Origin of the sequence: Parabacteroides johnsonii DSM 18315, from assembly GCF_025151045.1 — a bacterium.
GTDB classification, from domain to species: domain Bacteria; phylum Bacteroidota; class Bacteroidia; order Bacteroidales; family Tannerellaceae; genus Parabacteroides; species Parabacteroides johnsonii.
The window spans coordinates 749730-807400 of the sequence record NZ_CP102285.1 but is presented as its reverse complement, the minus strand read 5'-3'; the positions used below and the strand labels follow the sequence as shown (position 1 = coordinate 807400).

48 protein-coding genes and 1 pseudogene (2 of these 49 cut by a window edge) are annotated in these 57671 nt (G+C 45.5%); 20 read left to right on the top strand and 29 right to left on the bottom strand.

Translation table 11 applies throughout. The annotated features are described in order from the left end of the window. From NQ564_RS03515 to NQ564_RS03495, 5 genes are all read right to left on the bottom strand, one after another. Positions 1 to 696: the 5' portion of an FN3 domain-containing metallophosphoesterase family protein gene (locus NQ564_RS03515; protein WP_008147452.1), read on the bottom strand. 480 nt of this gene lie to the left of the window's left edge; only the first 696 of its 1176 coding nucleotides appear in the window; the start codon lies at positions 694 to 696; its stop codon lies beyond the left edge, outside the window. A 23-nt stretch (positions 697 to 719) separates the two neighbouring features. Further along, entirely contained in the window at positions 720 to 2414 is a 1695-nt protein-coding gene (locus NQ564_RS03510; RefSeq protein WP_008158486.1) for a RagB/SusD family nutrient uptake outer membrane protein, read from the bottom strand. Between the two features lie 12 nt (positions 2415 to 2426). After that, the gene (locus tag NQ564_RS03505) at positions 2427 to 5756 is read right to left on the bottom strand and encodes a TonB-dependent receptor (RefSeq protein ID WP_129649773.1); all 3330 of its coding nucleotides are present in this window, start codon (positions 5754 to 5756) and stop codon (positions 2427 to 2429) included. Between the two features lie 180 nt (positions 5757 to 5936). After that, positions 5937 to 6917 carry a FecR family protein gene (locus tag NQ564_RS03500; RefSeq protein WP_008147442.1) on the bottom strand — a complete coding sequence of 327 codons (981 nt, stop codon included), beginning with the start codon at positions 6915 to 6917 and terminating at the stop codon, positions 5937 to 5939. A gap of 77 nt (positions 6918 to 6994) precedes the next feature. After that, positions 6995 to 7594 (bottom strand): RNA polymerase sigma-70 factor, encoded by a 600-nt coding sequence (locus NQ564_RS03495; RefSeq protein WP_021862118.1) that lies wholly within the window; start codon positions 7592 to 7594, stop codon positions 6995 to 6997. 149 nt (positions 7595 to 7743) lie between these two features. On the opposite strand from NQ564_RS03495, the gene NQ564_RS03490 reads away from it, so the two are divergent. Continuing rightward, a complete protein-coding gene (locus tag NQ564_RS03490; protein ID WP_008147439.1) occupies positions 7744 to 7989 on the top strand; it encodes a hypothetical protein in 246 nt (81 codons plus the stop codon). A gap of 3 nt (positions 7990 to 7992) precedes the next feature. Here NQ564_RS03490 and NQ564_RS03485 read toward each other — a convergent pair whose 3' ends face one another. Together NQ564_RS03485 and NQ564_RS03480 are read right to left on the bottom strand one after the other, a co-directional pair. Next, a complete protein-coding gene (locus NQ564_RS03485) occupies positions 7993 to 9243 on the bottom strand; it encodes a hypothetical protein (RefSeq protein ID WP_021862119.1) in 1251 nt (416 codons plus the stop codon). A 107-nt stretch (positions 9244 to 9350) separates the two neighbouring features. Then, positions 9351 to 9596 carry an RNA recognition motif domain-containing protein gene (locus NQ564_RS03480; protein WP_005635197.1) on the bottom strand — a complete coding sequence of 82 codons (246 nt, stop codon included), beginning with the start codon at positions 9594 to 9596 and terminating at the stop codon, positions 9351 to 9353. A gap of 402 nt (positions 9597 to 9998) precedes the next feature. On the opposite strand from NQ564_RS03480, the gene NQ564_RS03475 reads away from it, so the two are divergent. The 7 genes from NQ564_RS03475 (at position 9999) to NQ564_RS03445 (ending at position 15658) form a co-directional block, all read left to right on the top strand. Continuing rightward, a complete protein-coding gene (locus NQ564_RS03475) occupies positions 9999 to 11291 on the top strand; it encodes an inositol-3-phosphate synthase (protein ID WP_021862120.1) in 1293 nt (430 codons plus the stop codon). Between the two features lie 226 nt (positions 11292 to 11517). Beyond that, complete coding sequence (locus NQ564_RS03470; protein WP_008147431.1) at positions 11518 to 11991, top strand: phosphatidylglycerophosphatase A family protein; 474 nt, start codon at positions 11518 to 11520, stop codon at positions 11989 to 11991. Continuing rightward, positions 11976 to 12482, top strand: coding sequence for a GtrA family protein (locus tag NQ564_RS03465; RefSeq protein ID WP_008147429.1), 507 nt, complete (start codon positions 11976 to 11978; stop codon positions 12480 to 12482). Before NQ564_RS03470 ends, NQ564_RS03465 begins: the two co-directional genes overlap by 16 nt. A 17-nt stretch (positions 12483 to 12499) precedes the next feature. Then, complete coding sequence (locus NQ564_RS03460) at positions 12500 to 13183, top strand: CDP-alcohol phosphatidyltransferase family protein (RefSeq protein ID WP_008147427.1); 684 nt, start codon at positions 12500 to 12502, stop codon at positions 13181 to 13183. Beyond that, on the top strand, positions 13180 to 14115 hold the full coding sequence (locus NQ564_RS03455; RefSeq protein WP_008147426.1) for a phosphatase PAP2 family protein: 936 nt from the start codon (positions 13180 to 13182) through the stop codon (positions 14113 to 14115). Before NQ564_RS03460 ends, NQ564_RS03455 begins: the two co-directional genes overlap by 4 nt. A 114-nt stretch (positions 14116 to 14229) precedes the next feature. Continuing rightward, positions 14230 to 15036 carry a metallophosphoesterase family protein gene (locus NQ564_RS03450; RefSeq protein ID WP_039848056.1) on the top strand — a complete coding sequence of 269 codons (807 nt, stop codon included), beginning with the start codon at positions 14230 to 14232 and terminating at the stop codon, positions 15034 to 15036. After that, positions 15017 to 15658, top strand: coding sequence for a hypothetical protein (locus NQ564_RS03445; protein WP_165352353.1), 642 nt, complete (start codon positions 15017 to 15019; stop codon positions 15656 to 15658). The genes NQ564_RS03450 and NQ564_RS03445 overlap by 20 nt, the downstream gene beginning before the upstream one ends. Positions 15659 to 15739: 81 nt before the next feature. Here the strand turns inward: NQ564_RS03445 and NQ564_RS03440 are convergent, their stop codons facing one another. The 9 genes from NQ564_RS03440 to NQ564_RS03400 all read right to left on the bottom strand — a co-directional run bounded on the left by NQ564_RS03440 (position 15740) and on the right by NQ564_RS03400 (position 26080). Beyond that, complete coding sequence (locus NQ564_RS03440; RefSeq protein ID WP_008147417.1) at positions 15740 to 16369, bottom strand: porin family protein; 630 nt, start codon at positions 16367 to 16369, stop codon at positions 15740 to 15742. A gap of 30 nt (positions 16370 to 16399) precedes the next feature. Then, entirely contained in the window at positions 16400 to 17053 is a 654-nt protein-coding gene (locus NQ564_RS03435; protein ID WP_008158500.1) for a DUF4136 domain-containing protein, read from the bottom strand. Positions 17054 to 17394: 341 nt separating this feature from the next. Beyond that, on the bottom strand, positions 17395 to 18078 hold the full coding sequence (locus tag NQ564_RS03430; protein WP_008147412.1) for an OmpA family protein: 684 nt from the start codon (positions 18076 to 18078) through the stop codon (positions 17395 to 17397). 45 nt (positions 18079 to 18123) lie between these two features. Next, entirely contained in the window at positions 18124 to 18450 is a 327-nt protein-coding gene (locus NQ564_RS03425; RefSeq protein WP_005635220.1) for a hypothetical protein, read from the bottom strand. A 177-nt stretch (positions 18451 to 18627) separates the two neighbouring features. Continuing rightward, positions 18628 to 20331: a RecQ family ATP-dependent DNA helicase gene (locus NQ564_RS03420; protein WP_008147410.1), complete on the bottom strand. Its 1704-nt coding sequence runs from the start codon at positions 20329 to 20331 to the stop codon at positions 18628 to 18630. A 108-nt stretch (positions 20332 to 20439) separates the two neighbouring features. Then, positions 20440 to 23028 (bottom strand): ATP-dependent chaperone ClpB, encoded by a 2589-nt coding sequence (gene clpB / locus NQ564_RS03415; RefSeq protein WP_008147406.1) that lies wholly within the window; start codon positions 23026 to 23028, stop codon positions 20440 to 20442. Positions 23029 to 23282: 254 nt separating this feature from the next. After that, positions 23283 to 24149, bottom strand: coding sequence for a hypothetical protein (locus NQ564_RS03410; protein WP_008147404.1), 867 nt, complete (start codon positions 24147 to 24149; stop codon positions 23283 to 23285). A 69-nt stretch (positions 24150 to 24218) separates the two neighbouring features. Then, entirely contained in the window at positions 24219 to 24986 is a 768-nt protein-coding gene (locus NQ564_RS03405; RefSeq protein ID WP_008147403.1) for an ADP-ribosylglycohydrolase family protein, read from the bottom strand. Positions 24987 to 25030: 44 nt separating this feature from the next. After that, positions 25031 to 26080: a linear amide C-N hydrolase gene (locus NQ564_RS03400; protein ID WP_008147400.1), complete on the bottom strand. Its 1050-nt coding sequence runs from the start codon at positions 26078 to 26080 to the stop codon at positions 25031 to 25033. Between the two features lie 486 nt (positions 26081 to 26566). Between NQ564_RS03400 and NQ564_RS03395 the strand changes: the two genes are divergently transcribed. Beyond that, positions 26567 to 27328, top strand: coding sequence for an exodeoxyribonuclease III (locus NQ564_RS03395; protein WP_008147398.1), 762 nt, complete (start codon positions 26567 to 26569; stop codon positions 27326 to 27328). Here the strand turns inward: NQ564_RS03395 and NQ564_RS03390 are convergent. The 7 genes from NQ564_RS03390 to NQ564_RS03360 form a co-directional block, all read right to left on the bottom strand. Continuing rightward, positions 27298 to 28260, bottom strand: coding sequence for a tRNA-dihydrouridine synthase family protein (locus NQ564_RS03390; RefSeq protein ID WP_008147397.1), 963 nt, complete (start codon positions 28258 to 28260; stop codon positions 27298 to 27300). The genes NQ564_RS03395 and NQ564_RS03390 overlap by 31 nt on opposite strands. After that, a complete protein-coding gene (gene lipB / locus NQ564_RS03385) occupies positions 28257 to 28925 on the bottom strand; it encodes a lipoyl(octanoyl) transferase LipB (RefSeq protein WP_008147395.1) in 669 nt (222 codons plus the stop codon). The genes NQ564_RS03390 and lipB overlap by 4 nt, the downstream gene beginning before the upstream one ends. Then, positions 28922 to 29740, bottom strand: a complete 819-nt coding sequence (gene mtgA / locus NQ564_RS03380; protein WP_008147393.1) for a monofunctional biosynthetic peptidoglycan transglycosylase — start codon at positions 29738 to 29740, stop codon at positions 28922 to 28924. Before mtgA ends, lipB begins: the two co-directional genes overlap by 4 nt. A gap of 35 nt (positions 29741 to 29775) precedes the next feature. Next, positions 29776 to 31317 (bottom strand): D-xylose transporter XylE, encoded by a 1542-nt coding sequence (xylE, locus tag NQ564_RS03375; protein WP_129649771.1) that lies wholly within the window; start codon positions 31315 to 31317, stop codon positions 29776 to 29778. 211 nt (positions 31318 to 31528) lie between these two features. Then, positions 31529 to 32857: a xylose isomerase gene (gene xylA / locus NQ564_RS03370; protein ID WP_008147386.1), complete on the bottom strand. Its 1329-nt coding sequence runs from the start codon at positions 32855 to 32857 to the stop codon at positions 31529 to 31531. Between the two features lie 39 nt (positions 32858 to 32896). Next, positions 32897 to 34384: a xylulokinase gene (locus NQ564_RS03365; RefSeq protein ID WP_008158515.1), complete on the bottom strand. Its 1488-nt coding sequence runs from the start codon at positions 34382 to 34384 to the stop codon at positions 32897 to 32899. A 3-nt stretch (positions 34385 to 34387) separates the two neighbouring features. Next, complete coding sequence (locus NQ564_RS03360; RefSeq protein ID WP_036608734.1) at positions 34388 to 35128, bottom strand: NUDIX hydrolase; 741 nt, start codon at positions 35126 to 35128, stop codon at positions 34388 to 34390. Between the two features lie 227 nt (positions 35129 to 35355). Here NQ564_RS03360 and NQ564_RS03355 point away from each other — a divergent pair, with 227 nt between their 5' ends. Both NQ564_RS03355 and NQ564_RS03350 read left to right on the top strand, forming a co-directional pair. Next, entirely contained in the window at positions 35356 to 37176 is a 1821-nt protein-coding gene (locus tag NQ564_RS03355) for a TrkH family potassium uptake protein (protein WP_087375386.1), read from the top strand. A 15-nt stretch (positions 37177 to 37191) separates the two neighbouring features. Continuing rightward, positions 37192 to 37878: a potassium channel family protein gene (locus NQ564_RS03350; RefSeq protein ID WP_008147377.1), complete on the top strand. Its 687-nt coding sequence runs from the start codon at positions 37192 to 37194 to the stop codon at positions 37876 to 37878. Positions 37879 to 37885: 7 nt separating this feature from the next. On the opposite strand, the gene NQ564_RS03345 is transcribed toward NQ564_RS03350, so the two are convergent. Then, a complete protein-coding gene (locus tag NQ564_RS03345) occupies positions 37886 to 39163 on the bottom strand; it encodes a hemolysin family protein (protein ID WP_227963214.1) in 1278 nt (425 codons plus the stop codon). A 203-nt stretch (positions 39164 to 39366) separates the two neighbouring features. After that, positions 39367 to 39672: a hypothetical protein gene (locus NQ564_RS03340; protein ID WP_008153548.1), complete on the bottom strand. Its 306-nt coding sequence runs from the start codon at positions 39670 to 39672 to the stop codon at positions 39367 to 39369. A 289-nt stretch (positions 39673 to 39961) separates the two neighbouring features. Here NQ564_RS03340 and NQ564_RS03335 point away from each other — a divergent pair. Further along, positions 39962 to 40390, top strand: a pseudogene (locus NQ564_RS03335) (HIT family protein). 208 nt (positions 40391 to 40598) lie between these two features. On the opposite strand, the gene NQ564_RS03330 reads toward NQ564_RS03335, so the two are convergent. The 3 genes from NQ564_RS03330 to NQ564_RS03320 form a co-directional block, all read right to left on the bottom strand. After that, positions 40599 to 41540, bottom strand: a complete 942-nt coding sequence (locus tag NQ564_RS03330) for a sugar phosphate isomerase/epimerase family protein (protein WP_008147370.1) — start codon at positions 41538 to 41540, stop codon at positions 40599 to 40601. 76 nt (positions 41541 to 41616) lie between these two features. Then, positions 41617 to 42297 carry an ABC transporter ATP-binding protein gene (locus NQ564_RS03325; protein WP_008147368.1) on the bottom strand — a complete coding sequence of 227 codons (681 nt, stop codon included), beginning with the start codon at positions 42295 to 42297 and terminating at the stop codon, positions 41617 to 41619. A 26-nt stretch (positions 42298 to 42323) separates the two neighbouring features. Next, positions 42324 to 44699: an ABC transporter permease gene (locus tag NQ564_RS03320; RefSeq protein ID WP_039848054.1), complete on the bottom strand. Its 2376-nt coding sequence runs from the start codon at positions 44697 to 44699 to the stop codon at positions 42324 to 42326. A 630-nt stretch (positions 44700 to 45329) separates the two neighbouring features. Here NQ564_RS03320 and pbpC point away from each other — a divergent pair. From pbpC to NQ564_RS03280, 8 genes are all read left to right on the top strand, one after another. Beyond that, on the top strand, positions 45330 to 47669 hold the full coding sequence (gene pbpC, locus NQ564_RS03315; protein WP_008147363.1) for a penicillin-binding protein 1C: 2340 nt from the start codon (positions 45330 to 45332) through the stop codon (positions 47667 to 47669). Positions 47670 to 47742: 73 nt separating this feature from the next. Further along, complete coding sequence (locus tag NQ564_RS03310; RefSeq protein ID WP_129649767.1) at positions 47743 to 50535, top strand: alpha-L-rhamnosidase; 2793 nt, start codon at positions 47743 to 47745, stop codon at positions 50533 to 50535. A gap of 144 nt (positions 50536 to 50679) precedes the next feature. Continuing rightward, positions 50680 to 50913: a 4Fe-4S dicluster domain-containing protein gene (locus NQ564_RS03305; protein WP_005635283.1), complete on the top strand. Its 234-nt coding sequence runs from the start codon at positions 50680 to 50682 to the stop codon at positions 50911 to 50913. Between the two features lie 8 nt (positions 50914 to 50921). Next, a complete protein-coding gene (locus NQ564_RS03300; protein ID WP_008147359.1) occupies positions 50922 to 52007 on the top strand; it encodes a 3-methyl-2-oxobutanoate dehydrogenase subunit VorB in 1086 nt (361 codons plus the stop codon). A 226-nt stretch (positions 52008 to 52233) separates the two neighbouring features. Further along, a complete protein-coding gene (locus NQ564_RS03295) occupies positions 52234 to 52998 on the top strand; it encodes a thiamine pyrophosphate-dependent enzyme (protein ID WP_008147357.1) in 765 nt (254 codons plus the stop codon). 25 nt (positions 52999 to 53023) lie between these two features. Beyond that, the gene (locus NQ564_RS03290) at positions 53024 to 53572 is read left to right on the top strand and encodes a 2-oxoacid:acceptor oxidoreductase family protein (RefSeq protein WP_008147356.1); all 549 of its coding nucleotides are present in this window, start codon (positions 53024 to 53026) and stop codon (positions 53570 to 53572) included. A gap of 118 nt (positions 53573 to 53690) precedes the next feature. Beyond that, entirely contained in the window at positions 53691 to 55802 is a 2112-nt protein-coding gene (locus tag NQ564_RS03285; RefSeq protein WP_008147355.1) for a putative porin, read from the top strand. Positions 55803 to 55806: 4 nt separating this feature from the next. Beyond that, a complete protein-coding gene (locus tag NQ564_RS03280) occupies positions 55807 to 56634 on the top strand; it encodes a transporter substrate-binding domain-containing protein (RefSeq protein ID WP_008147354.1) in 828 nt (275 codons plus the stop codon). Between the two features lie 32 nt (positions 56635 to 56666). Here the strand turns inward: NQ564_RS03280 and NQ564_RS03275 are convergent, their stop codons facing one another. Then, positions 56667 to 57671 carry the 3' portion of a PAS domain-containing sensor histidine kinase gene (locus NQ564_RS03275; protein ID WP_008147353.1) on the bottom strand. Its footprint extends 540 nt past the window's final position, so only the last 1005 of its 1545 coding nucleotides appear in the window; its start codon lies beyond the right edge, outside the window; its stop codon occupies positions 56667 to 56669.

Sequence of the window (57671 nt, the reverse complement as noted above, 5' to 3'; positions counted from 1 at the left end):
TTTGGGTGAAAAATATTTTTGGAAGGAAGTGGCAAACTCACCACGGGTTTCATGATTACCACGAGCGTAATACATAGGCTTCTCCGATGCGAACAAGTCGATACTTTCTTTCATGAATCCATTAAAGATCGTTTGCTCGTCTTTAAACTCCGAAACCATATCCCCGTTGAAAATAATCAAGTCTTTATCCTTGTAGTTTGCATTATTCAACAGTTTCGTAATAATGTTCTCACGTCCGTGAATATCATTGATCATCGCAAAAGAAGTCTCTTTCTTATCCGGATCACACGTTGTAAACGTCAAGGCCTTCTTTTTGTAAACATCCGAAGCAGCCACACGTCCGTATATGACATTAATTCCTTCATGCGACAATACTTCTTGAGCATAAATACGATAACGATAGGTTGTTCCGGGAGTCAACGCTTTTACCTTCACAGCATGCAGCAAGGATGTATTTTTAACACCGTTGGTCGTATCGAAATATTTAGGCCGCTCTTCTCCATAATAATGAGTTCCATCATCCGGAGCCAATTCTACCCAGCCGATAGACGGCTTATCCGCTACCCAGACAATAGTTGCCTCATTCTCTTTTACATTCTGCAGATAAGGTCCGTAAAGGATCTTTATTTGCGCAGTTGCCACCTGAGTGGCAACTGTGAATAAAAGGATATATATCAAGTTTCTAATATATCTCATTGTAAATATGTTTAATTTTTCTGTTAATAACCATCATTCTGAACTAATTGAGGATTTGCATCCATTTCCGCCTGCAGTATAGGCAAATGGAACTGCTTCTTATCGAAATAACGAACTTCAACCAATCGGTCTTCACGAGGAGCATTCACATCGATCACGGCGCGACGGTCCGGATCCGGTTCATCATAGTCGACAGTACCACACAAACGATACAAGTCACCCGGCATAACAGTCTCTGCCACTTTCTTTCCGGTTTTAGCTCCACTCTTGTCGTATTCATCCCATCGAACGATATCTTCAAATCTGAAACCCTCACCGGCCAATTCTATCGTGCGTTCCCTTCTTACCAGTTCGCGAACTTTGGCTTGTGTATCATACTTAGAACGGTCAACAGCGATATGGCCTCCTCGCAAACGTAACCGGTCGATGATATTCATAGCTTCCTGCAAATCCTGATTCAGCTCGACCAAACATTCTGCTTTCGTCAACAATATTTCCGCATACCGGAAGATGATCGGACACAAGGCATCATCATTCATGGATGTAGAATATTGTCCCTGGTTAGGATACAAATATTTAGCCCATAGCATACCAGTATGGGACGCATTATCTGCCGCCGTATAATAATCCTTATTAGAAGAACCGCCCGGCAAAGTCTTGTCAAGAGTATTGAAAATTCGCGACACGCCATTGCGTCCTATCCAATCCAATCCGGAATAGATAACCGTATTTTTCAATCGCGGATCACGATTGTAGAACGGGTGAACCGGATCATAGCCGGAACCAGCCTCATCGATCAACTTGCCATCCGCCATTTCAAACATATCCACCATGTTTTGGGTCGGTACAAAAGAGGCCCAACCACCATCCGAATTGTTATAGAAACGGATGACATCACCATAAGCATAAGTCGTCTGGACATGTTCATAGGTACAAATAATTTCTTTCGAATTTTGTCCGGACATAGAAAACATATTCAGAAAATCAGGATCCAGTTCGTATTGGTTCAGAGCAATCACTTTATTTGCAGCATCCAACGCCTCCGAATAATTACCCCATAACAAATTAAAACGAGCGATCATCGAAAGAACCGTACCTTTGGCAATGCGTCCTTTTTCGGCCGGCTTCTCCGCTATATGTTCAGCACTCCACATCAAGTCGTTCATGGCATGTTCTTTCACTTTTGCTTCCGGTTCACGCGGAAGTTTGGCATCGTCAGCCGTTGCAGGCACAAAATCCATAATAACGGCATCTCCATACCAGGTTGCCAGGTAAGCATGACTATATCCCCTAATTGCCCGTACTTGTGCCAGAAAATCATTCTTCTCCGTTTCCGTCATAGCAGAAGCCGGAACCAAGTCAATATTTTCGATTACGAAATTACAACGGCGTATCGTTTCATACTGCCTCCAATAATTCGGGGCCGCAGTAGGAGAAACACTCCCCCTCCCCATGTTTCTCATGTTAGAAGCATTCGTATAATTGAAACCGATATCCGAATAGCTATCTTCATAAAAAATAAATTTCGATCCGACATAGTTATTAACCCACCAGTTGTAGGCAGCGGTTACAGCGGCATCGACATCCTCGGAAGTATTCCAAAATGTGTTTGTCGTCAACTGATCTTTCGGATTCAAATCAAAAAAATCATCACAAGAAGCAAATACACCTGTCCCTACCAGGCAGACTGCAAGACCTAATATATTTTTCAGTTTCATATATAAATCCGTTTAAAAAGTTACATTAATACCGAATGAATGGCTTCTGCTTATAGGATAAACATCCAAGTTGCCCGACGGCGATTCTGGATCCGCATTGAATGGCAGACTGTCGAACGTAAACAGATTTTCGCCTGTATAGTAAATCTTCGCATTAGCTATTCCTAACTTACTCGTCCAAGTTTTCGGTAACGTATAGCCGAAATTGACATTCTTGATACGCAGGTAATTCGTGTTCATACACCAGAAAGATGAATTTACGCGCTGCGGGGAACTGATCGAGTTTTCCTCAAGGAACAGACGTGGCCATTCCGCATTTGTATTTTCAGGAGTCCAAGCATCCAACCAATTCGTACTCGGGTGTGAAGTATCACCGATAAACGAACCGACAACATCTCTTGAGAAGTAACGGTTTGTTCCTGTCACACCTTGCATAAACACCGACAAGTCGAAATTTTTCCAACCTGCACTCAGTGTCAAACCAAAAGTCGTTTTAGGTTGTTGCGTACCTTTCACCACCCGATCTTTATCCGTCAACTTTCCATCGCCGTCCGCATCTTTGATCCGGAAATCACCACCTTTGAACGGCAGAGACCATGGGTTGCCATACTGTTTTTCGTAAGCGGCAGCTTCCTCGTCGCTTTGGAACAACCCATCTACTTCATACACATAAAATGATTGATAAGGTTCGCCAATACGATTAATTGTATAACCGTCGATGATCTCATTGACACCTGCCAAATCCAACAATTCGTTTTTATTGTAGGAGAAATTCGCATTAACTCCCATTCTCCAGTCCTTATTGAAGGAATGGTTCCAGGCAAAGCTTGCTTCCACACCGCTATTACGTAAAGAACCTTTGTTATCCTGATACGTCCCCGATATACCGAATGTATCGGAAACTGGAATATCCATAATAATGTCGGATGTTTTACGGTTATAATATTCAACACTCAGCATAAACTCGTTCAAAAAATTCGCATCAAAGCCGATTCCCCAGTTTGTCGAATTTTCCCAGGAAATAGTCGTAACCTTATGGCTTACGACCGTGATACCCTGATGAACAGTTCCACCGAACGGGAAGTTTTTACCAATATATAAAGTAGGCAAATAAGGATAATACTCGTCCTTCACCGCATCCTGGTTTCCAAGCAAGCCCCAAGATCCTCTAAATTTTAAAGACTGCAACCAGCCTCTCGTATTTTCCATAAAATCTTCTTCCGAAATACGCCATCCGGCAGAGAAAGACGGGAAGTATCCCCAACGATAGCCCTTTGCAAAACGGGAAGAAGCATCAGCACGGAAATTGGCTTCCAACAGATATTTGCCTTTGTAGTCATAATTGAGACGTCCGAAATAAGACAACAAAGCCAGTTCACGAGAATAACCACTGTTCGTTTGTGTCGAAGAATCACCACCGTTCAAATCAGTCACTTCACTGTTCGGGAAACTTTTACGGAACGCTTCCAATTTCCGGTAATCATATTTTTCCACCTTATAACCTGCCATTGCCTTGAAATGATGATTTTGGTTAAAAGTTTTATCATAATTCAACAAAGCATCCAATGTATAACGACTCCACCTCGAAATCGTTTCAGTCAACTGATCAGGTCCGTGATAGTTGACATCGTCATACCAACACTCCTTACGGTAATCTTTCGTTTCCTTTATATCCGTCACATAAGCTCCCTGCAACGTAAAGGTCAACCCATCTATAATATGATAGTCAAAGGCCAATACACCAGAGAAATTTTGCTGTAGATGATATTTCCGGCTATTAATGTCAACCCAAGCAGCCGGGTTTCCGTCCGATATAGAGCCGTAAGAACCATCTTCCTTCTTATATGGAATCCAAGGAGCTATACGATCTGATTGACGTATCAATTGAGTAGAACCACCTCCATAAGACGCGTTCGGTTCGGAATAGTCGTTATGGATAAAAGCCATATTAGTCCGCATGGTAAATTTATCCGACAATTTGATATCCAGATTCGTTCGCAGATTAAACTGCTGGCGATCCGAATTCTGCAATGTACCTTCCTGCCCTAAGAAACCAGCAGAAGCCATATATTTCACATCTTCCGATCCCCCACTGACATTGAGGTTATGCTTATGCATAAAACCAGTCCGGTAAATATAATCTGTCCAAACTGTATTCGGATGTCCATAAGGATCCGTTCCATCCTGAAATAAACGGAGATCCTCGTCCGTAAAACGGGGAGATGCCCCATCTTGAGTCAACAACTGGTTATACAGACGGGCATAATCATAAGAACTCAGACGGTCAATCAAAGTCGACACATTCGAAAAACTGACATTACCATTATAAGATACAGACGCTTTTCCGGCTTTCCCTCGCTTGGTCGTAACCAGGATTACACCATTAGCCGCCTTAGAACCGTAAATAGCAGCTGAAGCGGCATCTTTCAACACTGAAATCGATTCGATATCGTTAGGATCGATCGAATCGAAAGTCCCAGTTTCAATCCCATCCACCAGAATATAAGGATTAGCATTGTTCAAGGTACCGACTCCACGAACACGTATGGTCGAACCATCGCTACCGGGTTGCCCTGTTCCAGATGTTATCGTAACCCCCGGAGTCAACCCCTGGAGAGCAGAAGAGACATTCGTCACAGGCCGATTGATCAATTCGTCCTTGCCAATCGTGCTCACCGCTCCTGTCAGGTTTACTTTGGTTTGCGTTCCATAGCCGACAACGACTACCTCATCCAGATTCTGTGTATCTTCGTGAATTGTGATTTTATAATCGTTTTTCCCTTTCGCTACGGCAACCTCCTGATCTACATAACCGATATAGGAAATCATCAATGTCGCACCGTCTTCAATCCCCTCCAATGTAAAATCACCGTCGACATTTGTCACCGTACCGACACCGGCACTTCCTTTCACAATGACATTTGCCCCGATAACAGGAAGGCCGGTATTATCGACAACCGTACCTCTGATTGTCCTCTTAGTCTGTTGAACACTTGCAAAAGACACACTTTTTGCCTTTGCGTTATCTTGCAGGAAAATTCGGTTATCGACTATTCGATAAGAAATATCCGTATTCTTAAAGACTTTCTTTAAAACACTTTCGATGTGTTCATTTTTTACACGGACGGATACTTTTGAGATTTCTTTACTTAAGATAGATTCATCATAAGAAAATTCATAGCCAGTTTGCTGGCTGATACTTTGTATAACCATACCTACAGTTGTCCTGTTCAAAGACAATTCCAGATTCACATACAAAGTATTCGCTTCATTTACCGCCATTGCAGGCGATGTTGCGACTAAGAATGCAGATAATGTCGCAATAGATACTTTTTTATTCATACCATGTGATTCGTTTTTGTTAGTACTATAAAAAACAGTTAACTTTTTACCGGATACATCCGTACCCGCCAACAACACTTCCCATACCGGACAGCATTTTTTAATTAACCGCTGCAAAGGAATATCCCCGATATTACGGAACTGTTTACTTCAGATTACATTTCAATTTCCCATAGACGTTCATTTTTTTGTTTGTTTTTCAGATATATAAATTTCGGAACTCTCAATCCGATAAGTAATCGGTGCCAAATAGCAAAGCTGCTCCAAAACATCCGGCAAGCGCTCGTCTTCATTGATCACGCAACGAAACCTGCGTTGAGCCAGCCTCGACGACTCGATGTTTACATTTACATTATATTTGATTGATAATTGATTGGCGATTTCACGAAGTGTAGTATTTTCAAAAACCAGTTGGTTAAAGCGCCATGTAGCACAGACATTCACATCGACATGATCCGTAAAGCAGGTATTTTCATCCCAAGAATAGGCAACCCGTTCTCCCGGATTCATTTCTAAAATTTTCTTTCCGTTCAGAGTATGCAGGCTGACACTACCTCTTACTAAAACGGTTTCTACAGACTTATTTTCAGCGTTAACATTGATATTAAAGGAAGTTCCATGTACCTCTACCTTCACATAATCGGTAGCAACGATAAATAGTGATTTAGCATTCTTTGCGATGTCAAAGAATGCCTCTCCTTGCAAGGAGACCGTCCGGTTGACGGCACTGAATGACTGCGGTATTTTCAATACGGAATTCCCCCTCAACCAAACAACCGAGCCATCATCCAACGTTACTTTTTTCACGCTTTCGCTATCTCCTAAAGCGATAGTCACATAAGTTTCCGGCTTAAAATAATTCCATCCGACAGTTGAAAACGAGACAAACAGCAAGATAATAGCGGCATATTTCAACAAAGAACGGGCAATTCGGTAACGCCTTGCTCGGTTAATCCGGACATTCACCTTTTCCAAAGCCATATCTATTCGCTCGCCATCCGCATACTTAGCCGCATTCCACGAAAGACGCAAACGTAACACTTCTGAAAAAACAACCTCATTCTCAGCCGACAAATCACGCCACCTCATCACCTCCTCCATTTCTTCCGGGGAAAGGCTACCGATCAGATATTTTGCCAAAAGTGCGTAATCAAATTCCATTTTTCACCTTGTTATATAGGCAAAACGATCAAAGAGGAAAAACTACTGAGCAAAAATGATTTTTTTCGTTTATCTTATCAAGCGTGTATGCCATGCGAAAGGAAAACGGCACAAAGCATATAATAATCATTCCTGGACATATGTCCCTTTAAGAACCGGAGCGCCAAATACAAATGACTCTCCACCGTACGTTGCGGCATCCGGGTTTGCTCCGCAACTTCTTTAGTCGTCAGCCCTTTTATATAAGTAAGGATAAAAACTTCACGACGCTGTACTGGCAGATGTTCCAGCAATTCATACAAATGGCGATAGAAGTCTTTAACAGAAAGCTCCTCAATAACAGGATTGTCGCCTTTCAACAGATCCTGATAATCTTCCAAATACTTCTCGTAAGTATGAGAATGGTATTTTTCAATCGAGAGGTTTTTCTTGAAATAGTCCAGGCAACGAGTATAAGCAGATTGAAAAAGATAGGAATGGAAACCATCACTGACATATAGCTTTTCACGGTTTTCCCACACATACAGGAAAACATCCTGGACAATATCTTCTGCCGCCTTTTGCTCAACCATAGAAGCAACATAAGCCATCATCCGGGGATAGTAGTAGCGGAAAACACCATTAAAGGCTTCTCTATTCCCTTTCTTCAATTCATACAATAAAGAAATATCGAACATATTACCAGCGATTTAAGACCATTCAATTAACATCTCGCCTACAAAAATAATAATATTTTTACAAACTTTGATTATTTACCGACATTCTCCTCCAATAAAATGCAAAGCAATGGTATTTTTTATACTTTTGCAGATAATACTTTAAAAACATGAATAATTTCACAAAATACATCTGTGCGGGACTGGTTATTGTCTTACTCGTAATACAAACGATCATAATTATGGGATTATATGGAAACTTCAGCGATCCCCTCAACGAATTGTCTGACTGCACAAGAGACCAACTACCGCAACTAATCAATCTATTCACGATAATGATCGTCACGAATTGGGTTATCATCGCAGCACTACTTTTCACCCTGTTCCGCCTGGACAGAAAGCCGGGCAACTATTAACTCTTAAAATTTCTTTATCAGGAAAGACGGATTTACCCTCAGATAAATCCCGGCAGAGAAACTGGTTTTGGCAAACGATTTATAGCCGTCCTGCTCAGTGCCGCGAAAAACGACAGGCAGATGTTCATATATATCCAGATCGATACCAAGCGAGAAGCCTTTTGCCAATTCACGCGAATACTCCAAACCAAAATAAACACAGGAAGGATCATCGAAAGTAAGACCTTCATCGGATGTCGAGACAGCTCCATAAAACGGACTGCCGAACATGGAAATAAACTGATGGCATCTCCAATAGGACGTCTTCACACGGAAATCGTAAATATCGGCAGACGCACGTGCATACACACCATAGCCATTATCGAAAGGCCACAACTTACCGGCCTGCTGATAATAGCCGGCAGCATCCAGTTCCACATTTACACTCTTGAATATCTTATGCCCCGTGTTCCACACTCCCCCAATTCCGACAGCACCGTTCATCAATGTCTGGACAGAATTGGTCAGGATCGTATCGATCTCTCCTCCTCTGTGCTGAGCCAAAGCTTGCAAAGGAGCATAGAAATGAAAACGCGAATCCGGATCGTTAAACTTGAAACGAGTAGACAACCCGACCGTAAAAGCTTCTTGATGGACATCATCTCTAAAAATAAAACTTTCCCAGTTCACCCACGCATCCAAATCGAACCGGCGGGAATGATACAACAATTGTAATCCCATCTCCGGATCGGCAACCATATTCAACTCCGGATTGTACAATGGCTCTATCAGATTATGATTGGCCGCCCCATACAAATCGCCCAGCACGATATTCACATGATCAGACAAGGCCACCTGCGCCCGGAACCAGGGAAGTGCGTGAAAGCCTTTCTGGTACTGATCACCTTTCCAATGCGCAATATCCTGATAAGCCATATTGGGATAGCGATTCGCCCCCCAAAAACGTTGCAAATGAACACCTGCTTCGAGTTTCAACATTTCCAACGGGTAATAGACAGCCTTTGCCTGTAACCAAAGCCCCGGCAACGTATAACCTTTCATAAACGAACCGGTATATTCATCATCTTTAAAGAAACTCAGGTTATCTATTTCAACCGAAAGTTCCCCTTTCTTTCCCGGATCGATCCGGTAATCGGTCTTGAAAACGCGGTCCGGAATCTGAGCATGAAGTGTATGGACAAATGAAGTTCCCGCCAAACATAGCAGGAGGCACAAGCTGATACGCAAACAGGAAATATTTAAAAGACTTTTCATCTACTGCAAATTTAAGTGCAAACGTAACAATTAAAAAGGAATAAACGAAGAACGGGGATATAGAATCTTGTCCATATCCCCGTTCGTATACTTTGATGCTATTTTTATTAGCGTCTCGGTGTTGCTTCTTTTACAACCATCTGGCGTCCTTCGTATTCAGCGCCGTTCAATTCTTCGATAGCGTTTCTTGCTTCGTTTTCGTTAGGAAGTTCTGCGAAAGCAAAACCTTTAGAACGACGAGTGTCACGGTCAATAATCAATTTAACTGATTCAACTGTACCGTACTCTTCCAAAACCTGTTGTAAGTCTGATTCTCTAACCCGATAGTTCAGGTTACCAATGTAAATATTCATACAAAAAATGATATAAAATAATTAATAAAAAAATTTGAAACAATAAAACTTTTAGGAAAGATCAATGTCTGCTAAATCATATTCTCTATGAATATTAAATCGGAGATAAAGAACTACACAAACAGTTTTGCTTGTCGGCTACAAAGGAAAGCATTAAAAATGGATATTCCACCATAAAACCGAGAAATTAATTCATAACAATTCAAAAAAGACACATAAAAAAAGACTTTTCCTCAAGAACATCCTTATAATCATAGGAAGTTAAAAAAAGAGGCTTCGATACATTAATATGTAAAAAAGGCCTATTTTATAGTATTTCTGACCAATTAAGCCGACATATAGTTTTTTATGTCTCAACCAGAAAGCCTAATTTTGTCCCAATCATTTTGAACTTAATTTGACATGGAAAAAATCGAAGTTAAAGAAGCCAAAGGCAAACTTGGCATTCTGGTTGTTGGGGTAGGTGGTGCAGTTGCCACTACCATGATTACAGGTACGCTGGCTGCACGTAAAGGATTGGCAAAGCCTATCGGTTCAATCTCACAGTTAGCGACAATGCGTTTAGAAAACGGAGAAGAAAAAGCGATCAAAGATATTGTACCTCTGACCGACCTGAATGACATCGTTTTCGGCGGATGGGACATTTTCCCTGATAATGCATACGAAGCGGCTATGTACGCAGAAGTCTTGAAAGAAAAAGACTTGAACGGCGTAAAAGACGAATTGGAAGCAATCAAGCCGATGCCGGCCGCATTCGATCATAACTGGGCAAAGCGGTTGAACGGCACACACATCAAACAGGCTGCCACCCGTTGGGATATGGTTGAACTGCTTCGCCAAGATATCCGTGAATTCAAGGCTGCCAACAATTGCGAGCGCATCGCCGTCTTGTGGGCTGCAAGTACAGAAATCTATATTCCGCTATCTGGCGAGCATATGTCTCTTGCCGCTTTGGAAAAAGCAATGAAGGACAACAACACGGAAGCCGTTTCCCCAAGTATGTGCTACGCTTACGCTGCTATCGCAGAAGGCGCTCCGTTCATCATGGGTGCTCCCAACCTATGCGTGGACACTCCCGCCATGTGGGAATTCTCTAAAAAGATGAATGTGCCTATCTCCGGTAAGGACTTCAAGAGCGGACAGACTTTGATGAAGACAGTATTGGCCCCGATGTTCAAAACCCGTATGTTAGGAGTAAGCGGTTGGTTCTCCACCAACATCTTAGGAAACCGTGACGGCGAAGTATTGGATGACCCCGCAAACTTCAAGACAAAAGAAGTCAGCAAGCTCTCTGTCATCGACAACATCTTCGAACCCGAAAAATTCCCGGACCTGTACGGAGACGTATATCATAAGGTACGCATCAACTACTATCCACCCCGCAAAGACAATAAAGAAGCCTGGGACAATATCGACATCTTCGGCTGGATGGGTTACCCGATGGAAATCAAGGTAAACTTCCTTTGCCGCGACTCCATCCTGGCTGCTCCTATCGCACTCGACCTGGTGTTATTCAGCGATCTGGCCCTGCGTGCCGGTATGTGTGGTATCCAGACCTGGTTGTCTTTCTTCTGCAAGAGTCCGATGCACGACTTCGAACATCAGCCCGTACATGACCTCTTCCAGCAATGGAGAATGGTTAAGCAGACGTTGCGCGAGATGATCGGAGAAAAAGCCCCTAACTATCTGGACTAAAATTCAGGGTAATACAAATTTAGTTTCCCTATAATGTGACTAATGTTTCATTATAGGAAAACTTTTGTTTCATTATAGGGAAATTTTAGTTTCATGCCCATGAAACTTTTGTTATATGCCTATGAAACTAAAATTCCATGCTGATGGAATTCTCGATATAACTTTCTCCCGGATAAAGGAGAAAGTTATATTATTTTTATAACTTTGCACGCATTTTACTGACAGAATGAAAAGAGTTCCACTAATTCATATTATTATTGCAACAGGCTTTGGTTCCGGTTTTTCTCCGCTTGCTCCGGGAACGGCAGGAGCCTTGTTAGCTACGCTGATCTGGCTTGCATTGTCGTGCGCCGTATCCCCTACTCTGCTTCTTATTATAACCGCGTTATTGGTCGGTATATTTACGATTGCCGGCATCCGTTCGGCAAACGCAGTCGAACCTATTTGGGGAGAAGACCCTTCGCGGGTAGTAGTAGACGAAATGGTAGGTGTCTGGATTCCGCTTTTGGCAGCACCGGCCGGTAACTTGTGGTATGCACTGGCAGCATTCGCGCTATTCCGCCTGTTCGATATTTTCAAGCCGTTGGGTATACGCAAAATGGAAAATCTCAAGGGAGGAGTCGGAGTAATGATGGATGATATTTTGGCTGGAATATATAGCCTCATCCTGCTAATCGGTGCAAGATGGTTGATTGGATAAAGAAGAGTGCAAGAGCGTTTTCGGAGAAAGGCGGGATATTTATGTTCATACGAGCCCAATTTTCTTCGCAGATTGCCAGTGCGACAGACTTTCTGGTCACGATCTTATTGGTCAAACTATTTGGAATTTATTACGTGTATGCGACTTTCACCGGTTCTGTCTGCGGCGGGATCGTGAACTGCATCATCAATTACAAATGGACATTCAAATCCAAAGAATGCAAGAAACGGCATGTAATGGTAAAATACCTGCTGGTCTGGATCGGCAGTATCTTACTGAATACTTGGGGGATCTACTTCATGACGGAAACGATCAGCAAGAATCCCTGGGTCCAGGAAACCCTGAAACATTATATCGACGACTTGTTCGTCTTTTCCAAGATAGTAGTCTCGCTGCTTGTCGGATTTCTTTGGAACTATAATATGCAACGTGTCTTTGTCTACAAGAACTGTAGGATCAGGGGCCGTTTCCAGAGAGTGAACTCAAAATAAAAACAAAATAGTTAGATATGAAATTCAAAGTTTTTAGAGATTGGTTGCAACAGACGATCTATAAGATCATCAACCCAATCGTACATGGGATGATTAAAATTGGGATCACACCCAATTTTATTACGACGACAGGATTAATCCTGAATATTGTGGCTGCCTGCATATTCCTTTATGCCGGAATGAAGGGAGAACGAGGTGATTTCTACTACATCGGCTGGGGTGGCGGCATCATCCTGTTTGCCGGACTGTTCGACATGATGGACGGACAGGTGGCGCGTATCGGCAAAATGAGTTCCACATTCGGAGCCTTGTACGATTCGGTACTGGACCGCTACAGCGAACTAACTGTTTTCTTCGGGATCTGTTTCTATCTGATCAATCAGGGATATGTCATCAGTTCGATCGTCGCTTTCATTGCTTTGATTGGCTCACTGATGGTTAGCTATGTCCGTGCCCGTGCCGAAGGATTGGGACTTGAATGTAAAGTTGGTTTCATGCAACGTCCCGAACGCGTGGTGTTGACCGGGTTAGGTGCTCTTTGCTGCGGAATCTTCGCACCCATGATGGAAAACAACGAGACATTCGAACCGATCATGATATTCGTCATTCCCTTGCTGATCGTTGCGATATTTTCCAACATCACGGCATTCGCACGCCTGAACCACTGTCGTAAACTATTGAGCAGCAAAGATAACGAATGAAAGAGACTATTGTACTCCCGTCAAGAAAGGAGGCAGGGACCGTTATCAGCCTGACAGCGTTGTTTCTTTTGCTGACAGCCGTATGTATCGGATTGCGCCCGGAGCATGTATTCATGGTCGGCCTCTATCTGCTCCTCTTCTTCGCCAGCAAGACCACCCGTAAGTTGGCTGTAGCCTTGTTGCCGTTTGCTCTTTTTGGCATTTCATACGACTGGATGCGTGTTTTCCCAAACTACGAAGCCAACCCGATTGATGTGGAAAGTCTGTATAATCTGGAAAAAAGTCTGTTCGGTATAAACGATAATGGAAATATCCTGATTCCTTGCGAGTATTTCGCGATTCATAATTGCCAGATAGCGGACTTTCTTGCAGGCATATTTTATCTCTGCTGGGTTCCGGTTCCGATCGCTTTCGGGCTGTGGCTCTATCTCAAGGGGGATCGTAATTTGTATCTTCGCTTCTCGATGGTATTCCTGTTCGTCAACCTGATCGGTTTTGCCGGATATTATATCCACCCGGCAGCTCCTCCTTGGTATGCAATCAATTATGGTTTCGAACCGATACTCGACACACCGGGCAATGTTGCCGGTCTCGGTAGGTTCGACGCATTGACCGGCCTTTCGATCTTCGATTCCATCTATGGCCGCAACGCAAACGTATTCGCGGCAGTTCCATCATTACATGCCGCATATATGGTTGTGGCACTATGTTATGCGATTATCAATAAATGCAATAAATTTGTGATTATCCTGTTTGCCATCATCATGGCTGGAATTTGGGGAACAGCAGTTTACACTTCACATCACTATATTATAGATGTGACCTTGGGAATCTGTTGCGCCCTTTTAGGAATCCTGCTTTTCGAAAAAGGATTGATGAAGACAGGCTGGTTCAAAAATTTCTTCAACCGGTATTATAATTACATTAAATAATGTGCCAATGAGAGAGTTTCTTCGTATTGGCACATTATTCATTGCATCTTGACCTTTTTTGAAGTAGCATGACATCCTAACTTTGCCACAAATACAAATAAAAGTTAGGATGTCATGTATAAACAAACTCTACCATTATTCCTGTGCATACTCTTGTCTGCATGCGACCTGATCGATTACCATCCGTATGACGGCCGGCTCACCATTTCCGAACGCGATATCAACAGCAACAACATCCCGCTTATCGAGGCAGCAACAAAAGATAAAGACACGATCCGCTTCGTCCTGATGGGCGACACCCAACGTAGCTACGACGAGACGGAAGATTTCGTAAAACATATCAATACAAAAAAAGACAGTATCGATTTCATCATACATGGAGGAGACTATACCGAGTTCGGTATGAAGAAAGAATACGAGTGGGCCGTCGATATCCTGTCGAAGCTCGATATCCCGTATGTCGGATTGATCGGTAACCATGACGTAATCGGCAATGGCGACCAAGTTTTCAATAAATTGTTTGGGAGAGAAAACTTTTCCTTTATCGTCCGGGACGTCAAATTCGTTTGCCTTAACACCAATGCGATCGAATACGACTACTCCCACCCTGTTCCCGATTTCGGTTTCCTGAAAGAGGAACTGCAAGACAGTACCCGCCATTACAGCCGCACGGTCATCGCCATGCATGCACGTCCCGGAAGCGAACAGTTTGATAATAACGTAAAAGACGTATTCCAACTATATATCCGCGAATTCCCCTCTTTGCAATTCTGCCTGAATGCGCATAACCATCAATTACAAGTGGAAGACCTTTTCGACGATGGGATCATCTACTATGGCTGTAGCAATATAGCCAAACGCAACTACCTATTATTCACCCTAACCCCAGACGACTACACGTATGAAGTTATCGATTTTTAAATGGATGTTCCTATTTCTTTTCCTGACCGGCACCTTACAGGCACAGGAGAAAATCGAGGATGATGTGCGATACAAGAAACGCGTGGAGAAATATATATCCAGATGGGAAAAACTCATTCCCCGTTATACCAAACTACAGTTTGCCGGATCAATGGGCATGCTTTCACTCGGAACAGGTTGGAATTATTATCGTAACCACTGGGAAACAGATGTATATTTGGGGATAGTTCCCCGCAACTCGGACCGCCATGCTATGGCAACCCTTACACTCAAACAGAATTATTATCCCTGGAACATCCGTATCGCCGACAAGTTGTCTTTCGAACCTCTCGCCTGCGGTGTCTATATCAATACTCTTTTAGATCGCGATTTCTGGGGCAAGCAGCCGGACAAATATCCGCAAGGCTATTACTGGTTCTCTACTCGCATCCGTACCCATGTTTTCATTGGAGAGCGATTCACATTGAAGCTAGACACAAAAAAGAGCTGGCATAAATCCATCTCTTTCTTTTACGAACTCAGTACCTGTGACCTATATCTGATAAACAAGATCGGGAACGGTTACCTGAAACCCAAAGACTATCTGAGCCTCTCGTTCGGTCTCAAACTACAAATCTTGTAAAGCAAAAAACGGGAGGTGTCATTACGACAGCCTCCCGTTCCCCATAAACTACATAAAACACTTAAAAGAACAAACTTCGCATTAGAATGCAAGACCTAAACGGATACCCCAGTTATTCAATCCATCGATCGAATAACTCAGGACTTCTCCTTTATTAGTTGCATAATTATAGTAGGCAGCAATATGCAGACCGATCTGTTTCTGAGGTGTAAAATACATATTCATACCGATTTCAGGAGACACATAGAAACCCCAGTTACGGTCGTATACTTTCATTACATTCATATAAGTCGACATTTCACTATAGCTTGCACCCAACTGCACACCAGCATAAGGCTGGAACTGACTTTCGGGAGCTACGTTGTAACGAAAAGCTGCACCAAAAGGCAACTGAAAGATAGAGTGCTGCTGATCGGAAGTGATGGCCGATGTAGAACTTACCGGCAATGTCTGACGATCGATATACTTATTGTTGGTATGGTAAGAGATAAATGCACCTACCGAGAAATTAGGAATTACATAATAACCGGCTTCCGCATGTGCTCCCCAACCACTTGTCTTGTCTGAGAAATCCTGACTGAATGGAGAGTTGATCTGCCAGTCAATATTAAAATACATGTTCTTTACAACCTGGGCACCAGCCAGGGAAGGTATCGCTAAACAGGCAACAAGTAAAGCGATTAATTTTATTGATTTATATATCTTTTTCATAAGACTCAAATTTATCTAATTCGCGTTTAATTATTTTTTCAAGTACGGTGACTGTACAAAAGCCTGCTCGATAGCACGAGTAGAAAGTTCGATATTTACCTTGTCGGAACCGGACAGCAAGCCAGTCATGTAAGCAGTCCAAAGAACCGGAAGTTTAGCATCCGTAGATTTTGGCAACGGAGCCTTCAAGTTAACCAGTTCAACCAATAAAGAACCTACGCTATAGCTGTATACTACAGGATACGGATAATACCATCCATTCCATGCACCAGTCCAGTTACCCCAGTAGCCGTACCACCAGTTATATCCCGGATACCCCCACCACCAGTATGGATTGTCATGATAGTTTGTAAAGTAATTTACATTTTTCACAAAAGAAACCTGCAAACCCAGATCCGCAGATTCTTTATCCGATGCGCGTGTGTAACCACGGCCTTCCATGCCACTAACCAAGGTAGAGACGATATCGTCAGCTTCAGTCGCACTCCAGAATTCCGGTTTTTCACTGTTACCGATAACCATTACACTATCAGGGATGTAGAAAGTTGTAAACGATTCGAAATTAGCATCCTTGTTGTGATCTGTGAATACTACGAAATCATCGCTTAGTTTTGACATGTCTGGATCCTTCTGGCAAGACGCCAGTAAAAGAACCAATAAGAAAAAAGGAAGAATCTTTTTCATCTCATTCAACGTTTAAAACAGTTTATACTATTATTTGTGCACTTATATATAAGTTACTATTTAAACAACATGAACTAAAAAAGGTTTGCATTCTCCCTTTTCAAGAGTGTTAATTAACTTGTCTGAAGATTTTGGAACGGTTATAAACGACTGTTAATACAAAGGCAAAGGAGGTATCAAAACAAAATCCTACTTACTGATAAACATAATTTAGGCACGGATACACGGAAAACACAGAAAGAAAATTAATTTATCCGTGTAATTCCGTGAAATCCGTGCCTAAAAGATCGTAATAAAGAGGGATTAACATACCTCCTTATGATCCAGAGTTCTATAATTTCTTATCGCAATGTTCCTTGCTGTGCTTCCTGTACCATTTTTGAGTTGGGAAGGATAAGGATTTCCACTCGACGGTTCAACGCACGTCCCTCAGGAGTGCTGTTGTCAGCAACCGGTTCATGTACTCCCTTGCCTTCATAAGTCATGCGCTTACTGCTCACGCCTTGGTCTTCCATCAGATAATCGAATACGCTCTTTGCACGTTTTTCAGATAATGTTTGGTTGTAATCAACCTTTCCTGTATTATCCGTATGCCCTATGATTTTTATGTCTGTATCCGGATTTGCATTCAAACTGGCAGCCAAGTCACGCAAAGCACTCTTGGAAGCGGCACTGACAGTGCTCGAATTGGTTGCGAACAAGATACCCGAATCAAAGGTGACTTTCAGCGCCTCACCGTTGTTGATGGTCTCGACAGTCGTTTCTTCCGGCAGCGTAGCTTCCAGTTCCTTCTTCTGTTTATCCATCTTTTTACCGATTAGGGCACCTGCAGTACCGCCCACGGCAGCACCGATTATCGAACCCAATGCAGTATTACCAGCCAAAGCACCGACTCCGGCACCTACTGCCGCACCTCCGCCGACTCCGATAGCCGTACCTTTAGCGGTATTGTTCCATGTTCCACAACTCGTAAAAACGACTGCCATACAAAGCAGCAAAACTGATAACAACTTAAAATTTTTCATCTTCTTATTCTTTTATAAACTATATTGTAACTATACAACAGTCTATTAATCGAACATGTTGATGGAATCGCAATATTCAAGTTCTCCCTGTACAATAAAAGTGATGTCTTCAGGTGAGAACTTGCCAACACCGTCTTTTTGCGCATTCTTTACAACAAACCCGATCAATTCATCTTCATCAATATCAATTTCGGCATTGTCATCGGAATTTTCATCAAGGAACCCCTTCGACTCATAAAATTCATAAATCAGATCCACAATATAATTAATATCGTCATTACTGAATTTTCCTTTCAATTCCTGGGGAAGATAGTTCTGGATAAATGCTACAGAATCATCTTCATCATAAATTAAATCGTCTTTGTCACTCATATCTTTTTAATTTTTGGTTGATAGATGCTACAAACATAAACAAAAATATCCGTTATCCATACAGGTACTCCAAAAAATCAATCCGAATCTTAAACAGGTTCCTAATGCATAGCTTTACGAGGACTAACTCTATGCATTAGCCTCCGTAACACATAGGGTTAAGTTGAACTACCTTTACTACTTCTGCAAGCAATTATCACAGCATCCGCATCGTGTCCCTTTCATACCGAAATATCCGGAAATAAACTCCTGGCGACAACCTTGAGTCTCAAGGTATTCCACCACCTTTTCGATTCGCATTTTGAAAGCTGCCAAACGGTTTTCATAGGATGCGGTCGTAATGACAAGACGATCCAGAGGGACACGGATCATCTTAAAAGTGATCCGGGGTTCTTTGCGGGGAGGGACATAATAGAAACCGACATTCCGCAGATACCCTAAGACTTTCGCCACCTCACGAGCTTCCAGCCCGGTTTTTCGCGCCAGCATATCGACACTGACGAAAACTCCGGCAGAAAAAAGCCCTTCGTAATTCCGTAAGATTTCAACAGCGACTTTGGCGGCAGGAGAAGCGTCGTTCAGGAAACGATCCATCGTCCAACGAGGCTGATCATATCGCAAATAGGGTTGCGAATTAGGATAGGGTTCAAACGTCAGATAGTTCGACAAAGAGAGTATTTCAAGGGAAGAACGCAAACGGCCCTTATCGAAATGCCAGCTTCTCAAAAACTCCGGTTCATCCAGATAGACAGACACGCCTTCCCCATCCCCTTCTGCAATCTGAAAACGGTTACACAACGCTTCATATACCCGTTTGATATATTCAACCGTAGGGAAAGCATTGGAAGGACGTCTTTTTATATCCGTTATGTCCTGCGGTCCCAACAAAGCTACAGCATAAGCCCGTTTCCCGTCACGGCCGGCACGTCCCGCCTCCTGGTAATAAGCCTCCATCGAATCAGGAAACTCCGTATGGATAACCACCCGCACATCCCCTTTATCGATCCCCATTCCGAATGCGTTGGTAGCGACCAGCACACGCGTAAATCCTTTCACCCAATTCGTCTGCCGCTCTGTCTTCAGGACCGGGTCCAGGCCTGCATGGAAATATTCGGCTGAAATACCTGCCGCCCGCAACTTTCCGGCATATTCTTCCACCCCTTTGCGAGTACGGCTGTAAATCACTGCAGAGCCGGGTACGGCCGACAGGATATGGCAGATTTCTTTCAATTTATTATCGGTCTTACGGACTACGAACGAAAGGTTCTTCCGTTCGAAAGAGGTCTTGAATATCCGATATCCTTTGCGGAAATGGAGTTGTTCGCAGATATCGGCAACCACTGCTGCCGTTGCTGAGGCTGTTACGGCAATTACCTGGACCTGCGGTATAGCATCGCGGATATCCGCAATCAAGCGGTAATCCCTGCGAAAATCATTCCCCCATTGAGAGATACAGTGCGCTTCATCCACAACCAGCAAATTCACTTTGCGGGACAACGTCTTCAACTTCTCCTGAAACAGTTCGGAAGAAATACGTTCAGGAGAAATGTAAAGGAACTTATAATCTCCCAAGATGCAATTATCCAGTTGTTGCAAAATCTCCCAATGCGGCATTTCGGAACTGATAAACGCCGACAGAATCCCTCGCTTTTGCAGGTTCCTCACCTGGTCCTTCATTAAAGCGACAAGCGGACTGACCACAAGGCAAATACCCGGATTCGCCAATGCAGGCACCTGGAAGGTAATGGATTTACCTCCTCCCGTCGGCATAAGCGCCAATGTATCATGCCCGGACAGAATACTGTCTATGACTTCTGCCTGTCCCGGCCGGAACCCGTCATAGCCCCAGTAGTGCTTCAGAACTTGTAATGGATGGTGCATATTCAAATATTTTCACAAAGATAGAACATCCGGACCAACAAAAAAAGCCCTACTCCTTTTGGGAGCAGAGCCTTTCACATAAATATATATCAATCCAACCATCTTCGGTCAATTCTTGAAGACCAAACCGGCACCGTTGCTGTCGATTGTGATCGGGCGATCTTTGTTGATCTTTCCGCCCAACAACTCTTTGGACAGTTCGTTCAGGACATACTTCTGGATGACACGTTTTACAGGACGGGCACCAAACTGCGGGTCGAACCCTTTGTCTGAAATAAATGCCAGAGCTGCATCCGTAAATTCCAGCGCAATCCCATTCTGGGCCAGCATCTTCTTCACACTATTCAGCTGAACAGTCACGATCTTGCGGATCTCTTCTTCGTTGAGCGGAGTAAACATGATGATGTCATCGATACGGTTCAGGAACTCCGGGCGAATTGTCTTCTTCAGTAATTCCAACACCTGGATCTTCGTTTCATCCACTACCTGATCGTGCGTTTCGGGTGTCATCTTCTCGAAGTTTTCACGAATCAAGGACGATCCCATGTTACTGGTCATAATAATGATCGTATTCTTGAAGTTGACGACACGTCCCTTATTGTCGGTCAGCCGTCCATCATCCAACACCTGCAAAAGGATATTGAATACATCCGGATGAGCCTTTTCGATTTCATCAAACAGGACGACCGAATAAGGTTTACGGCGGATCGCTTCCGTCAACTGGCCACCTTCATCATAGCCGACATATCCCGGAGGCGCACCGATCAGACGAGTCGCACTAAACTTTTCCTGATATTCACTCATATCGATACGAGTCATCATATTCTCGTCGTCGAACAGATATTCCGCCAATGCTTTGGCCAGCTCTGTCTTACCGACACCTGTCGTACCGAGGAAAATAAATGAACCGATCGGTCGTTTCGGGTCTTGTAATCCGGCACGGCTACGGCGCACAGCATCAGCAATAGCACTGATGGCCTCCTCCTGCCCGATCACACGCGTGTGCAATTCAGATTCCAGATGGAGCAATTTTTCCTTTTCACTCTGCATCATCTTGCTGACAGGAATTCCCGTCCAACGAGATACCACATCGGCGATATCTTCACTGTCCACTTCCTCCTTGATCATGGCAGAAGCACCTTGCATCGTCTTCAGTTTCTCCTGGACTTCCCTGATCTCTTCCTCCTTTTGTTTGATCTTTCCGTAACGGATTTCGGCTACTTTACCGTAGTCGCCTTCACGTTCGGCCTTATCAGCTTCAAACTTCAGGTTTTCGATATCGATCTTATTCTGCTGAATCTTGTTGATCTGCTCTTTTTCGCTTTGCCACTGAGCCTTCTGTTTCGTTTCTTCGTCCTTCAGGTCGGCAATTTCCTTATTGAGCTGTTCCAGCTTTCCTTTATCATTTTCACGCTTGATCGCTTCACGCTCGATTTCCAGTTGCTTGATACGGCGGGAAACCTCGTCGAGAGATTCCGGCACAGAGTCGATCTGCAAACGCAAACGGGCTGCTGCCTCATCCATCAGGTCGATCGCCTTATCGGGCAAGAACCGGTCAGTGATGTATCGTGTAGACAACTGGACGGCTGCAATGATGGCATCATCTTTGATACGGACCTTATGGTGGTTTTCATATTTTTCCTTCAAACCACGCAGGATGGAAATGGCATCCAATTCGTTCGGTTCGTCCACCATAACAATCTGAAAACGACGTTCGAGCGCCTTATCCTTCTCAAAATACTTCTGATATTCATCCAGCGTCGTCGCACCGATCGAACGCAATTCACCACGAGCCAAAGCAGGTTTCAGGATATTGGCGGCATCCATCGCACCTTCGCCCTTACCGGCACCGACCAATGTATGGATCTCATCGATAAAAAGGATGATTTCCCCATCCGATTTAGTCACTTCACCCACTACAGCTTTCAAACGTTCTTCAAATTCGCCTTTATATTTGGCCCCGGCAACCAAAGCTCCCATATCCAAAGAGAAAATCTGTTTCGATTTCAAATTTTCCGGTACGTCACCCCGGACGATACGATGAGCAAGCCCCTCGGCAATCGCCGTCTTACCAACACCCGGTTCACCAATCAAAATCGGGTTATTTTTCGTACGACGGCTCAGGATCTGAAGTACACGGCGGATTTCGTCGTCACGACCGATCACCGGATCCAACTTGCCGCTACGGGCACGTTCGTTCAGGTTGATCGCATATTTTCCCAGTGCATCATATGTATCTTCAGCCGACTGGCTGGTTACCTTATTCCCTTTCCGCAATTCTTCAATCGCCTGGCGTAATTCATTTTCTGTCATACCGGCATCTTTCAGAATTTGAGAAGCAGTGCTCTTTTCCGTGAACAAGGCCAAAATAATCGGCTCCAGAGACACATACTGGTCCCCCATTTTGGATGAATAGCCGATTGCTTTCTGCAAAACGGCATTTGCTTCACTTGACAGGTAAGGTTCTCCGCCTGATACTTTCGGTAATGAACTGATCTGCGCATCCAATACACGATTCAGATTCTGGATATTGACACCCAGCTTCTGGAAGATGAAATTGGTCACACTTTCGCCCGTCATAATGACACCTTTCAGCAAATGTACGGCTTCGATCGCCTGCTGCCCATTCTGAGTAGCAAGTTGCACGGCCTGCTGGACGGCTTCCTGTGCTTTAATTGTAAAATTGTTTAAATTCATATAGTTATACTCCTTTCAATTCTATTTTTATTTCTCATTTCCACAGACATTCCTACAAAACAAGTACCAGAAACAAAATATGTCATTTTGTCATACATTTTAGAACTTCGCATTAAAAGAGCCTGTCGAACAGTCTCGTTTCACGCCGTTTTTTACATGTTTTCGGGAAAAGAACAAGGCGGCTGGGAAAAAGGTTTACTTTTACCTTGTCAAGACGGAGCTTTTTCTACTTATAGAATTTCAGGAATATAAATCTAAGAAATATCTTCGGCAATAGTGTATCCTAATTCCCGGTCATCATTCTTATCTTGGAAAAAATAGGCATTCCCTTCAGGAGATTCAATATAATAAAGGTTTGTATAAACAAAATCGGGATTGTCCCGTTTCAGGACTCTGGCCACATTATCAGGGACTTTTGTATCTAAACTGATTTCATACCTTGTCTCTTTCCAAAAATAATAATCAGTTTCAACCTCTCCTCTAAAAGAAACAAATTTAAGGGTGTCGTTATGAAGGACAAAATAATCATAATATCCTCCATTATTCTGATATCCTCTAATTTCAGAACCGTCATATTTCTTATAGATAAAGTCAAAATGAGCCTTCGGCAAATCAACAAACCAGGTAGGGTCATTCGGTGTCCATGTATATACAGCCAAGAACATCCCGTCATCATTCAGACAAACGTAATGTGTCATATCTTTAACATTTTTCCACTGATACAGAAAATGTAATGTATAAAGGCTTCTATCCATCCCCTCCCGCTCCGTTTTGTATATATTTTCAAATTGGGCAAAACGATACTTGGAATTTTCAAAAGCAGTTTGTGCTTCAAGCGAAAGCTGGTTGAAATCAGCAATCTTCGTGTGAGTCATTTTCCAAATATCATCCACATACCAGATCGAAGCTTCATTTTGGTCTTTATCTATAACATTTATTTGAGAAAAGTTCGAATATTCCTGATAATTCAGGATTTCCACAGAAGGATATCTTTTTGAGAGATCAACCTTAATCATCTCCGGGATTTCATCTTCAATCAGTTGCTCTTCCTTATCACACGCAGTAATGCATATGGATAACAGGCATGCCATGATATAGTAAAAAAAGGGAACTCGTTTCATATTCAAATGTATAAATAGGTTTTCATCAATAAAGAATATCGCAAATGTACGAAAAAAGAAATCCTACAATCATATTTTTTGATAAAATTCTTCAACAACTTCGACAAAAGCCTCTGGCAACCGTCTCAACACTTCGATTTTCCAATCTTCGGACATTCCATAAAAGGCTTCTGCTATTCCTCCCGTAATGCAGGCCAACGTGTCTGAATCGCCACCGAGAGAAATGGCCAAACGGATTGCAGTTTCAAAATCCGTACTTTCCAAAAAAGCGACAATCGCCTCCGGGACAGTTCCCTGACAACTTGGGTTAAAGCGATAGTCCGGCCGGATCTCGTCACAGGTAAAATTCAAATCATATAAAAAAGTCGTTTCAATATATTCTCGGATAGCTTGTTTGCTTTTTCCTGTACGAGCCAGATAGATGGCAGCAGCCACAGCTTGAGCCCCTTTGATCCCTTCCGGATGGTTATGGGAAACGGCAGCCGTTTCTTCAGCCACTTGCAATGTTTTTTCCAATGAACCAAAAGCCCACCCAACTGCGCTAACCCGCATAGCCGAACCATTCCCCCAACTGTTATAAGGCTGTGGATTCGTTTCACAAAGCCATTGCCCGAAACGTGCTCCATAGCCTCCCATCGGACACGGAAACTCCCTGCCATAACGATGCATAACTTGCACGAGATTCCCTCCATACAATAGCCAGTCAGTCACGGCGACCGTCATAATCGTGTCGTCCGTATAATTGCTTTTCTTGGTAAAGAACGGAAAAACCGTTGTCTTTATATTATCAAACTCATATACGGAACCGATAATATCTCCGGCTATTGCTCCTATCATATTACTCTCATTTTTATTCGGACATAAAAATACAAAACAACCTCCTATATCCCAAACAGAAAGTGAAGTGACTTTCCGGCCTGAAACCTTCCGGCGGCATTGCCCGCATAAATCTCTCCACCCGTGAGCGTCAACTTCTTCACCGGAGCTCCGGTTTTAAAATCCAAGTCTTTGAAATTGATCCAAAAAATATCGGGGCTAAGCGTTGATTCGAAATAATACACTTTATTTTTTTGATCCGCTACCGTACGCCAGCGAGTCGAAGCAATATTGGGCTGTTCGGGGATAGAGATTCCCAAAGGAACCGAAACATTGCGCATCACACTAAAAACTCCGGCAACAGCCTGCCTGAAATTATCGGTTTGCGGTAATGCCTGGATATAAAACGATGCACGGACAAAGCGATCGGAAGCACGGTTTGTCCCGGGTAGCATAACCAGACCGCCAATCTCTTTCCAGTAATCATTCAAAGTCAACTGTTTGTCATAGGTAGGGGAATTTGTCATTATCTGGCATTCTCGTCCCTCATGAATAATCAGATTGCCGTTGATATATTCAAAGATGGCACTATTCCCGGTCGCATCCGAAATCGAGAGGTGCAAAGTCGATTTTGCTCCGTTAGGTAAATCAGGGTCATCGATACGGAAAGTTTCCAGGCTCAATTCATTCACAGCTTCGTCCACCGTCGCAAAATTATCCAAGACATATTGTGTCCAGATGCTCAATCCCATCACCGGACGGCTATCATTCGGACGATGATAAGAGGATTCGGTCAGGAAAAGCAAGTTCGCCACCAGGCCTTTTTCATTCATACCGTCACAAACTCCGATATCATATCCGGCAGTCACAACACTCCCATATTTGGAAGTCCACGTCACCGTATTGTCCGTAATCCCTCCCCATTTCCCCATTCCCCGAGGGAAAAGGTAAATATTCGATTGCGGATCCTCTTTCCAATCCATCGTCCGCCCTGTCACGATCATATCATCCGGTCCCAGATAGACCGCACGCGTACAGGCTTTGTTTTGCTCTGCAAAAAACATCATGCCTAAAGCTACCACTGAAAAGACGGCTAACTTATTTCTTTTTGCCATAACTATAATTTTAAATATGTCCAAACTATATTTATAACAGGGATATGAGAATGATAGTTCCAGTTGTTCAGAACAACTTGTAACAGAATAAAATCAACAATACCCCCTTTTTGCACCATTTTTCTATTTCATCGAAAATTCCGATCCATACTGTTCTTACGTTTTGGCAAGATTAGGCATCTAAAAATGATAAATGTGAAAAAATTTTTTTTTGATCATCTTTTACGGATTGACATTTTGACCATCTAATCGGGGTATTTGCTATCAAATAGAATGTTAAAAAATATTACCCTTGCGGGTAATTTTCAAAAGATGCCCTATTAATTCAATTTAGATGGGAAAGAGGTGTCATTTTGATAACTGTGCCGAAAGTTCCCTCCCCGGGAAAAAGGAGAAATGTTATTTTGGTGAGGTTACCTCACTGAAAATATGTCAATAGAAGAAAATACATTACATTTGTCTTATCATTAAAATAAGTATTAGGAGATGAAAATTATAACATACAATGTAAACGGCCTGCGTGCCGCCGTAGGAAAAGGATTGCCCGAATGGCTGGCACAAGAACAACCCGACGTACTTTGCCTACAGGAAACCAAGTTGCAACCGGACCAATATCCGGCTGAAGCATTTGAAGCGCTCGGCTACAAAGCATGGCTTTTCAGTGCACAGAAGAAAGGCTATAGCGGAGTCGCAATCCTGAGCCGCCGAGAACCGGACCATGTGGAATATGGGATGGGGATCGAAAAGTACGATAACGAGGGGCGTTTCATCCGGGCCGATTTCGGGGATCTGTCGGTGATCAGCGTTTACCACCCTTCGGGTACGAGCGGCGATGAGCGTCAGGCATTCAAGATGGAATGGTTGGAAGATTTCCAGAACTATGTAGTGGAACTACAAAAATCGCGTCCGAAACTGATCTTATGCGGGGACTACAATATCTGCCACGAACCGATTGATATTCATGACCCGGTACGCAATGCGACGAACAGCGGCTTCCTTCCGGAAGAGCGGGAATGGATGACTCGTTTCCTGGATGCCGGCTATATCGACACGTTCCGCCTTCTCAACCCGGACAAACAGGAATATACCTGGTGGAGTTATCGTTTCAGCGCCCGTGCCAAAAACAAGGGCTGGCGTATTGACTATTGCATGGTCAGCGAACCGATGAAAGCACAAGTGGAAAAAGCGTATATTTTAAATGAGGCTGTTCATTCGGATCATTGCCCGGCAGTGATCGAGGTGTCGTAAATCAAATTCCGCACTGCCTCTTGATAATCTGCCAACCGGGAACTTTTCAATATTTTTTTCCGGAGCCGTTTCTCTGCATCCGGCAACAGGTAATCCCAAAGGGTCTTCATCTTGTCGAGTACCTGGTGTTCGCCTCCCTCCAGACGGGAAGAATAGCCCGCTAACAGTAAGGCATGGAAAGCAGACAACTTCTCTATCTTCTCCTGAGCGGTAAGCGGGGTATCGGATATATATTCCGTTGCCAGCCAGGGAGAAGACAGCAGACCACGTCCTATCATGATACCTTTCAAACGGGGAAAACGTCCGGTTAACGAACGAATATCCGGCAAAGTCCGGATGTCTCCATTATAGAAAAGCGGAAGCGTGCATGAATCATAAAATCGGGAGAAGGCACTCAGGTCAGTCTTTCCTTTATATTGCTGCGTACCGATCCTGGGATGCAATGTGAGATGTGTGAGGGGCAATCTGTTCAAAAAAGGAAGAAGCGCTTGCGCCTCCTCAGGAGAATCCCAACCCAACCGCAGTTTGACCGAGAATTGTATCTCCGGGAATTCAAAAATCGTTTCCAACAACACCTTCACCTCATCCGGATAAGGCAGGATACCCGCTCCCCGATGTTGTCGTGCCTGCATCGGGAAAGGACAACCCAAATTAATATCAGCACGTCGGTACCCCGATTCACGAAACAAACCGGCAATCCGGCGGAACTCTTCGGGCGAAGCTGCGATCATCTGGGGAACAAGTGAGGCGGATGCGTTTGCTTCCGGTGCAAGATCCCGCAATTCCTTATTACGAAAGCCATCCTTTTCGAGACGGACGAACGGAGTGTAATAGGTATCGACTCCCCCGAATACTCGTGCATGCGCTTCCCTGTAGACCCAATCGGTATATCCCTGCAAAGGAGCGAGATGAATAGCATACGGGACCATCATTCCGGAAACATTTCAATGAAAAGTGAATGAAGACATGCTTTGGCCGCTTCGAAATCCTGTTCCGCCCCCAACTCTTTTTCAAGCGAGGTGACTCCTTTATCTTTAAAGCCACAAGGATTGATCAGGGAGAAGTAATCCAAGTTCGTATTTATATTCAAGGCAAAGCCGTGCATGGTGACGAAACGGCTACTTTTCACACCGATCGCACAAATCTTACGGGCTTTACCCGGCACATCAGGATCGATCCACACACCTGTAGCTCCCGCGAGCCGCTCCCCTTTAATGCCATAGATAGCTAAAAAGCGGATAATGGTTTCTTCCAGCCTGTCGATATATTGCTTGAGTCCCAACTTCCAGGTATCGAGATCGAAGACCGGATATCCGGTGATTTGTCCGGGACCGTGATACGTGATATCCCCTCCCCGGTTGATATGGTAAAAAGAGACACCCCGCTGCACAAGCAGTTCTTCCGGGATCAGTAGGTTGGTGTCTTTACCACTTTTTCCAATAGTCAGTACCGGCTGATGTTCGCAGAAGAACAACCGGTTTTCCCCGGTCCTGCCTTGCGCTTTCGCTTCCAACAAGGTGTTGAAAGCAGCCGTCTGGCGTTCCAATGCCTTCTCATATTCGATACGTCCGAGATCGTGATATATAAAATGACTCATATGATTATCGTTCTTATGTAAATATTCTTTTCGGGCAGATATACCGTCATACCGGATTCCGCCCGGAGCTTCTTACGTTTACGCACTTTCCTGCTACCGGATTCAGGGTCGGAGTCACCACTGTCATACCCCATTTTGATCTTAAGCAGTTTCTCCATCAGCGACATGATCTTCGTCTGCCGTTTCAGCATATAAGGAGAAGGTTTTGCAGAATTGAACTTGCGGGGATTCGGCAAGGTCGCAGCGATCAAAGCCGCTTCCGCCTTTGTCAGTTTATAGGCCGGCTTTTTGAAATGGGCCTGTGCGACTGCTTCGGCACCATAAATACCGTCTCCCATTTCGATCGAGTTCAGATAAACTTCCATGATACGTTCTTTCCCCCAAATCCATTCGATCAGGACGGTGAAATAAGCCTCGATGCCTTTGCGCAAATAAGTCCTTCCGGGCCAGAGAAACACGTTCTTGGCAGTCTGTTGCGAGATCGTGCTCGCTCCTCGTACACGTTTGCCTTTTTCGGCATCGGCACGAGCTTTCTGAATCTGTATCATATCGAAACCATCATGGTCGAGAAAAAGATTGTCTTCCGAAGCCACGACCGCCTGTGCCAATGGCTGGGCAATTTGCTTCAAAGGCATCCATTTGTGTTCCAGCTTGATGGGCTTACTATCCCGAACCTGTTCGTAGACGCGGATAAACATCAGCGGAGTGTAGTAAACAGGAATGAATTTATATGCCACCACAGCCAACAAACTGGAAACAAACAGAAACAGCAACAAGTTCCGGCTTCCTATCAGTATTTTTTTCAGTATGCGCATCGATTCTTGTCTTTTCGAACGGCAAACTTACGGATTTATTTCCAATATTGTTCCATCTGTTCCAGTGTCTTGCCCTTTGTTTCGGGAACGAATTTCCAGATAAACAGAGCGGCCAAAACTCCCATGACACCATAAACCCAGTAGGCCATACCATGATTGAACGTATCGGTCAGATACTGGTTCTTATCAAGCATCGGGAAAGTCCAGGAGACAAGGAAATTGGCGATCCATTGCCCGGCAACGGCAATACTCATCACTGTCGAGCGGATCGTATTCGGGAAGATCTCTGCCAGCAATACCCAACAGACCGGCCCCCATGACATCGCAAAACCAGCCGTGTACACCAACATGCAAACCAACGAGCCGATACCGACGGAGTGCGTATAGAAAGTCGTCCCCAAGATCATCATCGAAACGGCCATGACCAATGCCCCGATAATCATAAGCGGACGGCGTCCGAACCGGTCGACCGTAAAGATAGCCAGTACGGTAAAAGAGAGGTTCACAGCTCCTACCACGATCTGCTGCAACAAAGCGGCATCGGTGGCGGCTCCCATTGTTTTAAATATCTCCGGCGCATAATACAACACGACATTGATCCCGACAAACTGCTGGAAACCGGACAGAAGGACACCGACAAATATGATCAGTATGCCGAACGAACCCACCGGAAAGATCAAAGACACAAAAAAACTACCGATCAAAGCGATCTCCAAAGCACTCGTATTACCAGCCAATTCCAACGCTCCGTACAAAAGCAGAAACAGCACCAGCCACATCCCCATAAATAAGAAGTAAGGACGCATGGAAGGTTCCTGTTTCCTGAAACTTTCTTTTATTTCAACCAGTTCGGGTGCCGCTTTTTCTTTTCCCATCAAGCGATCCAGTACGGACAGCGCCTTATCTGTTTTACCGCGCATCACCAAATAACGGGGCGTTTCCGGCACAAACATCAGAAGGACCAGGAAAAGTAAAGCCGGGACGATCTCGGACGCGAACATCCAACGCCAGCCAATCGCGTGCAACCAGGCGGCATCTCCCTGCAACGCGATACTGTAATTTACAAAATAGACGACAAGCATACCGAAAATAATCGCAAACTGGTTCCACGACACCAGATTTCCCCGTTTTTCCGCCGGTGCCATCTCGGCAATATACATCGGAGAAACCATAGAAGCCAAACCAACTCCTACTCCTCCGACAATCCGGTAAAACACAAAAAGATACATGAATGTGTGATCTCCGCTACCAGGCATCCCGACAAACAGTTCCGGCCATGCCGAACCGATTGCCGACAGCAAAAACAGGATGGCAGCCAACACAAGCGTAGGTTTCCGTCCATACCGCTGGCTGATCCAACCGGCAAAAGAAGCACCTAATATACAACCGATCAGGGCACTGCTTACAACGAATCCTTCAAGCGCATTCGCCTGATCCAATGGTAGTCCGAAAGGTTCAATAAAGAATTTACGTAGCGATTCGACCGTCCCGGATATCACCGCTGTATCATATCCGAATAATAATCCCCCCAATGTCGCCACAAGGGTGATTCCAAAAATGTAGTTGTTGTTTTTCACGATAGAGATTCATAGAGGTAAATAATGATTTATCGGTATGGGACTTGGATGACACGGCCATACAAAATAATTGTCGTTTGTAGGGGCAGGGCTCTGCTCTGCCCATCGAATCCGGCAAGGCGAACTTTATTTTCATTGGGCGGAGTAGAACCCCGCCCCTACGGGACACCTTTATTTTATTGCACACCGGTAAATCAGTATTTATATGTTATTAAATGTACTGGTTGATAATCATCTCATACAATTCCTGTTTCCCGCTGATCTGCTTTGGTTCGTCACTGGCAAGAGCGATGGTACGCAGGTCTTCAAGAAGGAGTTTGCCTTCTTCGAACTTCTTACCGTCACCCTGGTCAAAGCTGGCGTAACGTTCGGCACGCATTTTCTTGTAATCGGAATGTTCCAGGATATCGGCAGCAGCCATCAAGGCACGGGCAAAGGAATCCATACCGCTGATATGAGCCAGGAAGATATCATCCAGATCGGTCGAGTTACGACGTGTCTTGGCATCGAAGTTCGTGCCTCCGGTAGTCAAGCCGCCTGCTTCGAGGATAACCAGCCAAGCCTGTGTCAGTTCGTAGATGTCAACCGGGAACTGGTCTGTATCCCAACCATTCTGATAATCACCGCGATTGGCATCGATACTGCACAACATACCGGCATCGGCGGCAGCCTGAAGTTCATGTTCGAATGTATGTCCGGCTAATGTAGCATGGTTCACTTCGATATTAATGGCAAAATCCTTGTCGAGACCATAATGGCGCAGGAAGCCGATAACCGTTTCCGTATCCACGTCATACTGATGTTTTGTCGGTTCCATCGGTTTAGGCTCTACCAGGAAAGTACCTTTGAACCCGTTCTTGCGGGCATAATCACGTGCCATCGTCAGCATCATGGCAAGATGTTCCTTTTCGCGTTTCATGTTGGTGTTCAACAAGCTCATATACCCTTCACGTCCGCCCCAGAACACATAGTTTTCGCCACCCAAGGCAATACAAGCGTCAATCGCGTTTTTGATCTGCGTGCCGGCACAAGCCACAGCAGGGAAATAAGGATTTGTAGCCGCCCCGTTCATATAACGTTTATGCCCGAACACATTGGCGGTAGACCACAACAGCTTCTTCCCTGTCGCTTCCTGATGCTGTTTGGCATATTCAACCATCGTATGCAGGTCTTTTTCAAATTCGGCCAACGTCGGTGCTTCATCCACAACATCCACATCATGAAAACAGTAGTAAGGGATATTACATTTCGTCATAAATTCGAAAGCAGCATCCATTTTATACTTGGCACGAGAAATACGGTCCGCACCCGCATTCCAGGGAAATGTTTTCGTTCCGCCACCGAACTGATCGGCCCCTTCCGCACACAATGTATGCCAATAGGCCATAGCGAAACGCAGATGGTCTTTCAGAGTTTTACCCATTACGACCTTATTTTCATCATAATAATGAAAAGCCATCGGATTTTTTGATTCGCGTCCTTCAAACTCTATTTTTCCAATCCCCGGAAAAAATTCTTTTTCACCTTTAAAGTAATTCATAATAATAAGTATTTATTGATTATACAATTTTTTCTTTTGTTACGCCAATGCTTTCTCCAACCGTTCTTTCCAGACCTCGAAAGCCCCGCAGTATTTGTCCGCTTTCAGCCCATCCGGCTCTATCACATTGATCTTTTTCAAGGAAGCAAACGCCTCTTCCGCCGACGCATAGATACCAGCACCGATACCGGCACCTTTGGCAGCCCCGACAGCCCCATTCGTATCGTAAAGTTCGATCACCGCTCCAGTAACGCCAGCCAACGCATCCCGGAAAATCGGGCTTAGGAACAGGTTGGCATTACCTGCACGGATCACCCCGATATCGATCCCCATCTCGTTCATAATATCCATACCATATTTGAAAGAGAAGACGATCCCTTCCTGTGCGGCACGGGCGATATGCGCTTTATTGTGAATGTTGAAATTCAGCCCATAAATGGAGCAATCCACCTGCTTGTTCTGTAACATACGCTCTGCACCGTTTCCGAAAGGCAGGATCGACAAGCCTTCCGAACCGATCGGAACGGTCGCCGCCAGCTCGTTCAAAGCAGGATAGCTTATACCTTCCGGAGCCACATTCCGCTTCACCCATGAATTGAGGATTCCCACACCGTTGATACATAAGAGGACACCTAAGCGTATCTGGTCTGCCGAATGGTTCACATGCGCAAAAGTATTCACTCGGGACAGTGTATCGTAGTTCACCTTGCCATTCACACCGTACACAACCCCTGACGTACCGCCCGTAGCAGCTATCTCACCCGGGTTCAGGACATTCAGCGACAACGCATTGTTAGGCTGGTCGCCTGCCCGATAGGTAACCGGTGTCCCCTTCTTCAAACCCAACTCCGAAGCAACCGATCCGAGCAATTCCCCTTGCACACCGAAAGTCGGACGAATATCCGGAATCAGCTCCTTGCCGAACCCAAAATAGTTCATCAAATCTTCAGAAACACTGTTATTCCGGAAATCCCAGAAAATTCCTTCCGAAAGGCCTGAAACAGTCGTAACGATATCGCCTGTCATGCGCATAGCAATAAAGTCGCCAGGCAACATGAATTTATGTACCTGTCCGAATATCTGCGGTTCAAACTCTTTAACCCATGCCAATTTGGAAGCCGTAAAGTTTCCGGGAGAATTCAAAAGATGTGCCAGGCATTGCTTTTCACCGATCGACTTGAAAGCCCGGTCCCCATAAGGTACTGCACGGCTGTCACACCAGATCACTGAAGGGCGCAGCACCTGCATCTTTTTGTCTACCAGCACGAGACCATGCATCTGGTACGAGATGCCGATCGCATCTACTTCAGTTCCTTTGATACCCGCCTTCGCAATCGCACCCTTTATCGCTTCTTTCAAATACATCCACCAGTCATCCGGATCCTGTTCTGCCCATCCGGGACGTACGGCTTTGATCGCCGCCTCTTCTTTCGGATAAAAATCAGAGGCAAGCGTCAGCCCCGTATCTTTGTCAACAATAGAAGCCTTCACCGAAGAGCTTCCGATATCACAACCTAATAAACACATATATTATATCTTATTAAACTTCGAATGTAACTTGTTATACTTTACCTTGTCGAATCGATAATAACGGGCCGCCCGGTGGTTCACACCCGTTTCCACCTCATCCGTCTGTACGACATATTCCATCGCCGTCATCTTTTTATGGAAGTTGCGTACATCTATCGTCTTATTATAAATGATCTCGAAAATGCGCCGCAACTGATAGGCTGTAAACTTTGACGGAAGATAATCGAAAACGATACCCGGTTCGACATCCACCCACCGACGTATCTCCTCGCCGGCAGCTTCAACAATCTCCTTATGGTCAAATGGCAGATGTGGCAATTCATTGACAGGTGCCCAGATAAGAGTATCGGACATCTCTCCCATCGTCATTTTCTTCCCAAACTTACACAACGCCAGATAAGCGACCGTCACGATCCGTGTGATTTTCATCTTGGAAGCATTTTCCAGCCATTGCACATCCTCTTTATTCTTGGTACGGGCAGGAGACCCGAAACTGCGGAACTGTTTCAGGGCAACACGTTTAAGACCTGTCGCTTCGTTTAAGACCCGGTAAGCGGCCGTATCCAGATCTTCACTCTCATAAATCAGGCTTCCCGGCAATTTGTAGTGTTTCTCGTTACTACCGGCAACTTGTCTTTCGACAAGCAACACACACAATTTATCTTCGTTTGTCCCAAGCAATACGCAATCGACCGAAACGTGTGGATAAAACATTTCACGCTTATTTTTCAGTGTTTCCATAATATCACAATAAAGATTCTCCGCAAATATAAGGTTAAAAACGACATACGGCATAATGTAATTTGAACAATATCTATTTAAAAGGATAAAAAGCTCGTTATTTAACATACATTACCACTCAAAGAAAAAGGAACTGCGCCGAACCTGAATTTTAATGCGATTATCCAAAAAGGGAAGATACTTCTAACATTTATTTAATACATTTGTTATTTTAAAAAAGACGCACTATGGATATCAAACATCTACAGTTCTCATTCCGAATGTACTGGGCGAATATGAAGGGTTTGCTAAATATGGCGGCCGAAGGGATCATACTTGTTGCCTCACTCGCCTCCCTTTTCATCCTGGTCTATCAGTTCGGATTCAAATATTCGGCCCATGTCACCCATATGCTGGAAGCCAGCCGGGTTTATCTCCTGCTGGCTTTCTTTACGGGAATATCGCTCCGGTATATTTTAAAATTCAAAGAGATCATACAAGAGAAGATGCTATACCTGGATATCGGCATTTATTTTTTCCTCTTTGCCGTACTATCAGGCAAAGTATTCTTCAAAGAAGCTATCCATCAGTCGTTGCCTTACCTCAGTTTCCTCACGGAACCACTGTTCGTCTATTTCCTCCTGCTGTTGCTGAGCGCCATCCATTTGTCACGTCAGACATTCACACTGTTGCAAAGCCATATCAAGCCGTCCCTCCTGTTCCTGCTGAGCTTCGTGTTTGTCATTCTTGTCGGTTCGGGACTGCTGATGTTGCCAAACGCCACAATACACGGGATTCATTTCGTAGACGCCCTGTTCATCTCGACCACCTCCGTCTGCGTGACCGGACTGACAACAGTCGACGTAGCAACGACCTTCACACATACGGGACATATCATCATCATGTTCCTTATCCAGATCGGCGGTATAGGAGTCATGACTTTCACCAGCTTTTTCGCCCTTTCTTTCATGGGGCATTCATCTTTCACCAGCAAGCTCGTACTGAAAGACATGTTGAACGAAGACCGGGTGAACGGACTGTTCCGGGTGATCCTTAATATCCTGTTCGTGACACTGTTTATCGAAGGCGTAGGGGCCTATCTGATTTATTTGGACATAAAAGGGGCTTTGCCGGGAGGCACACAGGAAGAAGTGTTCTATGCTGTGTTTCATGCCGTTTCAGCTTTCTGTAATGCAGGAATCTCGACTCTGAGTGGAAACATGTATGATCCGCTGGTCGCCCAAAAGTACAACCTGCATGTCTGGATCGCCCTGCTCATCGTATTCGGCGGGTTAGGTTTCCCGATCGTCTTCAACTACCTGAAGTTGTTACGACATCTGCTTGTCAATACATTCAAGATCGTGATCGGACAGCAGAAGCATTATATCCATACTCCCCGAATTATCAATATCAACACATACATCGTAGTGATCAGTACGTTGGTACTGCTTTCCGGCGGTACCTTTTTCTACTATTTGCTGGAAATGGACAATACACTCGCCGGATTGCCATTCAGGGGACAGCTTGCCAATGCATTCCTAGGAGCCGTCACCCCGCGTACGGCCGGATTCTGCGTTGCGGATATGGGGACGCTGACTACCGGAACACTCATGCTGACACTGATCCTGATGATAATAGGTGCCGCTCCCATGTCTACCGGCGGCGGCTTGAAAGTAACGACCGTCTGTGTCGCCCTGCTGACCGCACACAACGCCGCCCGCGGAAAAGAGAATGTGGAAATCCGCAAACGTGAAATATCACCGGAAACCATACGCAGGGCTTTCGCCACAATCGTTTTCTATTTCTGCTGGCTGGGATTGGCCGTCTGGGTACTGTCCATTACCGAAAAAGACGTATCGGTCTTCACCTTAACCTTCGAGGTCGTGTCGGCACTCAGCACGGTAGGGTTAAGTTTGAATTTCAGCCCGTTGCTGAGTATTTCGGGAAAACTGGTCATCATCTTCACCATGTTGGTCGGGCGTATCGGTATACTGACTTTCTTTATCAGTTTCTACAAGGAATACAAAAAGAAGAATTACACCTATCCACAGGAAAATATATTAATGTAACAAAAAGAATACAATATGAAATATTTAGTAATCGGATTAGGAAACCTGGGACGTGCCATCGCCGAAAGCCTGACACGTATCGGAAATGAAGTGATCGGCGTAGATATCAACCCGCACAAGATCGAAGCGGTCAAACACACCATATCCGGAGCAATCAGCCTCGACACGACAGACAAGGACGCCTTGAACACACTACCTCTGAACGAGATGGATGCCATCTTCGTCACCTTCGGCAAAGATTTCGGTACCTCCATACAGACTGTTGCCTTGCTAAAAAACTTAGATGTAAACAAACTGATCGTACGGGGGATTTCTCCCATCCACGAGGCAGTGATCCGCTCGATCGGCGTTGCGGAGATCATTACTCCGGAAGATGATTTTGCCGGTATGTATGCATCCCAAGCTTTACTTGGAGAACTCTTCAAACAATGGTACAGGGTGACGAATACACACCATCTCTACAAGATAAAAGCACCTACCACCTTTGTTGGACAGACCCTACAGACCATAGACATAGAAGAGAATTTCGGAGTGCGCCTTGTCGGTATCGAACGTCCCAAAACAGAACGCAACCTGATCGGATTAAAACAAACCCAATACTCCGTCATCGACAAAATCACCGGAGACCTGAGAGTCGAAGAGGGTGATCTGCTCATCCTCTTCGGCAAGATGGAAGTGTTGCACAGGCTGGCAGAGATCTGACTCCGGTTTATTCTTTCTGAGGTATCTTAGAGACCAAAACCTTATCTATACGAGCACCGTCCATATCGACGATCTCGAATTCGAAGTTCAGCCAGCTCAATTTCTCACCGGTCTTCGGAACCCGTTCCAAAATCTCCAAGATCAGACCGCTGAGTGTATTATAGTCATGCTCGGCATACAAATCTTCCATGTCGAAATATTCAAGGAAATCATAGAAGCTGTATTGTCCGTCCACCAGCCAGGTTCCGTCAGACCGCTCGACAACCTCGGCCTCTTCACCCACATCGGGAACCTGCCCGATCAGACCTTCCATAATATCCTTTAGGGTAACAATCCCCTGGATACCTCCAAACTCGTCCGTAACGATACCATATTTCACACGTGCCTGCTTAAACTGTTCCAATGCATTATACACACTCTGGTTTTCCGGCATAAACTCTGCCGGACGAATCACCTGGGACAAAGAGAAATCTGGCTCATCGATACGTCCGAACAGGTCTTTCAAATAAACAACACCTTTGATATCGTCAAACTTTCCGGCGGCAACCGGATAGATGTTGAAAAGATTTTCCTGGACTTTCTCACGTATCTGCTCGATACTGTCCGTCAAGTCCAGCCATACAAGCTCGCTGCGGTGTGTCATAATAGATCCGACATTACGGTCGCCCAAGTTAAACACGCGTTCCACGATATCCTGTTCGACCTCCTGCACTTCGCCGACATCAAAGCCTTCTTTGACAATCGCCTTGATCTCCTCCTCCGTCACCCTGTTTTCCTCAGTCGCATCAGTTCCGATCAGTTTAACGGTCAACGCCGTACTCTTGGATAACAGCCATACGAAAGGCGAAGCGATCAGCGAGAGGATATTCATCGGCTTGGCAACCAACATCGACACCCGCTCCGCATAGCCCATACCGATACGTTTGGGGACCAACTCACCCATAATCAGTGTCAGATAAGTGACGATCACAACAATTGTGGTTTTGGAAACAACCAATGCATAAGGTTCCAGAAAAGGAATGCGGCGGACATGCTCGGCCAGGTCATAGGCAAAAGCCTCACCCGAATATAAACCGGTCAAAATACCGATAAGCGTAATCCCGATCTGGATAGTTGAAAGAAACCGGTCCGGTTCGTTTGCCAGCTTCAAAGCTGTTTTGGCAGATTTGGTACCACGTTTTGCTTCTACTTCGAGGCGCGCCTTACGTGCCGACACCAAAGCAATTTCCGACATAGAAAGAAGGCCATTCAATAAGATAAGACCAATAATTATAAATATTTCCATTTGCTATATACACAGCGATTGATTAGGGAGGCGAAGATATGAATTATTCGAACTCTCACATCTAACAAGATGAAAATAAATCTAATTAATATATAAAAAAAGCCATTCTATCTTCGCAGACAGAACGGCTTTATGTGTCGATAAGTTTTACTAACCCTTATTAAGGTTTTATTAGAAAAACAGTATCGGGAGATAGATACATTTTATTCGATTACCTCGCCCTGTTCATTCAGAACAACCATCTGTTCCTTCTGATCTTTGTCGACAAGGACGACTTTGTACTTCTTGGCACCGTCGGCACCGGCAACATAGGCTTCCTTCACCGTACTGCCTTCGTAAGATTTGGCAATTGCATCCTGTACGACCTGGGGAAGTTCCTTCACCTCGATTTTCACGAAATCATCCTGCATTACGTTTTCAACTGATGTTTGCACTGCCGATGCCTGTACACTTTGTGATGCGAATGCCACACATGCTGCTACTGCTACCATTAAAACAATCTTTTTCATGACTCTAACAATTTAAAAATTAATACCTAAGTGATTACTAAAACCTTCATTCAATCTGATTAGACCAGTACAAGGATCGTACCACAGCAGCGTGCCAAAAACTTGGCAAAGTATTCCAGAGCTTACAAAATAAGGGGTAAAAAACAGTATATCGCCGGATACCAGACCGTAAAACAGGGGAAAAGATGTAGAAGCCCGTGTATTTTTTCTACAATAAATGTGGCATACTTCTCCCAATCTCCATTTTAATTGTTAATTTAGCAACATCATTAATGAAATCTAATAAAATATGAATTTAAGTGATCCTAAAGATTGTCTGTATTGCCAGAACAATCAGACTTTACACGAGCTGATGATCGAAATCGCTCCTCTCTCGGTATCCAGACTGTTCCTGTTCAAAGAACAAACGTATCACGGGCGTTGCCTGGTTGCCTACAAAGACCATGTACACGACTTGAACATGCTCAGCGACGAAGAACGGAATGCATTTATGGCCGATGTCGTACGGGTGACCCGCGCGATGCAGAAAGTATTCAATCCGCAAAAGATCAACTACGGTGCTTATTAGGATAAACTGTCGCACCTTCATTTCCACTTGGCTCCGAAATATGAAGGAGGCCCTGACTTCGGCGGAACATTCACCATGAACCCGCAAAAAGTCTACTTGACGGACATGGAATACCAGGATATGGTTGAAAAGATCAAAGAGGCGTTATAAGGTAGACACAGAAGTTGTAAAAGTGGACGCGGAAGATTTCCAGACATAACATATAGGAAGGTGTGTCAAAATCTCCTTGTCCCCGTACTTGATGCGGGGTCGCAAAAGGACAGACTTTTATAGGGCTGGTTTTAATGCGATCCCGCGTCAAGCGCGGGAACAGGATAGTTTCGACACACCTCTACTCTATTAATGCTTCTGCGTCTACTTACTTTACAAACGAAGATTTCAGCAGATAATCGGCACTTTTTTTCACGCCTTCGAACTGGTGTCCACTGCCTGTACCTTCCATTTCTACGAAATAGTCTTTATGGCCATTTGCATAGAAATGTTTAAATATCTGCTCGAAATTCATCATACCGGAATCACCCAAGACATAACGGTCTTTGATATGGAGCACTTTGATACGATCTGCATATTTCTTGATATACTCAACCGGGTCCTGCTGGCCCATAACGGCCCAATAAACATCCATCTCAAAGAAAACCAAAGACGGGTCGGTATTCGCCAGGAAGATGTCATACACTTTTTCGCCTTTGTTATGGCGTCCGAACTTCATTTCCGTGCCACCGGAAACTACCTTGGCAAACTCCATGTCGTGGTTATGGTAACCGAACGGTATACCTGCTGCCTTCACGATCTTTCCGGCTTCGTTAAAGACTTCACACACAAATTTTGTTTCTTCCACGTTACGGGTACTGGGCTGACCGGGCTGAACCAGATATTTCACACCTAACTTGGCATGGTCATCAGCCGTCTTTTTCCAGAATTCCTTTATCGTATTCAGATTTTCTTTCGTGTATTCGCGAACAGGAGGATTCACATGCGAACTCAGGATTTTAATACCGGCATCATCCGCCATCTTCTTAAAGTCCATCAATTCGATATCACGGATCTTACCCTTACCATAACCGGCAAGTTCAATGGTCTGATACCCCATCTTTTTCAGTTTCTTCATTCCTCCCGGAACATCCTTGTATAGCTCGCCACCTAAAGAATAGATTTGTAAACCGATATTCTTAGCTGCCGTCGCTTCGAAAACAGCAGATGTCGCAGGCTGTGCTGCAACGGCATTCCCTACTTTACCGGCCATCAGGCCCCCCAACGTAAACAGGGACGCATTTCTCAAAAAGTTTCTTCTATTGATCATGGTCTATTAAATTTAGATTGCTCCAAAGGTATGATTTTATTCTGAAAGTTATTTCATTTTCGTCCAAAAACCTACATCAAATGAACTCGTTCACTGACGAAACGATGCTACCGTCGAACAGGTTGATGATCCGGTGGGCAAAACTGGCATCGTGCTTGGAGTGGGTCACCATGACGATAGTGGTACCTTCCCGGTTCAGCTCGGTAAGCAATTGCATCACTTCCGCGCCGTTTTTAGAGTCCAGGTTACCGGTCGGCTCATCGGCGAGGATGATCTTCGGATTCGAAACGACGGCGCGGGCAATGGCCACACGTTGTTGCTGACCTCCGGAAAGCTGCTGTGGGAAATGGCCCGCACGGTGACTGATATTCATCCGTTTCAGGATGTCGTTCACCATCTGCTTACGTTCGCCGGCTTTTACTTTGAGATAGGTAAGCGGGAGTTCCACGTTCTCGAACACGTTCAGTTCGTCGATCAGGTTGAAACTCTGGAATACGAAACCGATATTGCCTTTGCGAACCTGCGTACGTTCCTTCTCTTTGAGATGCCCGACTTCCTTGTCTGCCAGGTAATAGTCGCCCGACGTCGGATTATCCAGTAATCCTAATATGTTCAGCAATGTAGACTTGCCACATCCGGAAGGCCCCATGATAGCCACGAATTCGCCATCTTTCACTTCCAGGGAAACATTATTCAATGCAATCGTCTCTACCTCTTCCGTACGGAAAAACTTACTTAAACCTTCGATCTTTATCATGACTTTTTGAATTATGATTTTTGATTTTATTCTGATTTTATGTTTTTTACCGGATTTTCGTTCGCAACATGCCAGTTCTGGTATGTCACCGTCAGAAACGTGATCATGCCTATGGCGAGGAATGCCAACGGCAATACCCACCAATACATCGGCGTACGGTAGGCGAAATTCTCCAACCAACGGTGAACTCCGTACCAGGCGACCGGAGCTCCAAGAACAAAACATATCAACAAAATCCAGAAGTAGCTCACATTAAACATATACAAGACCTCTCCCGTTGTCGATCCCAACACCTTGCGCACGGCGATCTCTTTCCTCTTGTATTCGCTCTCGAACACAACCAGGCCGAACACTCCCACAATAGAGATAAAGATGGCGACAAGGCTGAACAACGTGATCAAAGAGCCGATCTTCAATTCCTTTTCGTAAGTATGCTGCAAAACTTCGTCATAGAAACGGATCACAAAAGGAAACTCCGAATCGAACTTTTTCAGCGATTCGCGTACGTGCTCCATCCCAGCACGAAGATCACTTCCAGCCTTAAACTTCACATAGGCGGCATTATAATAATTGCCTTCCTGTCCCCATTGATATTTCCCCCAAAGATAGAAAGCCATCGGAGTGACCTCCTGACGGAAAGAGGCAAACTTGATATCCGGGATAAAACCGATGATCTCGTCACCGTCGATCTGTTCGTTCAACTTCAATTCTAACTGAGCTTTTGCTTTTTCGTTGAATATATAGCAACCCGTCTCCTTCTGATCATCTTCCGGACGGAAATCACGGCCTTCCTTGACCTCTATACCCATCACTTTCAGGAAAGAAGAAGAAACAGGAAGACACTGGAAGTTTATATTCTTTCCATTATAGTCACGCCCCCATCCCATATATTGATCCTGGCTCGAAAGCAGGAATTGGGAATAGGTCACGTCCTCCACGCCGGAGAACGATTTCAACTGGTTCGTGAAAGCGTCCCGGTCTTTATTGATCTTATTGTTCAAATGTACGATAATCATTTCTTCCTTGTCGTAGCCTAACGGCGCATTTTGCATATACCGGTTTTGCAAGTACATGAACAAAGAACCGATAATCAAAATGAAAGAAGCCACAAACTGGATTCCCACTAACACGCTTCTCATCCGGCGTCCGGCAAGCGAGAGACCGAAGCTCCCTTTCAACACCAATGCCGGAGGGAAAGAGGTGACATAATAGGAAGGATAAAGGCCGGCCAATACACCTACGATCACAGCGATCACAGCTGTGCCGGCTATGATCATCGGCTGAGCCCCGAACGAGATGTCAGCATCCACCAGGGAAGCAACCGGTGTTTTTGGTATTACATATAAGAAAAGAAGGGAAAGCAGATAAGCAAACGTACTGACGCCAACCGCCTCCACCAACAAGCTTCCACGCAACATACGATCGGAACTACCCAACACCTTCTGCGTATTGATACTCTTGATACGCATAGGAGTCAATGCCGTGCTGAAATTGGTAAAATTGATACCAGCGATAATAATGATGACAAAAGCGATGGAGAAAAGTACAAGCAACGTCTGGCGACTCGCTTTCGGCATCGAATCGAAATCCACGTTATTCAAGAAATGGACATCAGGCAAAGAGGTCAGGCGAAGGTCGAAACTCTCCTCACCTCCCCATTCAAACTCATTGCCAAAAGCTTCTTTTGCATTAAAATTACTTTTGAAATTATCCAGGACATTCTCCTTATTGGCCGGATCATCGAGACGGACGAAGAAAAAATAATTCCAGTTTCCCCAGTTATCATAGTTTTCCTTCGGATTCATAGCCACATATATTACATTTTGTAAAGCCGAATTACGTGGAAAATCCTTATATACGCCTTTTATGATTTGTGCATTCATCTCAACGTTGGGAGCAATAAGTTGTTTGCCGACAGCCGTTTCATTCCCGAAAATTTTCTTTGCCATACTTTCCGGAAGAATCACGCTACCCGGTTCGTCCAAAGCTTGGGCGGTCCCTTCAAGCATATCAAAATGGATCACGTCCAAAAGGCCGGGAGTCACCTCCCAAGCATTTTCCCGATAGCCCGTCCGCTGCCCGTTCTGTTCGACATAGAAGAAAGGGCTACCCACCCAGGCGTTCAAAAGACATCCGCCTTTTATATGGGGAGACGATTCGGTAAATGCCCGTGCGAACGGACGGCAGATAATAGCCTGCGATCCTTTGCTTCCATGTACGATATCTACCCGGAAGATAGCATCGGCATTCCGATGGCTGCAGTCGAACGTATAATCGTAATTCACCTGCATCATAATGAGCATAAACGCCACAAATGCAATGCTCAACCCCAGTACATTCAAAACTGAAGCTGCCTTAAACCGACGGAGCACACTAAAGAAATTCCGCAAAATCGTTTTCATATTCAATTGTTATTTATTTACTTTTAAGACTGTCTATAACTTGAACCACCGCAACGAGCCAAAAAAGTTGTGTAACAAAGCCCTCATCATCCTACAGTTTTATCTCTTCATTTTAAAAGCAAAAATCATGCCACACAAATTAAACATCAATAAATCAGCAACATAAAGACAAACAAAAACAGCAGCAGTGTCAAAAAATTAGACACTGCTGTCCATTTATTGGACACTTTATCCGACTATCACACCATCATCAAGAGGTTTCAAAAAGCAGCGTTGAAATTATTAAAATAAACAATAAGTCCCCCAAAAACGCCATTAGCATCCAATCCACTATATAGCAACTACTTAAACAAACACACTGTTTCTTAAAAAATATTACCCTTGCAGGAAATTTGAATTATATGGGGTAGAAAATCAAAATAGACGGGATAGTAGTTTCGATTTAGACCAATGTATATTTTTCAATCAATACAATAAGATCCCAAAAGACAAGAAGTCCCAATAAAAAAGAAAAAAGAATACGTTCCGGATACCAATTTTGATTTTTACCTAAAAGAATAATCTGATTCTACCGGAATCCGCTATCTTCGTATATTAAACTCATTTTTCAACAAAATCGAGAAAAAGGCTATGTTTTTTCTATTTCTCATAAAGCTGCTGATAGGAACGGTCCTCTATCTAACCGGTCCCCGGACACTCTTTCCGGAAGCCTGCTCCACCCTGCTCTATTCTTCCGACGGACAGCTGTTAGGGGCACGGATCGCACCTGACGGCCAATGGCGTTTCCCTCCGGCTGACACCCTTCCCGACAAGTTCGTGACTTGCCTGCTGACCTATGAAGACAAACGCTTCTATCAACATCCGGGGGTAGATCCGACCGCCATCGCCCGGGCCATGCGGACCAACCTCAGCCGAGGCAAGATCGTCAGTGGAGGAAGCACGATCACCATGCAGTTAGCACGGATCGCACGGGGTAACCGAAACCGTACCCTGTATGAAAAAATGATCGAAACCGGCTACGCCCTCCTTTTAGAAACAGCCTGTGACAAGCATGAAATCTTGAACCTCTATGCCTCGCACGCCCCGTTCGGAGGGAACGTCGTTGGCATCGAGACAGCAGCCTGGCGTTATTTCGGGCGAAGCGCCGCCGACCTCTCGTGGGCCGAAAGTGCCACACTTGCCGTCCTGCCCAACTCGCCCGCCCTGATCCATCCCGGACGCAACCGGGCACGGCTGAAAACCAAACGCGACAAGCTCCTGACCGTTTTAAAAGAAAAAGGGATATTGGACGAAACCGAATACGAACTATCACTCCTCGAACCCCTTCCCGAAGCGCCTATTCCTCTGCCCGACGAAGCACCCCACCTGCTCGAACGGTTGGCGGCCGACGCTCCGGGAACACGTATCACGACCTCTGTCAACCGGATGTTGCAACGGCAGGCACAAGAGATCGTGAACCGCTACGCTCGAGACTACGCCTCCAACCACATCCATAACCTGGCCGCCCTTATCGCCAATGCCGAAACGGGCGAAGTGCTTGCTTATGCGGGAAACGTCACCTTCAAGGCCGATGCCCGCAAAGGGAACCAAGTCGACATCATCACTTCACCACGTAGCACGGGCAGCATCCTGAAACCCTTTCTCTATGCTGCCATGCTGCACGACGGACAACTGCTCCCCGGTACGCTCGTCCCGGACGTGCCCCTGAACCTGAACGGTTTCTCCCCGCAAAATTACAACAAGACTTTCTACGGGGCGGTCCCGGCGCACCGGGCGATTGAACGTTCGCTCAACGTTCCGCTGGTAAGGATGCTTTCGACCTACAATACGGGGCGGTTCATGTCACTGCTTAAAAAGATGGGAATGACTACGCTACGCTTTTCCGAAGAACATTACGGGGCTTCATTAATCTTAGGAGGTGCGGAAGGGACATTATGGGACCTCACCGGCATGTATGCTTCCTTGGCACGTACACTCGCACATTACCGGATTTACAACGGGCGATATAACCCGGCGGATATTCATCCGCTCACCCCTTTTCCGGCCTCTCCGACCGATCCGGTCCGATCCGTCACGGACAAAAGGCTTACGGACAAGCCACTCCTTTCCGCCGCTTCCATCTGGTTCACTTTCGAAGCGATGTCGGCGCTGAACCGCCCCGAAGAGGAAGCAGACTGGCAACAGTTCGGTTCCATGAAGCAAGTGGCCTGGAAAACAGGGACGAGCTATGGCGGACGAGACGCCTGGGCGATCGGGACGACTCCTCGCTATACGGTGGGTGTATGGGTGGGAAACGCTTCAGGAGAAGGCCGGCCGGGACTGACTGGTGTAGGAAATGCCGCTCCCGTCCTGTTCGACTTGTTCTCTCTTCTTCCGGGGAGCGGCTGGTTCGACATGCCTTACGACGAACTTCTCCCGACGGCAGTCTGCCACCTCAGCGGACACAAGGCCTCCGCGATCTGCAACCGGGTAGACACGCTCTATATGCCTCGCTCTGCCGACAAAACGGAAGTCTGCCCCTACCACCGGCTTGTCCATCTTTCAGAGGACGGCCGTTTCCGGGTGAACAGTTCATGCGAGTCGGTCGACCGGATGATCGCATATCCGTGGTTCGTACTGCCTCCTTCCGAAGAATATTATTACCGGAACTATCATATCGACTACGTGCCCCTACCACCTGTGAAACCGGGATGCGGAGAGGACCGGAACCGGCAAATCGAACTGATCTATCCGGAACCGGGCGCTATCCTCTACCTCCCGAAAGGTTTCTCCGACAAACGGGAGCAATTCGTGTTCAAAGCCGCCCATGCCCGCCCGGATGCCATCCTTTATTGGCATCTCGACGAAACCTATATCGGCGAAACGACGGACCACCACCAGATCAGCAGTTCCGCTTCCCCTGGCAAACACCGCCTGACATTAATCGACAACCAGGGCAATCGAAAGACAATTTCGTTCGAAGTGAAATAATCCATTTTTGGGCACATTATTCCTAATTTACTAAAAACATTGTATCTTTAACCCTGAAAAAGCAACATCCATTATGGACATCATCCCCCATTTCAAGCATATCCTGACCGTTGCCGGGATCTACTTGACAACCGCAATACCGGTTTTCTCGCAATCGTGGCCGGAGATCACGATCGAATCGTGTCCTGCAACCCGCTGGTGGTGGCTAGGGAGCGCAGTAGACACGGCGAACCTGACTTATAACCTGGAAACCTATGCCCAAGCAGGGTTAGGCGGTGTCGAAATCACCCCAATCTATGGTGTACAGGGAAATGACACACACGAAATACCGTTCCTATCTCCCACCTGGATGCGGATGTTACAGCACACCTGTTCCGAATGCAAACGTCTCGGAATGGAAACGGACATGAACGCAGGAACCGGCTGGCCTTTCGGTGGCCCGATGATCTCCTTAGAGAATGCAGCAACCAAAGCGATCTTCCAGGAATATACGGCCCAAGAGGGAGAAAGACTTCGGATCGCGATCGAAGTGGAGGACCCGAAACAACGGGGTGTCGCCAGTCTGAACCGTCTGATGGCCTTTTCAGATAAGGGAAAACGGATCGACATCACATCAAAAGTGAAAAACAACTGGCTCGACTGGACGGCTCCTCCAGGAAACTGGCGCCTGATCGCTTTATTCTGCGGGAAAACATTCCAACAAGTGAAACGGGCGGCTCCCGGCGGGAAAGGTTATGTAATGGATCATTTTTCCGGAAAAGCCGTCAAGCAGTATTTCGCGACTTTCGAACAGGCTTTCCGGGAAAACAAGGTTCCCTATCCGCACACCTTTTTCAACGACTCGTATGAAGTGTACGGAGCCGACTGGACACCCAGCTTGCTTACCGAATTCGCCCACAGGCGTGGATACCGACTGGAAAACTACCTGCCGGAATTTCTCAATCCCGTTCGGACAGATACGACCGCCCGCATCCTCTCTGACTATCGGGAAACACTGGCGGAACTTTTACTGGAAAACTTCACCCGCCAATGGACGGAATGGGCGCACCGGGGTGGAAGCCTCACCCGTAACCAGGCACATGGTTCGCCAGGCAACCTAATCGACTTGTACGCCACGGTCGATATCCCCGAATGCGAAGGGTTCGGCCTCTCTCAGTTTCATATTGAAGGATTACGCCAGGATTCGCTAACACGCAAGAACGACTCTGACCTGTCGATGCTCAAGTATGCCTCCTCGGCGGCCCATATAGCCGGTAAGCAATATACCTCCTCGGAGACATTCACTTGGCTGACCGAACATTTCCGTACGTCGCTATCACAATGCAAACCGGATATGGACCTGATGTTCGTATCGGGTGTCAACCACATGTTTTTACACGGCACTCCCTATTCTCCCCGCGAGGCGGAATGGCCCGGCTGGCTGTTCTACGCGTCCGTCAACATGTCGCCGACAAACAGCATATGGAAAGATGCCCCCGCTTTTTTCGATTATATCACCCGTTGCCAGTCGTTTTTACAGATGGGGAAACCGGACAATGACTTCCTGGTCTATTTGCCGATATACGACATGTGGCAGGAAGCAAGCGAACGCTTCTTGGCTTTCGATATTCACAAAATGCAACAGCGGGCTCCCCTGTTTATCCGTGCCATACACACCATTTACAATAGTGGATATGATGTCGATTACATCTCCGACAATTTTATCCGGAGTACTGGTATCAAAAACGGAAAATTGGTGACTTCGGGCGGCTCCTCATACAAGGCACTGGTCATTCCTGCCGTTCGTTATATGCCGGCCGATATTCTGAGCCATCTGGTACAATTAGCAAAAGAAGGGGCCACGATCGTCTTCATCGGGAACTATCCGGAAGATGTACCCGGCTTCGGAGATCTGGATGAAAGAAGAAAGCGCTTTCGCCGGGCATGGGAGAAGCTACCAGCAACCGCCTCTTTCGACGAAACCGAAACGAACAGCCTGCAAAAGGGACGGATCATCACCGGTTCCGACTATTCTCTTGCTTTGCAAGCTTGCGGTGTCGCACGGGAAGAGATGAAAACCCGATTCGGCCTGCAATGCATCCGTCGCTCGAATGCGACCGGATACCATTACTTTATCGCCTCTTTGCAGAAAAAAGGGGTCGACGGCTGGATTCCACTGGGTGTTCAGGCCAATGCCGCCATCCTTTTCGATCCGATGACGAAGGAGCGAGGCGCCGCACGCATCCGCCGGCAGAAAGGAAAAACAGAGGTTTACCTGCAAATACCATCCGGAGGATCGCTTATCTTGCAGACTTTCACCGAAAAGACACCCGATTGCCCGGCCTGGAATTATATACATGAACAGCCTCTCAGCATCGGTCTGGACCATGGCTGGACTTTAAGCTTTCCTGAAAGCGAACCGGCCATTCCGGAGACATTCATGATAGACCATCCTGTCTCCTGGACCACGCTCGATCATCCGGACGCACGACGAAACATGGCGACCGGACGGTATAGCCTGACGTTCAGACTACCCGAAATGACAGCCGACGACTGGATACTGGACCTGGGGGATGTACGGGAAAGTGCACGTGTCTACATCAACGGCCAATCGGTAGGAACAGTCTGGGCAGTTCCTTTCCGCTTGAAAGTCGGAAAATATCTGGAGCCGGGAGTCAACAGGATCGATGTGGATGTGACCAACCTGCCCGCAAACAGGATTGCCGATTACGACCGGAGAAAAACAACATGGCGAATTTTCAAGGAGATCAACATGGTCGACCTGAATTATCAGCAGAAACAATACGACAAATGGGAGCCGATGCCATCAGGACTTAACAGTCCCGTCCGCCTGATTCCCGTCGCCACAAAACAGGTGTCGCCTTGACTCGTGGCGATTCTAAAAGGCTGCCGGAAGTAACAACTTCATACTAATTAAAGTAAAAAAGATTCTTTCTGTAAAGTTTTTACTACCTTTGGCAGTCGCAAATGAGATAGTTAGTGTTACATTAGTTTTTAAATATAATAAATTATGGCGAAGATAAAAGGAGCTGTTGTTGTAAACACAGAGCGATGCAAGGGATGTAACCTTTGCGTAGTAGCCTGCCCGTCGGATGTACTCGAATTGCACCCGCGTGAAGTAAACAACAAGGGATACCATTATGTGTACATGAAAAACCCCGATGATTGTATCGGCTGTGCAAGTTGCGGGTTAGTTTGTCCGGACGGTTGTTTAACCATCTACAAGAAGAGAATTGACAATTAAATAAAGGTATGGCAGAAGAAATAAAATTAATGAAGGGTAACGAAGCTATCGCCCATGCGGCTATTCGCTACGGTGTTGACGGCTACTTCGGCTACCCGATCACTCCGCAGTCGGAGATACTCGAGACCCTGATGGCCGAAATGCCATGGGAAACAACCGGAATGGTCGTATTACAGGCTGAAAGTGAAGTGGCAGCCATCAATATGGTATATGGAGGTGCAGGTACAGGTAAACGCGTGATGACTTCCTCGTCCAGCCCCGGTGTCAGTCTGAAGCAAGAAGGTATATCTTATATAGCAGGGGCCGAACTGCCCTGTCTGATTGTAAACGTGATGCGTGGAGGCCCCGGCCTGGGGACAATCCAGCCCAGCCAGGCCGACTATTTCCAGACAGTCAAAGGCGGCGGACACGGCGACTATCGCCTGATCACACTCGCCCCTTCTTCCGTGCAGGAAATGGCGGACTTCGTCGGATTGGGTTTCGAACTCGCTTTCAAGTACAGTAATCCTGCTATTATCCTGGCAGACGGCATCATCGGCCAGATGATGGAAAAAGTGGTATTACCTCCTTTCCATACGCGCCGTACAGAAGAAGAAATCATAGCCGAATGCCCATGGGCCACACAAGGAAAGACAGCCGGCCGTAAACCGAATGTCATTACTTCACTGGAACTGGACCCGGCAAAGATGGAAGAAAACAACATCCGCTTCCAGGCTAAATATCGGAAGATCGAAGAAAATGAAGTCCGCTACGAAGAGTTCCAGTGCGAGGATGCCGAATATCTGCTGATCGCATTCGGTTCTTCCGCCCGTATCTGCCAGAAAGTGGTAGAAATAGCACGTGCGGAAGACATCAAGCTCGGTCTGCTCCGTCCCATCACATTGTGGCCGTTCCCGACGAAAGTAATCGCTGCTTATGCTGAGAAAGTAAAGGGTATGCTTTCCGTCGAACTGAACGCCGGACAGATGGTCGAAGACGTACGTCTGGCCGTAAACGGCAAAGTAAAGGTTGAACATTTCGGCCGTCTCGGAGGGATCGTATTCACGCCGGATGAAGTACTGAATGCGCTGAAAGAATTAATAATCAAGAATTAAAATCCTTTAGCCGACTGGCCTTATTTTTTAATTTTTAATCATGATTCGCGGAAGTAAAATTGACACGATATTGACCTGGTTATTCATGGTTTTGGCAGTGGCAGCAGTAATTTGCTACTTTGCCTTCCCTGAAAACCGACTGCCATTCCTGTATTGCGGTGGCGCGGCGATCTGTTTCCGCTTGGTTCAGTATCTGATGAGATTTATTAGCTAAATTATTACAAACATGGAAATTAACGAAATAATAAAACCGGAAAACCTGGTATATGGAAAACCTGGGTTGATGAATGAAAATCCCATGCACTACTGTCCCGGTTGCAGCCACGGCGTGATACACAAGCTGATTGCCGAAGTGATCGCCGAGATGGGTATGGAAGATAAAACAATCGGCATCTCTCCTGTCGGATGCGCCGTATTTGCCTATAATTATCTGGATATCGACTGGATCGAAGCGGCTCATGGACGTGCACCTGCTATCGCGACAGCCGTTAAGCGACTGAATCCGGGCAAGATGGTATTCACTTATCAGGGTGACGGCGACTTGGCTGCCATCGGTACCGCTGAAACAATCCATGCAGCCAACCGCGGAGAAAATATTGTGATCGTATTTGTTAACAATGCTATCTATGGTATGACAGGCGGTCAGATGGCTCCTACCACACTGGAAGGAATGCCGACGGCAACCTGCCCTTACGGCCGTAACATCGCCCTAAACGGTTATCCGTTGAAAATCGGCGATCTGCTTGCACAACTGGAAGGGACTTGCCTGGTCACCCGTCAGAGCGTACAGACTGCCGCAGCCGTCCGCAAAGCAAAAAAGATGCTCCGCAAAGCATTCGAAAACTCGATGGCCGGCAAAGGTACTTCAATTGTCGAATTCGTTTCCACCTGTTCATCCGGTTGGAAAATGACACCTGAGAAAGCAAACAAATGGATGGAAGAGAATATGTTCCCGTTCTATCCGTTAGGAGATCTCAAGAATAAAGAATAATAAGTAATTATTAATTTTTGAAGCAATGAAGCAAGAAATTATAATAGCAGGTTTCGGTGGACAAGGGGTTTTGTCAATGGGTAAGATCTTGGCTTATTCCGGCCTGATGGAAGGGAAGGAAGTCAGTTGGATGCCTTCTTACGGCCCTGAACAACGTGGTGGAACAGCCAACGTAACCGTTATCCTGAGTGACGACCGCATCAGCTCTCCCGTATTGAACGAATATGATATTGCTATCATCCTGAACCAGCCTTCCATGGACAAGTTTGAAAACAAGGTGAAAAAAGGCGGTATCATTATTTATGACGGATACGGAATCCATACACCGGTGAAACGGACCGATGTCAGTGTATATCGCGTAGATGCGATGGACGCAGCTACCGAAATGAAAAACGAGAAAGCATTCAATATGCTGATCCTCGGCGGACTGCTGAAAATCGTCCCGATGGTGAAACTGGAAAACGTATTGTTAGGCTTGAAGAAATCCCTGCCCGAACGCCACCACAAGCTCATCCCGATGAACGAGGCGGCTATCAAGAAGGGTATGGAGATTATTACCAAAGTGCAAATGTAATAATGTGCCAATAGGCCAATGAGTCAATGTGCCAATTAATATTGTGGAAGCCTTATTAGGAGTTTTCTTTAATTGGCACATTACCTAAATTGGCACATTATTACTATCTTTGCCCCTCATGAAGCATAGCTTATACATATTATTACTCTTGATAATATCCGCTTCGGCTCTGCATGCGCAACGCCGACCAGGTGGAGACCGGAAAGGATTCTCGCTCGGGAACCTATCCAAAGCCAATCAGGAAGTTCCTGACAGCCTGCTGATTCCAGACAGCTCAGCAACAAACAACAGACGCATCACGGCCTACCGGCTTACTCCTCTATTGGGTGATCCTTATATTGCTCCATTGGACACGCATAAATTGAATTTCGCCAACAGTACACTGGTGGAAGCCGAATCACTGGCAGTCGGCTACCTGGCCAATACGGGATCACCGGCACAAACCCGTATCTTTTCCGAACGCAAGGAACCGCGCGATTTCCTGTTTGCCGATGCTTACGATTATTATATAACGGACCCTCAGAACGCACAGTATTACAATACAAAAATCCCTTACACAAACGTAATGTACACGACTATGGGGGGAAGTGAAAGCAAAAACGAACGATTGAAAGGCACACTAACCATGAACTTCGGCCCTAAGATCAACGTTGGTGGCGATTTGGACTATATCTACAGTCGCGGATATTACAAGAATAACGGCAATAAACTGTTGAGCTATCGTCTTTTCGGCAGTTACAAGTCGGATCGTTACGAAGCGCATGCCTATCTGAGCAACTTCAACTTCATAAATTACGAAAACGGAGGATTGGCCAACGACTCGGTTATCACCAACCCGGACCAATATTTTGCCGGCGAGAGAAACCAGGATGACCCGAAAGCATTCAACACGCGTTATCCAGTCAAAGCATGGAACCGTGTACGTGGCAAACAATATTTCCTCAGCCACCACTATAACCTCGGATTCGAGCGCGAGCTGGAAGAGGAAGTGGACACGTTGGGAAATCCCGTGAAAGTATTTATCCCCGTATCCAGTATCATTCATACACTGGAATATCAGGACAACCGTCGCCGTTTCCGCTCGGAAGCAGACGAGAATCTAAACGAATGTTATCTGACTCCGGATGGATACCCACGTGTATTCGGTTTGGAAAACGGTACGGGTGTCGACGACCGTACTTCCTATTGGAATCTGCGTAATACGTTCGGGCTCTCCCTCCGCGAAGGTTTTCAGGACTGGGCCAAGTTCGGCATCACCGCCTTTGCTACGTTCGACAAGCGCAAATTCCAGTTGCCGGCCCAAATACCGGGACTGTCTTACGACCCTGAATATGGAAGCGGGTTAGATGCATCTCCTTCCACCATCGAATTTCCGGTGACACAAGTATATGACGAATTCTCAACATATATTGGAGCCGAAATCTCCAAGCGTCGAGGAAATATCTTGACTTACAACGCCCGTGGAGAACTTTGCGTCGTAGGTGACGATATCGGAGAATTTCGGGCAACGGGAAACCTGCAAACCAAATTCAAGCTATTTAAAAAAGACGCGACGATCAGTGCGGAAGGATACATTAAGAATGTCACTCCTTCATTCTATATGCGTCATTTCCATTCCCGCTATTTCTGGTGGGATAACCGGGATATGAACATGATCCAGCAAATCTATGCCGGAGCCAAGATCAATTTGGAGTCCACACGGACACAGTTGTCTGCCGGGATCGAAAGCATACAGAACTATGTATTCTTCAACAAAAAAGGAATGCCGGAACAGAAAAGTGGAAATCTGCAAGTGATAAATGCCCGCATCAAACAAGATGTCATGTACCGCGCTTTCGGATGGGAAAACGAAGTAGCCTATCAGCTGAGCAGCGACAAAAGCGTACTCCCTTTGCCTCAAATCAGCCTATATACCAATATGTATCTGAAATTTAAGGTAGCAAAGGTATTGATGGTACAATTGGGTGCCAATATGTATTATAACACATCTTACTACGCCCCGTATTACGAACCGGCTACACAGCAGTTCCAGATACAGGATGAAGTGAAGGTCGGAAATTACCCGCTAGTCAATGCTTATGTCAATTTCCATCTGAAACAGGCTCGTTTCTTTGTGATGGGCTATAACCTGGGTTCCAAGTTCGTCAATCCGAACTACTTCTCGCTGGCGCATTATCCGCTGGATCCGTTCGTCCTGAAAATGGGCGTCGCTGTCACATTCAACAACTGATTTTATGAAATCGAGGAAACTGATAGGAGTCTACATCGGACTGCTGATAATCGCCGTTGCAACCATGATCATGTTATGGCGCCTGAAAGCCATGTCGAAAGCAGAAGTCCTTCCACGCGATTATCCAGAGATCAAAGAAGAAGGAATCCTGCGGCTGGTGACCGAATACAATCAATCGGGGTATTATGTGGCAGGCGACACGATAGAAGGTTTCCAATATGAACTGAGCCAGGCTATCGCTCAACTATCAGGCCTGGAAGTACAGACACTTTTGGAGATGAGCCTGGCTGAAAGCTTCGATATGCTTGAAGATAACAAGTGCGATATTGTCGCCCGTAATATCCCGATCACCAGCGAGATCAAAGAAAAATATCTGTTCACTGAACCGATCATCCTCGACAAACAAGTCTTGATACAACGAACAGAAAAGGCCAATAACGGACTCAAACCCATCCGTAACCAGCTCGATCTGGCTGGCAAGACTTTATATATCCCGAAAGATTCTCCCGCCCAACTCAGGCTACAAAACTTAGGACATGAGATCGGCGATACGATTTACGTGATAGAAGACGAATTATACTCCGGGGAACAACTTGCCATCATGGTAGCCAAAGGAGACATCGATTATGCTGTCTGCGACCAACAGATAGCTGTCCTTTCTCAAAAACAGCTTCCGGAAATTGATATCAAAACAGACATAAGTTTCACGCAACTCCAATCCTGGGCAGTTCGTAAAGACTCTCCTATCCTACTCGACAGTCTGAACAGCTGGCTGGACCAGATACGCAAGAACGGTACATTCGACAAAATATACAAAAAATATTATAAATAATGTGACAGTAGTCCAATATTCCAATTGCTACATTATCCCTCATGTGACGGCAATACGAAAGAGAAAGTCGAACCGATCCCTAATTCGGATTCCACATGCATAGAGCCGCCCATTTTAGTTACCAGACCTTGGCAGATGGCAAGCCCCAAACCGATTCCTTCCACATAATCGTTCACTTTGACAAAGCGTGTGAAAAGGCTCTCCAGTTTATCTTTTGCGATACCGATTCCCGTATCCTTCACATAAAATTTCAGATGCTTATCCGGTAAACAGGTATATCCCAACGTGATACTACCCTGCTTGGTATTTTTAATCGCATTATTCGCCAGATTATTGATCAATTGTAACAGGCGGATACTATCGGTTCCGAAACGGCATGTACAACTGCCCTTTTCCAAAAACAACTGCACCCCTTCCGGCATACGGAGTTTGATAGAGGCAAATGTTGTATCCATCAGTTCGTTTATATCGACTGGTTCATAACTGATCTTGATGGCATCGGCTTCAATCTTGGACAGATCGAGAATATCGTTTATTAGTTGCATCAATAGCAGATTATTGGTCTTGATGATCTCATAATACCCCTTGCGCTCCTCATCCGAATCGGCAAAAGCCATCAATTCGGAAAAACCGGTGATCGCATTCAGCGGGGTACGGATCTCATGACTCATATCCGCCAGATATTTGGACTTCATCTTATCGGCAAGCTCCGCCTTATGCTTGGCTTCTTCCAGATTCAACTCCTGCCCTTTACGCTCCTGTATGTTGATCGTACATCCTAGGATCACAAGTGCTCTCCCCCGTTCATCCCGTTCATAAACGGTTGCCGACGATTCACGCCAATGATAATTGATCATTTCCGGATATTTCACACGTAACTCGATTTTTACTTCCGATATCTCTCCCGCACACAATTTCCGAAAAGCCTCATCGTGTCTCTCCCTGTCGTCAGGATGAACCCGGGCAGCAAATCGAGGCCATGAAATATCGATCAGTTCATCTTCTTTCCCCGGCAACCAGTTATTCACTTGGACAAC

Bases quoted from the DNA above. Each gene is read 5' to 3' on its own strand.
- NQ564_RS03390 (WP_008147397.1), bottom strand. From the start codon at position 28,260: ATGATGGTCCCGTATGCTATTCATCTCGCTCCTTTGCAGGGATATACC.
- NQ564_RS03285 (WP_008147355.1), top strand. From the start codon at position 53,691: ATGAAGCATAGCTTATACATATTATTACTCTTGATAATATCCGCTTCG.
- NQ564_RS03425 (WP_005635220.1), bottom strand. From the start codon at position 18,450: ATGAGTGACAAAGACGATTTAATTTATGATGAAGATGATTCTGTAGCA.
- NQ564_RS03400 (WP_008147400.1), bottom strand. From the start codon at position 26,080: ATGGCAAAAAGAAATAAGTTAGCCGTCTTTTCAGTGGTAGCTTTAGGC.
- NQ564_RS03445 (WP_165352353.1), top strand. From the start codon at position 15,017: ATGAAGTTATCGATTTTTAAATGGATGTTCCTATTTCTTTTCCTGACC.
- NQ564_RS03465 (WP_008147429.1), top strand. From the start codon at position 11,976: ATGGTTGATTGGATAAAGAAGAGTGCAAGAGCGTTTTCGGAGAAAGGC.
- NQ564_RS03420 (WP_008147410.1), bottom strand. From the start codon at position 20,331: ATGCACCATCCATTACAAGTTCTGAAGCACTACTGGGGCTATGACGGG.
- NQ564_RS03395 (WP_008147398.1), top strand. From the start codon at position 26,567: ATGAAAATTATAACATACAATGTAAACGGCCTGCGTGCCGCCGTAGGA.
- NQ564_RS03490 (WP_008147439.1), top strand. From the start codon at position 7,744: ATGAATAATTTCACAAAATACATCTGTGCGGGACTGGTTATTGTCTTA.
- NQ564_RS03440 (WP_008147417.1), bottom strand. From the start codon at position 16,369: ATGAAAAAGATATATAAATCAATAAAATTAATCGCTTTACTTGTTGCC.
- NQ564_RS03355 (WP_087375386.1), top strand. From the start codon at position 35,356: ATGGATATCAAACATCTACAGTTCTCATTCCGAATGTACTGGGCGAAT.
- NQ564_RS03295 (WP_008147357.1), top strand. From the start codon at position 52,234: ATGGAAATTAACGAAATAATAAAACCGGAAAACCTGGTATATGGAAAA.
- NQ564_RS03320 (WP_039848054.1), bottom strand. From the start codon at position 44,699: ATGAAAACGATTTTGCGGAATTTCTTTAGTGTGCTCCGTCGGTTTAAG.
- NQ564_RS03455 (WP_008147426.1), top strand. From the start codon at position 13,180: ATGAAAGAGACTATTGTACTCCCGTCAAGAAAGGAGGCAGGGACCGTT.
- mtgA (WP_008147393.1), bottom strand. From the start codon at position 29,740: ATGCGCATACTGAAAAAAATACTGATAGGAAGCCGGAACTTGTTGCTG.
- lipB (WP_008147395.1), bottom strand. From the start codon at position 28,925: ATGAGTCATTTTATATATCACGATCTCGGACGTATCGAATATGAGAAG.
- NQ564_RS03510 (WP_008158486.1), bottom strand. From the start codon at position 2,414: ATGAAACTGAAAAATATATTAGGTCTTGCAGTCTGCCTGGTAGGGACA.
- NQ564_RS03330 (WP_008147370.1), bottom strand. From the start codon at position 41,540: ATGATCAATAGAAGAAACTTTTTGAGAAATGCGTCCCTGTTTACGTTG.
- NQ564_RS03450 (WP_039848056.1), top strand. From the start codon at position 14,230: ATGTATAAACAAACTCTACCATTATTCCTGTGCATACTCTTGTCTGCA.
- NQ564_RS03500 (WP_008147442.1), bottom strand. From the start codon at position 6,917: ATGGAATTTGATTACGCACTTTTGGCAAAATATCTGATCGGTAGCCTT.
- NQ564_RS03475 (WP_021862120.1), top strand. From the start codon at position 9,999: ATGGAAAAAATCGAAGTTAAAGAAGCCAAAGGCAAACTTGGCATTCTG.
- NQ564_RS03435 (WP_008158500.1), bottom strand. From the start codon at position 17,053: ATGAAAAAGATTCTTCCTTTTTTCTTATTGGTTCTTTTACTGGCGTCT.
- NQ564_RS03305 (WP_005635283.1), top strand. From the start codon at position 50,680: ATGGCGAAGATAAAAGGAGCTGTTGTTGTAAACACAGAGCGATGCAAG.
- NQ564_RS03300 (WP_008147359.1), top strand. From the start codon at position 50,922: ATGGCAGAAGAAATAAAATTAATGAAGGGTAACGAAGCTATCGCCCAT.
- NQ564_RS03325 (WP_008147368.1), bottom strand. From the start codon at position 42,297: ATGATAAAGATCGAAGGTTTAAGTAAGTTTTTCCGTACGGAAGAGGTA.
- NQ564_RS03340 (WP_008153548.1), bottom strand. From the start codon at position 39,672: ATGAAAAAGATTGTTTTAATGGTAGCAGTAGCAGCATGTGTGGCATTC.
- xylA (WP_008147386.1), bottom strand. From the start codon at position 32,857: ATGAATTACTTTAAAGGTGAAAAAGAATTTTTTCCGGGGATTGGAAAA.
- NQ564_RS03505 (WP_129649773.1), bottom strand. From the start codon at position 5,756: ATGAATAAAAAAGTATCTATTGCGACATTATCTGCATTCTTAGTCGCA.
- NQ564_RS03480 (WP_005635197.1), bottom strand. From the start codon at position 9,596: ATGAATATTTACATTGGTAACCTGAACTATCGGGTTAGAGAATCAGAC.
- NQ564_RS03345 (WP_227963214.1), bottom strand. From the start codon at position 39,163: ATGGAAATATTTATAATTATTGGTCTTATCTTATTGAATGGCCTTCTT.
- NQ564_RS03365 (WP_008158515.1), bottom strand. From the start codon at position 34,384: ATGTGTTTATTAGGTTGTGATATCGGAAGCTCTTCGGTGAAGGCTTCT.
- NQ564_RS03405 (WP_008147403.1), bottom strand. From the start codon at position 24,986: ATGATAGGAGCAATAGCCGGAGATATTATCGGTTCCGTATATGAGTTT.
- NQ564_RS03280 (WP_008147354.1), top strand. From the start codon at position 55,807: ATGAAATCGAGGAAACTGATAGGAGTCTACATCGGACTGCTGATAATC.
- NQ564_RS03485 (WP_021862119.1), bottom strand. From the start codon at position 9,243: ATGAAAAGTCTTTTAAATATTTCCTGTTTGCGTATCAGCTTGTGCCTC.
- pbpC (WP_008147363.1), top strand. From the start codon at position 45,330: ATGTTTTTTCTATTTCTCATAAAGCTGCTGATAGGAACGGTCCTCTAT.
- NQ564_RS03410 (WP_008147404.1), bottom strand. From the start codon at position 24,149: ATGAAACGAGTTCCCTTTTTTTACTATATCATGGCATGCCTGTTATCC.
- clpB (WP_008147406.1), bottom strand. From the start codon at position 23,028: ATGAATTTAAACAATTTTACAATTAAAGCACAGGAAGCCGTCCAGCAG.
- NQ564_RS03470 (WP_008147431.1), top strand. From the start codon at position 11,518: ATGAAAAGAGTTCCACTAATTCATATTATTATTGCAACAGGCTTTGGT.
- NQ564_RS03360 (WP_036608734.1), bottom strand. From the start codon at position 35,128: ATGGAAACACTGAAAAATAAGCGTGAAATGTTTTATCCACACGTTTCG.
- NQ564_RS03350 (WP_008147377.1), top strand. From the start codon at position 37,192: ATGAAATATTTAGTAATCGGATTAGGAAACCTGGGACGTGCCATCGCC.
- NQ564_RS03430 (WP_008147412.1), bottom strand. From the start codon at position 18,078: ATGAAAAATTTTAAGTTGTTATCAGTTTTGCTGCTTTGTATGGCAGTC.
- NQ564_RS03495 (WP_021862118.1), bottom strand. From the start codon at position 7,594: ATGTTCGATATTTCTTTATTGTATGAATTGAAGAAAGGGAATAGAGAA.
- NQ564_RS03290 (WP_008147356.1), top strand. From the start codon at position 53,024: ATGAAGCAAGAAATTATAATAGCAGGTTTCGGTGGACAAGGGGTTTTG.
- NQ564_RS03460 (WP_008147427.1), top strand. From the start codon at position 12,500: ATGAAATTCAAAGTTTTTAGAGATTGGTTGCAACAGACGATCTATAAG.
- NQ564_RS03310 (WP_129649767.1), top strand. From the start codon at position 47,743: ATGGACATCATCCCCCATTTCAAGCATATCCTGACCGTTGCCGGGATC.